This is a genomic window from Streptomyces sp. DT2A-34 (genome assembly GCF_030499515.1).
GTDB lineage: Bacteria > Actinomycetota > Actinomycetes > Streptomycetales > Streptomycetaceae > Streptomyces.
Genome location: NZ_JASTWJ010000001.1, coordinates 8,188,447 through 8,245,750, shown reverse-complemented (window position 1 = coordinate 8,245,750; position 57,304 = coordinate 8,188,447). Strand labels below are relative to the sequence as shown.

Sequence of the window (57,304 nt, the reverse complement as noted above, 5' to 3'; positions counted from 1 at the left end):
CGACCTTGCCGTTGTTCACCTTCAGACTCCCCTTGTAATCGGGGTTCTTGGTGAACACGGCGGAGACCAGTTCGTCGTTCTTGACCTCGGCCTTGAGGGTGTAGGGGCCGGAGCCGTCGACCTCGAAGCCGTCGCGCAGCTTGTCCTTGGCGTAGATGTCCGGGTCGACGATGCCGGCGACCGGGGTGGACAGCTTGAACGGGAAGGTGGCGTCGGCGGTCTTGAGGTGGAAGATCACCTCGCGGTCGCCCTGGGTCTCGACGGTGTCGATGGTGGACAGCAGCGCGAAGACGCCGCTGTCGGCCTTGAGGGAGCGGGCGCGGTCGATGGAGTACTTCACGTCTTCCGCGGTGACGGGGTCGCCGTTCGCGAACTTCAGGCCCTCGCGCAGGGTGCAGGCGTAGCGTTCGTTGCCGCTGTCGGTGAAGCCGCAGCTCTGGGCGGCTTCGGGCACCGGGTCGCCCTCGCCGCGCGGCTGGATCATCAGGGTCTGCACGGTCTGGCGCAGGATGTTCCAGGTGCCGACGTCGTAGGCGTAGGCGGGGTCGAGCGGGGCGGGAGCCTCCTTCGAGGCAGTGAACGCGTCCGTGGTGCCGACGACGATCGCGCCGCCGCCGTCACTGCCGCTGTCGGTTCCGCCACAGGCGGCGAGAACCGGCGCGAGCAGGCCGATGACGGCCGGCAGCACCAAAGTTTTGCGGTTCATGCTCGGGTTTCTCCAGCTGTCGACTCCGTGTACCCGGCATGCAGGGGTGGTGCGGCGGATCACGGGGGAAGTGCGATGTTCTCGCGACGAGGTTAGTCCGCGCCCGCAGGAGGGTTCGCCGCCACCGGAGTTGGGACTCCATCACGCTGTGGAACCGGTCGCGGACGCACCGAGAACCTTTCACCGGAAGGATTCGTGCACCGGTCCATCAATCGGGACACAAGGGTGCGCTCGAAGCCCCCGATGGAGGGCGTGCGGCACGCGGCAGGGCGCCCGTCACCCCCTTCACGAGTGGCGAACGTCACAAACTGAACAGTCTTGGCGCCCACTGGAATTCAGCCATCGGGCTCCATTCGAATTCCTTCGTGGAATTCCCGCGCTATCGATGTTGCACGCTGGGTGAACGCCGTATCTATTTCTGTTGTCAGGCCGCCATCAGCCCGCGCAGAAATGCCAGATCGACCTCTTCGAGGGAGGTCACCACGGTGCGCCGGGTGGCCGGGGTGATCGGGGCCACGGACGGCACGGCCACCACATGGCAGCCCGCGGCCTCGGCCGCCGCGACGCCGGTCGCCGTGTCCTCGACCACCGCGCATCGGGCCGGGTCGACGCCCAGTCCGGCCGCCGCGAGCAGGTACGGGTCCGGGTGCGGCTTGGTGCGCGGCACCTCGTCGCCGGCGACGGTCAGCGCGAAGTGCTGAGGGCCGAGCGAGGTGAGCACCCGGTCGATGATGCGCCGGTGCGAGGCGGAGACCAGGGCGGTGGGGATCTCGAACGCGGCCAGCTCGGCCAGCAGCCGGGCGGCCCCCGGCATCAGCGGCAGGGCGCGGTCGATGCGGTCCTCGAAGCCCTGGTTCAGCAGCACGGTGAGCTCGGCGAGGGAGATGTCGGCGCCGGTGGCCTCGATCAGGAATCCTGCGCTGCGGCTCATGGGGCCGCCGACGACGACATGGCGCCAGGTGTCGTCGAGCATGTGACCGAGGCCGGCGAAGATCTCGACCTCGACGTCCCACCAGAAGCCCTCGGTGTCCACCAAGGTTCCGTCCATGTCGAGCAGCACGGCCTGCAGGGCTGAGCCCTCGGCCGTACGGGTTCCTGGTGCGGGGACCGTGCTGGTCATCCACGTACCTCCTTGAAGGGGCGATCAGGCCGGTTCCCACGAAGGGAACCGGCCTGCGGTGGACCGACCAGTGTACGACTCCCGCGGCCGGAACGCCTGGTTTGATCGATCGGCGCGCGGAGCGGTCTCAGCGGGCGTTGAAGTACTTCGCCTCGGGGTGGTGGATGACGATCGCGTCCGTGGACTGCTCGGGGTGCAGCTGGAACTCCTCGGAGAGGTGGACGCCGATGCGCTCCGGCTGGAGCAGGTCGGCGATCTTGGACCGGTCCTCCAGGTTCGGGCAGGCGCCGTAGCCCAGCGAGAAGCGGGCGCCCCGGTACTTCAGCGCGAACATGTCCTCGATGTCGGCCGGGTCCTCACCGGCGAAGCCCAGCTCGGAGCGCACGCGCGCGTGCCAGTACTCGGCGAGCGCCTCGGCCAGCTGTACGGACAGGCCGTGCAGTTCGAGGTAGTCGCGGTAGGCGTTCGCCTCGAACATCCGGGCCGTCTCCTCGCCGATCCGCGAGCCGACGGTGACCACCTGGAGGCCCACGACGTCCGTCTCGCCCGACTCCTGCGGGCGGAAGAAGTCGGCCAGGCACAGGCGGCGGCCGCGGCGCTGGCGCGGGAAGGTGAACCGGGTGCGTTCGTTGCCGTGCTCGTCCAGGAGGATCAGGTCGTCGTCCTTGGAGACGCACGGGAAGTAGCCGTAGACCACGGCCGCTTCGAGGAGGTTGTCCGTCTGGAGCCTGTCGAGCAGGCCGCGCAGGCGCGGGCGGCCCTCGGTCTCGACGAGTTCCTGGTACGACGGGCCGTCTCCGGTGCGGGCCTCCTTCAGGCCCCACTGGCCCTTGAAGAGGGCGCCCTCGTCGAGCCAGGAGGCGTACTCCTTGAGCTGGATGCCCTTGATGACGCGGGTGCCCCAGAACGGCGGTGCGGGGACCGGGTTGTCGGTGGCGACGTCGGAGCGGACGTGGCCTTCCTCGGGACGCTCCTCGAGTACGGCCGTGGCTGCGGTGCTCCTGACCCGGCGCTGCTTGAGCTCGGGGAGCTTCGCGCCGGGCACGCCCCGCTTGACGCCGATCAGGGCGTCCATCAGGCGCAGGCCCTCGAACGCGTCGCGGGCGTAGCGGACTTCGCCCTCGTAGATCTCGTGCAGGTCCTGTTCGACGTACGCGCGCGTGAGGGCGGCGCCGCCGAGGATGACCGGGTAATTCGCCGCCAGGCCTCGCTGGTTGAGCTCCTCCAGGTTCTCCTTCATGATCACCGTGGACTTCACCAGCAGCCCGGACATGCCGATGACGTCGGCCCGGTGCTCCTCGGCGGCCTCCAGGATCGCCGAGACGGGCTGCTTGATGCCCAGGTTGACCACGTTGTAGCCGTTGTTGGACAGGATGATGTCCACCAGGTTCTTGCCGATGTCGTGCACGTCGCCGCGCACCGTGGCCAGCACGATGGTGCCCTTGCCCTCGGCGTCGGACTTCTCCATGTGCGGTTCGAGGTGGGCGACGGCGGCCTTCATCACCTCGGCGGACTGGAGGACGAACGGCAGCTGCATCTGGCCGGAGCCGAACAGTTCGCCGACGACCTTCATGCCGTCCAGGAGGGTCTCGTTGACGATGTCGAGGGCGGGGCGCTCCTGAAGGGCGTCGTCGAGGTCGGCCTCCAGGCCGTTGCGCTCGCCGTCGATGATGCGGCGCTTGAGGCGCTCCTCCAGCGGGAGGGCGGCGAGTTCCTCGGCCCTGCCGGCCTTCAGGGACTTCGTGGTGGCGCCCTCGAACAGGGCCATCAGCTTCTGCAGCGGGTCGTAGCCCTCTGCGCGGCGGTCGTAGATCAGGTCGAGGGCGGTCTGCACCTCTTCCTCGCTGAAGCGGGCGATCGGCAGGATCTTCGACGCGTGGACGATGGCCGAGTCCAGGCCCGCCTTGACGCACTCGTCGAGGAAGACGGAGTTGAGTAGGATGCGGGCGGCCGGGTTGAGGCCGAAGGAGATGTTGGACAGGCCGAGAGTGGTCTGGACGTCCGGGTGGCGGCGCTTGAGTTCGCGGATCGCCTCGATGGTGGCGATGCCGTCCCCCGGGACTCCTCCTGGCCGGTACAGATGGTGAAGGTCAGGGTGTCGATGAGGATGTCCGACTCGTGGATGCCCCAGTTGGCCGTCAGGTCCTCGATCAGCCGCTCGGCGATCTCGACCTTCTTCTCGGGGGTGCGGGCCTGGCCCTCCTCGTCGATGGTCAGCGCGATCAGCGCGGCGCCGTGCTCCTGGGCGAGCCGGGTGACCTTGGCGAAGCGGGACTCGGGGCCGTCGCCGTCCTCGTAGTTGACGGAGTTGATGACCGCGCGTCCGCCGAGCTTCTCCAGGCCGGCCCGGATGACCTCGACCTCGGTGGAGTCGAGGACGATCGGCAGGGTGGAGGCGGTGGCGAAGCGGCCGGCCAGCTCCTCCATGTCGGCGACGCCGTCGCGGCCGACGTAGTCCACGCACAGGTCGAGCATGTGCGCGCCCTCGCGGATCTGCTCGCGGGCCATCTCGACGCAGTCGTCCCAGCGGGCGGCCAGCATGGCCTCGCGGAACTTCTTCGAGCCGTTGGCGTTGGTGCGCTCGCCGATGGCCAGGTAGGAGGTGTCCTGGCGGAAGGGGACCGTCTGGTAGAGGGAGGCGGCGCCGGGTTCGGGCTGCGGCCGGCGCTCCCCGGGCGTGGCTTCCCGGACGCGCTCCACGAGCTGCCGCAGGTGCTCGGGGGTCGTGCCGCAGCAGCCGCCGATGAGATTCAGCCCGTAGTCCCGTACGAAGGTCTCCTGGGCGTCGGCCAGGCCCTCGGGGTCGAGCGGGAAGTGGGCGCCGTCCTTGGTGAGGATCGGCAGACCGGCGTTGGGCATGCACAGTAGCGGGGTGCGGGAGTGCCGGGCCAGGTAGCGCAGGTGCTCGCTCATCTCGGCCGGACCGGTCGAGCAGTTCAGGCCGATCATGTCGATGCCGAGGGGCTCCAGCGCGGTCAGCGCGGCGCCGATCTCGGAGCCGAGCAGCATGGTGCCGGTCGTCTCGAAGGCCATCGAGACCAGCAGCGGGACCTCGGTGCCGGTCGCCTCCATGGCGCGCCGGGCGCCCAGGATCGACGACTTCGTCTGCAGGAGGTCCTGCGTGGTCTCCACGATCAGGGCGTCCGCGCCGCCGGCGAGCAGGCCCTCGGCGTTCGCCTGGAAGCCGTCGCGCAGGGTGCCGTAGCCGATGTGGCCGAGGGTCGGCAGCTTCGTACCGGGTCCGATCGATCCGAGCACCCACCGCTGGCGGCCGTCGCGGGAGCCGAAAGCGTCGGCCGCCTCGCGGGCGATACGGGCGCCCGCCTCGGACAGCTCGTAGACCCGGTCGGCGATGTCGTACTCGGCCATGGCCGAGTGGTTGGCGCCGAATGTGTTGGTCTCGACGCAGTCCACGCCCGCTTCGAAGTAGGCCTCATGGACGGATCGGACGATGTCGGGCCGGGTGAGGTTGAGGATCTCGTTGCAGCCCTCAAGGTTCTCGAAGTCCTCAAGGGTGGGGTCCTGGGCCTGCAACATGGTGCCCATCGCTCCGTCGGCGACCACCACACGGGTGGCGAGCGCCTCACGGAGAGCGGACACACGGGTCCGGCTGTCGGCGGAAGGGGTCGGTGGCAACGAGGCCATGAAAGGGCTCCCTGGAATGCGACGGCTGTCGGCTTTGCGCCCTCTACGGGTCCGTCCGCAGGGGGCGCACGCCGCAAGGGTAGCCGGGACCGCCGCCGAATGGTCAGGGCGTCCACGGGGCGGGACGAGGATGACGGCCGGGCCGATTCCCGGATACGGGTGGCGCAACAGAAGCGGCCGGATGGCGACCGACCATTAGCGGGAGGTCGGCATCGACTAGTAGTGTTCGACATTGCCGAACAGCGGCAGCGACGTCGCGTGGTCGACGCTCGAAGGGGACGGAGGCAGTACGGCGATGGCACGGAACATCCAGTCGCTCGAACGGGCGGCCGCGATGCTGCGGCTCCTCGCGGGCGGTGAGCGGCGGCTCGGCCTGTCGGACATCGCCTCGTCGCTGGGCCTCGCCAAGGGCACCGCTCACGGGATTCTGCGCACCCTCCAGCAGGAGGGCTTCGTCGAGCAGGACGACGCCTCCGGGCGCTACCAGCTGGGCGCCGAGCTGCTGCGCCTGGGCACCACCTATCTGGACGTGCACGAGCTGCGGGCGCGCGCCCTGGTGTGGACGGACGACCTGGCCCGCTCCAGCGGGGAGAGCGTCTACCTGGGCGTTCTGCACCAGCAGGGCGTGCTGATCGTGCACCACGTCTTCCGGCCCGACGACAGCAGGCAAGTGCTGGAGATCGGGGCCATGCAGCCGCTGCACTCCACGGCCCTGGGCAAGGTCCTGTCGGCGTACGACCCGGTCGCGCACAGCGAGGCGATCGAGACCGACCGCAAGGCCTTCACCGACCGGACCGTGTGCGAGCTGGACAGCTTCGAGCACATCCTCGACATGACACGCGCGCGTGGATACGCCGCCGACGTCGAGGAGACCTGGGAGGGCGTCGCCTCCGTCGCCGCCGCCATCCACGACCGGCGCCGCATGCCCGTCGGGTCGGTCGGGATCACGGGCGCCGTGGAGCGGCTGTGCCGGGACGGCGAGCTGCGGCCCGAGCTGATCGCGGCGGTACGGGACTGCGCCCGCGCGGTGTCGCGGGACCTGGGCGCCGGGCGGTTCTGAGCGCCCGCGCGGGGTGAGTGTGGCTGCCGGGACGCCGTAGAGCGTTCCGGCCTTCGTCGTTTCCCGGCCCAGCCATCTCCATGTCGATAAATCAACACAACCGACAACGATCGCGCATTCGACGACACAGCTCTTGACGCACATATGAAGCCGGGGCAAGACTCCCGTCCATCGGTCGGCATTGTCGAACACCTACCGGCAATACGCGCTAGAGTGTGACAACGCCAAGGGCCGGCATCGCTCTCACCCCCGAGGGCAACGCGAACCACCGGAGGGACCCGGGGTTCGGCTTCCCCTGGACGAAGGACAAAGGAGTCGCGGGTGTCCAGCTCCGACATCTTCATCGGCGAGACCATCGGTACCGCCATACTCATCCTGCTCGGCGGCGGCGTCTGCGCCGCTGTCACGCTGAAGGCCTCCAAGGCTCGTAACGCCGGCTGGCTCGCCATCACCTTCGGGTGGGGCTTCGCGGTGCTCACGGCCGTCTACACCTCGGCGCCGCTGTCCGGCGCCCACCTGAACCCGGCCGTGACCGTCGCACTCGCGATCAAGGACAACGACTGGAGCAACGTTCCGACGTACTTCGCCGGACAGCTGCTCGGCGCCATGATCGGTGCGGCCCTGGTCTGGGTCGCCTACTACGGCCAGTTCCACGCCCACCTCACCGACAAGGAGATCGTCGGTGGTCCGGGCGCGCAGGCCACGGCGGCCAAGGCCGTCGAGGCCCAGGAGAAGGGCGCCGGCCCGGTCCTGGGCATCTTCTCCACCGGTCCCGAGATCCGGAACGCGGTGCAGAACCTCCTCACGGAGATCATCGGCACCGTCGTGCTGGTGCTCGCGGTCCTGACCCAGGGCCTCAACGACAGCGGCAAGGGCCTGGGCACCCTGGGCGCCCTGATCACCGCGCTCGTGGTCGTCTCGATCGGTCTGTCCCTCGGCGGTCCGACCGGCTACGCGATCAACCCGGCCCGTGACCTCGGTCCGCGCATTGTCCACGCCCTTCTCCCCCTGCCCAACAAGGGCGGTTCCGACTGGGGCTACGCCTGGATCCCGGTGGTCGGCCCGCTCATCGGCGGCGCCATCGCGGCAGGCATCTACAACGTCGCGTTCGCCTAGGAGAGCAAGCTTCACCCGTTCGGGTAGGCAGGATCGAAACTCTCAGCGCGCGCCGTACGTAAAGCCCCATAACCACGGAACTTCCAGGAGCACACAGTGACCGACGCCCACACCGCCGGCCCCTTCATCGCCGCCATCGACCAGGGCACCACCTCCAGCCGCTGCATCGTCTTCGACCGCGACGGCCGCATCGTCTCCGTCGACCAGAAGGAGCACGAGCAGATCTTCCCGAAGCCGGGCTGGGTCGAGCACAACGCCACCGAGATCTGGACCAACGTCCAGGAGGTCGTCGCCGGAGCCATCGCGAAGGCCGGCATCACCCGCGACGACATCAAGGCCATCGGCATCACCAACCAGCGCGAGACCACCGTGCTGTGGGACAAGAACACCGGTGAGCCCGTCCACAACGCCATCGTCTGGCAGGACACCCGCACCGACGCGCTCTGCAAGGAGCTCGGCCGCAATGTCGGCCAGGACCGCTTCCGCCGTGAGACCGGCCTTCCCCTCGCCTCCTACTTCGCCGGCCCCAAGGCCCGCTGGCTGCTGGACAACGTCGAGGGCCTCAAGGAGCGCGCCGAGGCCGGCGACATCCTCTTCGGCACCATGGACACCTGGGTCATCTGGAACCTGACCGGCGGTGTCGACGGCGGCAAGCACGTCACCGACGTCACCAACGCCTCCCGCACCATGCTGATGAACCTCCACACCATGGAGTGGGACGAAAAGATCGCCGAGTCGATCGGCGTGCCCCTGCAGATCCTGCCCGAGATCCGCTCCTCCGCCGAGGTCTACGGCGAGATCACCGGCGGCAAGCTGGGCGACCTGCTCGGCGGCATCCCGGTCGCCTCCGCGCTCGGCGACCAGCAGGCGGCCCTGTTCGGCCAGACCTGCTTCGCCGAGGGCGAGGTCAAGTCGACGTACGGCACCGGCACCTTCATGGTGATGAACACCGGTGAGAAGATCATCAACTCGTACGCGGGTCTGCTGACCACGGTCGGCTACAAGATCGGCGACCAGCCGACGGTCTACGCCCTGGAGGGCTCGATCGCCGTCACCGGCTCCCTGGTGCAGTGGATGCGCGACCAGATGGGCCTGATCTCCACCGCCGCCGAGATCGAGACGCTCGCGCTCTCGGTCGAGGACAACGGCGGCGCCTACTTCGTGCCGGCCTTCTCCGGCCTGTTCGCCCCGCACTGGCGCTCCGACGCCCGCGGTGTGATCGCCGGCCTGACCCGGTACGTCACCAAGGCGCACCTCGCGCGTGCCGTTCTGGAGGCCACGGCCTGGCAGACGCGGGAGATCGCCGACGCCATGGTGAAGGACTCCGGCGACGAGCTGGTGGCGCTCAAGGTCGACGGCGGCATGACCGCCAACAACCTGCTGATGCAGACGCTCTCCGACGTCCTGGACGCCCCCGTGGTGCGCCCGATGGTCGCCGAGACCACCTGCCTCGGCGCCGCCTACGCCGCCGGTCTCGCCGTCGGCTTCTGGAACAGCACCGACGACCTGCGCGCCAACTGGCGCCGGGCCGCCGAGTGGACCCCCCGCATGGACGCGGAGACCCGCGACCGTGAGTACAAGAACTGGCTCAAGGCCGTCGAGCGGACCATGGGCTGGCTCGAGGACGACGAGAGCTGACGAGAGCCGACGAAGGCTCCGACGCGAGCTCTGATGAGGAGTAAGAACCCGAAATGACCAGTCAGTCCACCCTGCAGTCCGTGCCTGCCCTCGGTACGCGCCCGGCCTCCGGCTCCAACCCGAGCCGCGCCGAGACCCGGGAGCAGCTCGCCAAGGCGTCGTACGACCTTCTCGTGATCGGCGGCGGCATCCTGGGCATCTCCACCGCCTGGCACGCCGCGCAGTCCGGCCTCAGGGTGGCTCTGGTCGACGCCGGCGACTTCGCCGGCGCCACCTCGTCCGCCTCCTCCAAGCTGCTCCACGGCGGTCTGCGCTATCTGCAGACCGGCGCGGTGAAGCTGGTGGCGGAGAACCACTTCGAGCGCCGTGCGGTCTCCCGCCAGGTGGCACCTCACCTGGCGAACCCGCTCACGTTCTACCTCCCCGTGTACAAGGGCGGGCCGCACGGCGCCGCGAAGCTCGGGGCGGGCGTCTTCGCCTACTCCGCGCTCTCCGCGTTCGGTGACGGAGTGGGACACCTGCTCTCGCCGGCCAAGGCCGCGCAGGACGTGCCCGAGCTGCGCACCGACAACCTCAAGGCCGTGGCCGTGTACGGCGACGACCAGATGAACGACGCGCGCATGGCGCTGATGACGGTCCGCGCGGCCGTCGAGGCGGGCGCCGTCGTGCTCAACCACGCCGAGGTCAGCGGCCTGCGCTTCACCAAGGGCCGGGTGACGGGCGCGGAGCTGCGCGACCGCCTCTCCGGCGACGAGTTCGGCGTGAACGCCCGCCTGGTGCTCAACGCGACCGGCCCGTGGGTCGACCACCTGCGCAAGATGGAGGACCCGAATGCCGCGCCGTCGATCCGTCTGTCGAAGGGCGCGCATCTGGTCCTGAAGCGGACCTCGCCCTGGAAAGCGGCGCTCGCGACGCCGATCGACAAGTACCGCATCACCTTCGCCCTGCCCTGGGAGGACATGCTCCTGCTGGGCACCACGGACGAGGAGTTCGAGGGCGACCCGGCGGACGTCGCGGTCAACGACAAGGACATAGCCCAGATCCTGGACGAGGCCGCGTTCTCCATCCGGGACCAGCAGCTCGACCGCGACCTCATCACGTACGCCTTCGCGGGTCTGCGCGTGCTGCCGGGCGGCCCCGGTGACACGGCGAAGGCCAAGCGCGAGACCGTGGTGACCGAGGGCAAGGGCGGCATGCTGTCCGTCGCGGGCGGCAAGTGGACCACCTTCCGGCACATCGGCCGTACGGTCATGCAGAAGCTTCAGGCGCTGCCGGGCCACCCGCTGGGCGACGACTTCGAGCCGATCGCCTCGCTGCCGAAGAAGCTGCCGCTGCCGGGCATCGCCAACCCGCGCGCGGTCGCCCACCGTCTGCTGACCGACCGTCCGGCGCCCGGCCCCCGCATGGCGGCCGACACGGCGAAGCACCTGGCCACGCACTATGGTTCGCTGGCCTTCGACATCGCCCGCATCGCGAACGAGAACCCGGAGCTGGGCGAACGGGTCCACCCGGACGCCCCGGAGATCTGGGCCCAGGTCGTCTACGCCCGGGACAACGAGTGGGCCGAGACGCAGGACGACGTGCTGCGCCGCCGGACGACGCTGACGATCCGGGGTCTGGCCACGGACGACGTCCGGGCGAAGGTGCAGGACCTGCTCGACAAGAAGTAAGCCTCGCAAGGCGCCCAGGGAGGTTTTCGCCGGATGAGGCTCCCTGGGCGCCGGGTTCGGCCACTCCCCTGACCGGGCCGGACCGCACGAGGGCGGCCCCTTCCGCACCGGGGCCGGCCACCATCGGAAGGGGCGGCTCCACGCCGATGGAGCCGCCCCTTTCGCATGCGGAATTTCGGTGTGCCAGAAGTGCCAGAGGTGCGCCGTTGTTGTCTGCCGGTGCGGCGTGGCTGGTCACGCCCGCGCGGCGGCGCCGCATATCGATACAGCCCCGCGCCCCTAGGGGGTCTGCGCCAGCGCCCTGACAACGTTCGGGTTCTTCAACTCATCGCGGCGCACGATCAGTTCACGGCCCAGCAGCAAGGCCCGCCGGGACGCCGGTACCGGGTCCGGCAGGGTCGTCAGGTCCGTCAGGTGGGCGAAGCCGATGATGCGGCGGACGATTTCCGTGCCGGCGTAGCCGAGGGACTCGGTCCACACGCGGCGCAGGAAGCGGTCGAGGTAGGCGTCGTCGAAGAAGGTGTCGACGCGGCTCGGCCACAGGCGGCGGAACTCCGCTTCGAAGGCCTCCCAGGACAGGCGGAGTTGGCTGCCGTGGTCGGACAGCGTGCCGAGCGCCCGTGCCCGCTCCTCGGACACCAGGACGTTCGCCCAGTACAGGCCCAGGTCGTAGCCGACGGGGCCCACGAAGGAGAACTCGGGGTCGAAGACCCGTACCACGTGGGCGCCTTCGCGCTCGCCGACCATGACACTGCCGGTGTGCAGGTCGCCGTGGAGGAGGGCCTGGGCGCTGGTCATGAAGGTGTGGCGGAGGTCGGCGACCTCGGTGCGCAGCCGGGCGTCGGCGCGGAACTCCGCCGCCAGGTCGTCCAGGCCCTCGTGCCAGTGGTTGTGCTCGTGCTCGATGTACGGCTCGGACAGGACCACGTCCTCGGTGATCTTGCAGAGCTCCGGGCTGACCGACGCCGCGACGAGTGCCTTGCGGTCGGCCGACTCCATGCCGAAGTCGCTGGTCGCGAAGGAGAGTTGGGCGACGAACTCGCCGATGCGGGCGGAGGTGTGGGGGCCGTACGGCTCGCCCTCGTTCAGGCGGGTGCGCAGGACCTCCAGGTCCGACATGTCCTCCATGACGAGGGCGTAGTTCTCGGGGTCGTAGCCGTGGATCGCCGGGATCTTGTCGGGGGCGACCTTCGCCACCTGGTCGTACGCACGGGCCTCGGCGTCGGCGCGGTCGGGGTTCATCGGCCAGGAGGGGCCGGCGACCCGCACCCAGGGCAGGGCCTGCTTGACGGCGAGGCTGCGGGTGCCGTCGGCGGAGGGCGCGAGGAACACCCGGTTCATGTTGCCGTCCGACACCTCGCGGACGCGGATGTCGGTCCCGTCGTCCCAGTGGCCGCGCTCGCGCAGGTAGCCGGGGATGTCGTCGGTCTCCAGGATGCGGTAGCCCATCGTACGAACTCCTCGAACTTCCTTATGCGGTACGGCGCTTGGACAGGGTGAAGCTGAAGACCAGGGCGAGGATGAGGACCGCGCCCTCGACGACGTCCTGGGTGTAGTACGGCAGGCCCTTGATGGTCAGGCCGGTCGTGATGATGCCGATGAGGACGGCGCCCAGGGCCGTGCCCCAGACGTTGGGGCGGCCGCGGCCCAGGACGGAGGTGCCGACGAGGGCGACCGCGACCGCCTCCAGCAGCTGCGAGGTGCCGGCGCTCACGTCGCCCTGGCCGATGCGGGATGCCAGGATCAGGCCGCCGATCGAGGCGAGGACGCCGGAGAGGACGTAGGCGAGCGCCCGGTACGCGCCGACGCGGATGCCGGCCAGGCGGGAGGCCTCGGGGTTGGCGCCGATGGCGTACAGGACGCGGCCCCAGCGGGTGCGGGCGAGGAAGACCCAGGCGGCGATCGTCAGGCCGCCGAAGATCAGCACGGAGATGGGGATGCCGAGGACCGTGCCGCGGTCTATGCGCAGGAAACCGTCGGTGAACCTGCCGGGGGCCGTGGTGCCGTCGTCCAGCGTCATGCCGGGGGTGATGGACTGGCCGTCGACCAGGATTAGCTTGCTGCCCTGGATCACGAACATGGTGCCGAGGGTGGCGAGCATGTCGGGGATCTTCAGTACGACGATCAGGAGCGCGTTGAGCAGGCCCGCCAGGGCGCCCGCCGCGAGCACGGCGACGATCGCGACCGTGCCGATCTGGTTGAAGACGACCATCGTCTGAGCGGCGACCGAGACGCCGAGGCCCGCCACCGCGCCGACGGACATGTCCATTCCGCCGACGGCCATGGTCAGGGTGACGCCGAGGCCGAGGATCGCGGCGACGGAGACGTACCGGAGGGTGTCGAGGAGGGTCGCCGACTCACGGAAGGAGCCCTCGCTCAGCGCGAAGTACAGGAACAGCGCGACCGTGACGAAGATGAAGCCGTACTTGATGACGGCGTTCTGGACGCGTACGGCGGTGCTGGTGGCGGGCGGGATCGCCGCCTTCACCGGGACCTCGGTGCTCTGCTGGGTGGTCATGGGGTGCTGCTTCCTTCGGGCGTACGAGGCCTACGAGGCATACGAGGACTACGAGGCGTACGCGTCTTACGAGGCCTACGACTGGCGGGCGGCATCAGACGGACGCCGAGATCGTCCGGATCACGCGGTCGCGTTCGGCGTCCTCGCCGTACGCGTCGAGGTGGATCTCCCCGGCGGCGAGCACCACGACCCGGTCGGCGATCTCAAGGACCTCGTCGACGTCGGCGGAGAGGACGAGAACCGCGGCCCCCTCGGCGGCCAGCGCCCGGGCGCGGCGGCCGATGTCCCGGCGAGCACCGATGTCCACGCCTCGGAACGGTTCGTCCAGGATCAGGACGCGAGGGGTTTCGGCGAGCCAGCGGCCGACGACGACCTTCTGCTGGTTGCCGCCGGACAGTTCCTCGACGGTGCTGTGCTCGTCGCGGGCGACGACGCCGAGGGCGGCGATGGTGTCACGACCGAGGGCGTCCTCCTTCGAACGCTGGACGAGTCCCACTCGCGACAGCGACTTCAGGAACGGCAGCGAGATGTTCTGGGCCAGCGACCAGCCGGGTACCAGGGCGTCGGCGTGCCGGTCCTCGGGGACCAGGTGGACGCCGTCGCGGATCGCGTCGGCGGGGCGGCGGGGCTCGTACCGCTTTCCGTCGAGTTCGACCGCGCCCGCCGCGAAGGGCTCGGCGCCGAACAGGCCGCGGGCCAGCTCGGTCTTGCCCGCGCCCAACAGGCCTACGACACCGGTGACTTCACCGGTGCGGAGGTCGAGGTCCAGGGGGGCGCTGCCCTCGAAGAGGCGGACGCCGCGCAACGAAAGCACCGCCTCGCCCGCGGCCCCGTCCCGGACCGGGCGGGCGGTCGTCGCCTCCTGTGCCTGGGCCAGCATCGCACGCAGGGCGGCGTCCCAGTCGAACGGCTTGGCCTGGTCCTCGGTGAGACGCCCGTCCCGCAGGACGACCAGGCGGTCGGCGAGCGCGTCGATCTCGCCGAGGCGGTGGGAGACGTAGAGCACCGCGATGCCGTCGTCCCGCATCTTCTCGACGAGCGCGAAGAGGCGCTCCGCCTCGGCGGCGGACAGGGCCGACGTCGGCTCGTCGAGGATGAGCAGGCGGGGGCGGGTGGCCAGGGCGCGCGCGAGGATGAGCAACTGGCGGTCGGAGATGCCGAGTTCGGTGACGTCGCGGCGCAACAGGGAGTCGCTCCAGTCCAGGCCCAGGCCCGCCTGGATCTCGCGGGCGCGGGCCAGCAGCCTGGTCCCGTTGAGGAAGGGGTTGCCGCGGCTCTGCGCCAGCTCCTCGAAGACGAGGTTCTCGGCGACCGTGAGGCCGGGCACGATGCCCTCGCCGATGCGCTGGTGCACGGTCTGGATGCCCAACTGCCGTGCGGCGAGCGGCGACTGGAGAGCCGCGGGCTCCCCGGCGACCCGCACCTGCCCGCCGTGGTCCGTGTGCACGCCCGACAGGATCTTGATCAGCGTGGACTTGCCGGCGCCGTTCGCGCCGAGCAGCGCGACCACGCTGCCCGGTGCGATGTCGAGGGAGACGGAGGCGAGGACCGTCTTGCCGCCGAAGGACTTGCCGACGTCCCGGAGGCTGACCGCGGGAGTCACGTCAAGGAGTTCCGAAGGCTCAGTGGGCGACATTCGAGATCCAGTCCGCGGTGCTGACCTTGGCGAGGTTCAGCGCGGGCAGCGCCTCCCGCAGCTGGTCCATGTTCTCGATCTTCTTCTCGCGCAGGAAGTCCTGGGTGATGGCGACGGCCGGGAACTCGACCGAGGTCTTGCCCAGTTGACCGGCCAGCTCCAGGGCGGTCGTACGGACGACGGCGGCGCCGACGGCCGACGGGTCGGTGCCCGCGGTGGCGACCCAGGGGCTGCCGTCGGCGGTCATGTTCTGGATGTCGGCGTTGGAGACGTCCGCGCCGAAGACCTTCACCTTGTCCTGGAGCTTCTTGTTCTGGACGGCGAGGACGGTGCCCTTGGCGAGTTCGTCGTACGGGGCGAAGATGCCGGTGACCTCGGAGTGCTGGGTGAGCGCGGCGGACACCAGCGGCACATTGTCCGTGGCCGTGGAGTCGGTGACCTTGCCGACCTTGAACCGCTGCTTCCAGCCCTGGGCGTCGACCGTCGACTTCCAGACGCTGTCGCGCTTGTCGAGGGCGGCGTATCCGGCCACGTTGACGTAGCCGACCTTGGCGTTCTTGCCGAGTTCCTTCGCCATCACGTCGAGGACGGCCTGGGCCATGCTCGCGTCGTTCTGCTTGGTGCTGACGACGCCCTTGGTGGCGGTCTCGACGTCGTAGACGACGACCTTGATGCCCTTCTTCACGGCCTTGTCGATCTCCGGCTGGATGGTGGCCGGAAAACCGTGGTCGACGATGATGGCCTGCGCGCCGGAGTTGATGGCCGAGGACAGGTCGGTGGCCTGCTTGGCGTTGTCGGCCTGGGCGTCGTACACGGTCAGGTCGATCCCGAGGGCCTTGGCCTGCGCCTCGGCTCCGTTGCCCCACTGCTCGAAGTAGTCGCCGGCGCCGCTCTGCCGGACCAGGGCCACCTTGACGGTGCCCTTGCTGAAGGGGGCGGGCTTGGCGCCGGTGGCGGCCGCGGCCGAGGCGGCGGTGTCGCCGGAGGTCTTGGAGGCGTCCGTGGACTGCGAGCAGCCCGCGAGGAGCAGGGCGGAGACGGAGGCGAGGGAGAGCGCGGCGAGGGGAAGGCGGACGCGGGACATGACGGGGCTCCAGGTGCGGGAAGGGGTGGGGAGTTGCTCGGCCCGGAGCTGGGGACACGAACGCGCCACCGGCCGTTGCGCGGCGCCACCGGCCGTTGCACGGCCGGGCGGGTGCGGCAGCCCGCGGAAAGCGGGCGTGCGGGAGCTCCGGATGAGGTCAGCGACAGCTGGCTGTGGTCGACCGGAGCAAGTCCACGTACAGCCGCCGCACGAGCAGCAGCGTCTTCATACGGAGATCATGGGAACGATTTCAGCCACGCGTCAAAGCGATGGAAGCGGTTTCTCACCACGTGAGACAACGAGTACGTCACACCCGGTTGACACCGCGCCGACGTCTCGACGGAGTTACGATCACGGGACCGGCACCCCGAACCGGCACAGTGAGGCCCTGATGACGACTCTTCGCGCGACAGCGATGCGCATGCCCTGCATGCGGTGCTGTCCCGGCGCGATGTGTCGCGGCTGACCAGCACCGACCGGCTTTCCCGCCCGCCGCGCCCTTCCTCACCTCCCCCTCCGGGTGCTTGTCTCGGTACCCGGATTCCCCTTCCAGTTCCAGGAGTTGCCCCCATGACCCTGCTGACGACCTGGCCCGAGTCCGGACCGGAGACCCTGATCCGCCGCACGTCGGACCCCGCCGAGATCGCCGCCGCACTGAAGCCGCTGGGTGTGCGCTACGAGCAGTGGCCGATCCGTGAGGACGTGCCGTTCGACGCGGACAGCGACACCGTGTTCGCGGCGTACGGTCCGGAGATCGACCGGCTCAACGCCGAGGAGGGCTTCACCACCGTCGACGTCCTGGGTCTGCACCCCAGCGACGACCCGGAGTTCCCGGCGAAGGCGAAGGCCGCGCGGGAGAAGTTCCTCCAGGAGCACACGCACGACGACGATGACGAGGTCCGCTTCTTCGTCTCCGGCTCCGGCATCTTCTACCTCCACGTGAATGGGGAGGTGCACGCCGTCTTCTGCGAGAAGGGCGACCTGTTGGGCGTGCCGCGCGGCACGACGCACTGGTTCGACATGGGCACGAAGCCGTCCTTCACCGCGATCCGCTTCTTCCACGAGGAGGACGGCTGGATCGGCAACTTCACCGGTTCCCCCATCGCCGCCCGCTTCCCGGACTACGACACGATCGCGGCCGGCTACGAGGCCGACAGGGCCGCCGCGTGAGCGTGCGGGACCTGCGGTTCGACGTGGACGCCGTGGTGCTCGACATCGAGGGCACCACGAGCGCCACCGGGTTCGTCGTCGACGTGCTGTACCCGTACTCGCGCTCGCGGTTCGGCGCGCTGCTCGCCGAGCGCGGCAGTGACCCGGAGGTGGCGCGTGCGGTCGCCCAGGTGCGGGAACTGACCGGCGAGCCGGAGGCCGATGCCGCCGCCGTCGAGAAGACCCTCAACTCCTGGCTGGACCAGGACCGCAAGGCCACCCCGCTGAAGACCCTCCAGGGCATCATCTGGTCCGAGGGCTTCGCCCGCGGTGACCTCGTGTCGCACTTCTACGACGACGTCGTCCCGCGGCTGCACGCCTGGCACGCGACGGGCGTACAGCTGTACGTCTACTCGTCCGGGTCGGTGGCCGCCCAGCGGGCGTGGTTCACGAACAGCCCGGAGGGCGACCTGACGTCCCTCGTCTCCGGTCTGTACGACACCGAGAACGCGGGCCCCAAGCAGGAGCCGGAGTCGTACCGCCGTATCGCGGAGTCGACCGGCGTCGCGCCCGACCGTCTCCTCTTCCTCTCGGACCGCCCCGGCGAGCTGGACGCGGCCCGCGCGGCGGGCTGGTGGGCGGTCGGCGTCCGGCGGCCCGGGGAGCCGTACTACGAGCAGGGCGTCGGCGACCACGCGCAGGCGGGGACGTTCGACGAGATCACCATCACCACTTCCGGGAGCAGCACGTGACCACCGAGATCAGCCAACTCGACCTGGAGGAGGCGGGCGCGGTCCTGGCCGCCGAGTCCGCCCGGTTCGCGTCCTTCGGCTGGATGCGGGGCACCTCCGGCAACCTGTCCGTGGTGCTGTCCCGCGACCCGCTGCGGCTCGCGGTCACGGCCAGCGGGCACGACAAGGGCGAACTGACGCCCGCGGACGTGGTGCTGGTCGACGGGCAGGGCGCCGCGGTGCAGGGCGGCAAGCCGTCCGCCGAGGCCGAACTGCACGCGCGCGTGGCCGCGCTGACCGGTGCCGGGGCCGTGGTCCACGTCCACACGGTCGCGTCCGTGGCGATGGGCCGCCGCGAGCCCGGCGGCATCGTCTTCAAGGACCTGGAGATGCTCAAGGGCGTCGGCCAGAGCGCCCACGACGTCGAGGTGACCCTGCCGGTCATCGCCAACAGCCAGGACATGAAGGTCCTCGGAGACCGTCTGGAGGCCGCCCGCGACCCCCGGATGCCCGCGGTGGTCGTGGCCGGCCACGGGCTGTACGTGTGGGGCGACAACCCGCGCCAGGCCCGGCACCACACCGAAGTGGTGGAGTGGCTGCTGGAGTTGGAACTGTCGCAGCGCTGACACCAGGGAAGGGATCCCCCGAGTCTCTCCGGGATCCCTTCTTCGTCTACTTCAGGTACGCGCCGGGCAGTTGACCGGAAGCCACTTCCAGCACGCCCCGCTCCGTCACCAGTCCCGTCACCAGCCGCGCCGGCGTGACGTCGAACGCCGGGTTGTGCCCGCGCGACCCGGCCGGAGCCGTCCGCATGCCGGACCACTCCAGCACCTCGTCCTCGCCCCGGAGTTCGATGTGGATGTCGTCGCCGGTCTTCGTGGCCAGGTCGACGGTGGTCGTGGGCGCCGCCACCAGGAACGGGATCCCGGCGTCCGCGCAGGCGAGGGCGACGCCCACGGTGCCGACCTTGTTCGCGGTGTCGCCGTTGGCGGCGATCCGGTCGGCGCCGACGATCGCCGCGTCGACCTCGCCGCGCAGGATGGTTCCCGCCGCGGCCCCGTCGGTCTGGACGTAGTGCGGGATGCCCTCCTGGACCAACTCCCAGGCGGTCAGGCGGGATCCCTGGAGCAGCGGGCGCGTCTCGTCGGCGTACACGACCTCCAGTCGCCCGCGCGCGTGCAGTTCGCGGATGACGCCGAGTGCCGTGCCCCAGCCGGCCGTGGCGAGCGCGCCGGTGTTGCAGTGGGTGAGGATGCGCAACGGCCGGTCCGCGCCGACGCGTTCGAGCAGCCAGTCGGCGCCGTGGGCACCCATGGCGCGGTTCGCCTCGACGTCCTCGCGCTGGACGGCGGCGGCCTCCTCCAGCACCGCGTCGAGGCCCTCGTCGAAGCGGGTCATGACCCGGTCCACGCACACCATGAGGTTGACCGCGGTGGGCCGGGTCTCGCGGACGCGGGCCACAGCCGCGCGCACCTCGTCGGCCGACCAGCCCTCCCGCTCGCCCTGGAGCAGCGCGAGCGCGACGCCGTAGGCCCCGGCGGCGCCGATCGCGGGCGCGCCGCGCACGACGAGCCGCCGGATCGCGTCGACCAGGGTGTCCACGTCGCGGACGTCCATCGTCTCAGTGCGGTGCGGGAGCACGGTCTGGTCGATCAGCGCGAGGCTGGTTCCGGTCCAGTGGACGGCACGCAATTCCTCGGCCATGGGCCGCACTTCCTGGGACATAAGGGGACACTCCTGCTGTTCCTGTGGGTGTCCGTCACCGTACATGACCTTGAGGAACCACAGTTCGAGACAGCCGAGCAAATGTCCGAACATCAGGTGTACAGTCCATCCACCCGCGCAGCCCGCAGGCCGAGACGAGGAGGACGTGTGCTGCTCACCAAGCGCCGCTTCCTGGACTTCGGCCGCTGTGCCGGCGACGGCTGTCCCCGCTGAGCCGCCCCACCTCAGCCGCTTCTCGCGTCGCCCGCTCTCACCTCACGCGTTCATCGCCGAGCGCGCCTTCATGGACGTACCCGAGCCGCCGGACAAGCTCGCCTACGAGGAGCGGATGGCGTGGGCCCGCCGGGACCTGGAGGCACACGGCCCGGCACGTCACGGCGTCCGCCCCGTCGTCTTCGCGCACTCCACCTACACCCTCTCCCCCGACCAGCTCACCGAAGTCGCCGCCCTGGCACGGGAGTTCGGGGCGCTGCTGCACATCCACGCCGCCGAGAACGCGACCGAGGTCGCCACCGTCGAGGTGCGGTACGGCAAGCGGCCGGTGGAACTGCTCGACTCCCTCGGGCTGCTCGGTCCCGACCTGCTGCTCGCCCATGCCGTGGAGCTCAACGGGCCGGAGATCGCGGCGCCGGCCCGCACGGGCACGTCCGTGGCGCACTGTCCCGTGTCGAACCTGAAGCTGGGCTGCGGCATCGCACCGGTGCCCCGGCTGCCGAGCGCCGGGGTGACCGTCGGGCTCGGCACGGACGGGGCCGTCAGCCCCAACACCCTGGACGTGCTGGGGGCGGTGCGGCAGGCGGCGCTGGTGCACAAGGCGGGCGGCGACCCCACGGCGGTCGGCGCCGAGCGTGCCGTACGCCTGGCGACGATCGAGGGCGCGCGGGCGCTGGGGCTCGGGGAACAGCTTGGCTCGCTGGAGACCGGCAAGCGGGCCGACCTGATCGTGCTCGACCTGAGTGCCCCGCATCTGCGTCCACCGCACGATCCCTGGTCAACCCTGGCGTACGCGGCGCACTCGGCGGACGTGCGGGACACGGTCGTCGACGGGCGTGTGCTGATGCGGGACCGGGCGCTGACGACGCTGGACGAGGAAGCGGTGATCGCCGATCTGGAGGCGCTCGTCTGAACAGGCCGCATAATGTGGGCTGAGACGTCGGATGTCTTGCACGGCATCCTGAACGACCAGGAGGGCCGCCATGGCAGTCACCGACGAGGCGATCGAGAAGATCAAGGGCATGATCGTCTCCGGCGCCCTGCGCCCCGGCGACCGGCTCCCCAAGGAGAGCGAGCTGGCCGCCGACCTCGGGCTGTCCCGCAACTCCCTGCGCGAGGCCGTGCGCGCCCTGTCACTGATCCGGATCCTGGACGTACGGCAGGGCGACGGCACCTATGTCACGAGCCTGGACCCGCAGCTGCTGCTGGAGGCACTGAGCTTCGTCGTCGACTTCCACCGCGACGACACGGTGCTGGAGTTCCTCGCCGTGCGCCGCATCCTGGAGCCGGCCGCCACGGCGATGGCGGCGTCGCGGATCAGCGAACAGCAACTGGACGCGCTGGCCAAGCAGTTGGACAAGCTCGGCGACGCCCCGTCGGTGGAGGAGCTCGTCGCCTGCGACCTGGAGTTCCACCGGGGCATCGTGCACAGCTCGGGGAACTCGGTGCTGTGCTCGCTCCTCGACGGCCTGTCGGGGCCGACGACACGGGCGCGTATCTGGCGGGGGCTGACCCAGGAGGACGCGGTGAGCCGGACCCTGCACGAGCACCGGGCGATCCTGGAGGCGCTGCGGGACCGGGACGCGGAGGCGGCGCGGTCGTGGGCGACGGTGCACATCGCGAGTGTGGAGCAGTGGCTGCGGTCGACGCTGTGACCTGGCGGTCCGCTGCGGCGAGGCCGGGACACAGCTCGTACGGCCGTGGGGTGTTCCCCGGTGGCGAACGGGGCAGTGATCCGTTCACTCCCCCGTGCAAGGGGGCTGCGGGCGCCCCCGCCGCACGCCGTAAGGTTGTGTGGTCAAGCGAGGGCACGTCGGAAGGAGGCGCTGGGTGATCGAGCTCGAGGGGGTTCCCGAGCTGATCGACCCGGTCATGGTGGCCGCGTTCGAGGGCTGGAACGACGCCGGCGACGCCGCCTCCACCGCGGTCGCGCATCTGGACAGGGAGTGGAAGGGCGAGGTGTTCGCGGCGCTGGACGCCGAGGACTACTACGACTTCCAGGTCAACCGCCCCACGGTGTGGATGGACGCCGGGGTGAGGAAGATCACTTGGCCGACGACAAGGTTGTCGGTGGTCCGCGTCGGCGGCGACAAACCACGTGATCTCGTACTCGTCCGAGGCATCGAACCGTCCATGCGGTGGCGCTCGTTCTGCAACGAGCTGCTCGGCTTCGCGCACGAGCTGGGCGTGGAGCTGGTCGTCATCCTGGGCGCTCTGCTCGGCGACACCCCGCACACGCGTCCGGTCCCGATCAGCGGCACCACGTCCGACCCGGACCTGGCCCGCCGCATGGATCTGGAAGAGACCAAGTACGAGGGCCCCACGGGCATCGTCGGCGTCCTCCAGGAGGCCTGCACGCACGCCGGCGTACCGGCGGTGTCGCTGTGGGCCGCCGTACCGCACTACGTCTCGCAGCCGCCCAACCCGAAGGCGACGCTGGCCCTCCTCAACCGCCTGGAGGACCTGATCGACGTGCGCATCCCGCTCGGCGAACTGCCCGAGGACGCGCGCGCCTGGCAGGTCGGCGTGGACCAGCTGGCGGCCGAGGACAGTGAAGTCGCCGAGTATGTGCAGTCGCTGGAGGAGGCCCGGGACACCGCGGAGCTGCCGGAGGCGTCGGGCGAGGCGATCGCCCGCGAGTTCGAGCGGTATCTGCGCAGACGGGACGGCGGCGGCCCGTCGGCGGGCGGGCACGCCACGGACGGCGGGGAGGCCGGCCCCTTCCTGAGGGACAATCCGAGCGGCCGTACGAAGCCGCCCAAGCCGCCGAAGCCGAGCGGCGCGGACGACGAGGGTTCGTCGGAGTCATCGGAGGAGTGAGGCAGAGGGCGGTGCGCCGGGCGCACCGCCCTCTTCCGTTCCGCGGGGACGGGTCTCGTCACGCCGGCACGGAGATCACGTCGTACGTCGTCTCCGGCGTCGGGGTGGTCGTGAAGCGCGCGTTGGGCAGGTAGAGGCGGCCCTGGTGGGCGGCGACCGTGGTCGGCACGTCGAAGAGCGGGTCGGTGAGGCGGCGCTGGAAGACGCCGCTGCGGCCGTCGGCGGCCAGCTTGAACACGTCGATCGCGTTCTGCCGGTTCTGTACGACGTACAGCGTCCGCCCGATCAGCAGCAGGCCGTCGCCGTTGGTGAGCGGGGCCGCGTCGCCGAGGTCGACGAGCTCGGTGACGCCGGTGCGCGGGTTCACGCGGTGCAGGCCGCCGACCCCGGACTGCACGACGAGGAGGGCCGAGCCGTCGGGGGTGCGGGTGATGCCGTTGGCGTTGACGACCTCGCCGGGGACCTGGCTCCAGTCGCCGCTCAGGGTGATCGTCACGAGGTCGTCCGCGTCCGGCAGTTCGCCGCGCCGGCCGAGCGGCAGGGCGTACAGCGCGGGCTGGTAGGAGTCGGTGAACCAGGCCGTGCGCGGGGTCAGGAACACGTCGTTGGCGAAGGTCGGGGTCGCCGTGGTGAGGACGTACGAGGCGAGGATCTGGCCGGTGCGGGCGTCCACGACGCGGGCGCCCTGGCCGCGTCCGGCGACGAACAGGCGTCCCCGGTCGTCGAGTTTGAGGCCGACCGAGGGCGTGCCCGGGCCGGCGGAGAGGATGCCGCCCTCGCCGGTGCGCAGGTCGGCGCGGTAGATCGAGCCGTCGCCGAGCGAGCCGAGGTAGGCGTACGGTCCGCCGCCGATGGTGATGCCCTCCGGGCGGAAGCCGTTCGGGAGGTGGATCACGGAGGGCCGGTTCTTCTCGGCTGTTCCGGCCGCCGCGGCGGGGGTGCCGGCGGATCCGACGAGTGCGGCGCCGGCGGTGGCGGCGCCGGCCGCGAGGAGTGCGCGGCGGGTGGGACGAGGTGCGAAGGAGCGGTGTTCGGGGGCCACGGTGCGTCCTTCCGCGGACAGGACCGGCCAACAGCTGGTCCAACGGTCAACTGACTCTTCCACCCCACCACACACCGACCGCCTCCGCAGCATGGGACAGCCTCTCGACAGCGTCCGGACAGCATCTGGCCCGATTGTGGCGTGACATCTCTTTCGGACGGATTGCTCACGTTGCCCAATTCAACTTGTCTTCAAACCGAGTTGGCGAAAGCGGTCTGGACGGACCGGGCCGGGAGTGCTTGGTTGTCCCCCGAAGGCGCGCCGCACCACCCGCACTTGGGATCCGCAGGAACCGAAGGGAGCGGCAGACGATGACCGACCAGGCACAGCCGGCGCAGGGCCCGGGAGCCTCCGGGCCGGGGCCCGACGGAGCGGGATTCACTTACCGAGGAGCCGAGCGGGAAGTGATCGTCGTCGCCCGCCCGAAGGCCGGGCTGCGCGCCAGGGCCGAGGGCGTGCGGTCGGTGGCGGGCGCCGACACATCGGCTCTCGACATGTTCCTCAGTGACGAACAACTCGCGCTGGAGCCGCTGTTCGGCAACGAGGAGCGACTTCAGCAGGCCGCCGGCACCGAGGACGTGCCCGACCTGGCGCTGTTCTACCGGGTGCGCGGCGGGGAGAGCCGCGCCGAGGAGCTGCGGGCGCGTATCGCCGCGCTGCCGGGGATCGACTCGGCGTATGTGAAGCCGGGCGCGGTGCCGGCCTCCCTCGGGCAGGTCGGGGAGGACAGCGGACGTCTGAAGGAGGGCGCGCCGGTCACGCCCGACTACAGCGGCCGGCAGGGCTATCTGCGGCCCGCGCCCGAGGGCGTCGACGCGCACTGGGCCTGACAGCGGCCCGGCGGCACCGGTCAGGGCGTGACCGTGATCGACGTGGAGGGCTCCTGGCAGCTGGGGCACGAGGACCTGGCGGCCAAGCTGGCCGGCGTCGTCGTCGGCACGCCGCTGGCCGACCTGGCCTGGCGCAACCACGGCACCGCCGTGATCGGGGTGATCGGCGGCGACCGGGGCGAATACGGCGTCACCGGCATCGTGCCCGACACGGTGACCGCGGCCGCGTCCTTCCAGGGCATCGGCACGGCGGCCGCGATCCACGCGGCGGCCGACCGGCTGAGCCCTGGCGACCTCCTGCTGATCGAACTGCACCGCCCGGGTCCCCGGTTCGAGTACGCCGACAGCGACGACCAGCGCGGCTACATCCCGCTGGAGTGGTGGCCGGACGACCTCGCCGCCGTCCGCTACGCCACCGCCAAGGGTGTCCTCGTGGTGGCGGCCGCGGGAAACGGCGCCGAGTCGCTCGACGACGCGGTCTACGAGCGCCGCCCGGACGGCTTCCCGGAGTCCTGGCGCAACCCGTTCAACCCGTCCTCCGGCGCCGTCCTGGTCGGCGCGCGGGCGCCCCGCCGCCCGGCACCCACGGCCGCGACCACGGCCCGGACCGCTCACGGCTCGCGTTCTCCAACTACGGCGCCCGGCTGGACGCCCAGGGCTGGGGGCGCGAGGTGACGACGACCGGCGGCTTCTGGGACAAGCCCGGCGATCTGCAGGGCGGTCCCGAGGAGATCGCCTGGTACACCCACACGTTCTCGGGGACGTCGTCCGCCTCCCCGATCGTGGTCGGCGCACTGGCCGCGCTGCAGGGCATGCTCAAGACGGCGGGCCAGGAGCCGATGTCCCCGGACCGTGCCCGCGCCGTCCTGCGGGCCACCGGCTCCCCGCAGCAGGACGCGCCGGGCCGGCCCGCCTCCCAGCGGATCGGCAACCGGCCCGACATCAAGGCGGCGGTGACCCATCTGGTGCCGCATGCGGTCGGCTCGGTGGCGCAACCTCAATCATCCGTCCCCGGAGATCCGCCAGGCGGTCCACACCGCCTTCGCGGGAGGACGGCCCGATGTCCGAGTGTGGTTCTCGGACGACGAGATCGTCGGCCTGGTCATCACCGGCTGACGCAGCCCATCACATCAAGGGAAGGTGACACCCGTATGAGCACCACCCCGCAGATGAGTCACATGGGACAACAGCAGGGCCAGCAGTTCCCCAGCACGTCGCCGTACCAGCAACAGCAGAACTACGGCCAGCAGCAGCCGTACGGCATGAGCGGCTCCCTGGAGCAGCTCCAGCAGCTCGGTCAGCAGCAGCCGTTCCAGCAGCTGTTGCAGCAGCTGGGCCAGCCTCTCGGCGGGCAGCAGCAGGGCCAGCAGGATCAGCAGGCCGAGCAGCAGATGCAGCAGCAGCTCCAGCAGGTCGCGCTGGCGGCGGTGCAGCAGGTCGTCCAGGAGGTGCAGGCGCAGGCCCTCGCCTCCGGTGTGGCGAACGGCTTCATCGACATCGTTCACCCGCTCCAGGGGCAGCCGCACCAGATCTTCCTGCGCATCACCAACCAGTTCCGGGTTCTCAACAACCCGAACCCGCAGGTGCACCAGCAGATCCAGCAGGCCTTCGCGTTCGGCCACCAGGTGATCGGCATCTGGGACACCCAGTCGCCGAGCGTGCTGCGCAGCGTCCGCATCCAGCGGATCTGACGGGCTGACGCACACCGCGACGCACTCGGGGCGCTTCCTCCGGCGGGAGGAAGCGCCCCTCTCGTGTCTGTCCGCCGTGGTGGCCGTGGTTACAGAGCCACGCCCAGCAGCGCGTCGACGGCCCGCGATACGACACCGGGGGCGCCCGTGTCCGTACCGCCGCGCTCCTCCTGCGTCGCGGCCCAGCGGTCGACCGCGGCGAGCGCGGCCGGGGCGTCCAGGTCGTTCGCGAGGGCCTCGCGGGTCTCCTCGACGAGCGCCTCGGCGGGCGGCCCGTCGGGCCGGGAGACCGCGGCCCGCCAACGGTCGAGACGGGCGACGGCGTCCTGAAGCACCTGGTCGGTCCACTCCCAGTCGGCCCGGTAGTGGTGGGCCAGGAGGGCGAGCCGGATGGCGGCGGGGTCGACGCCGTCGCGCCGCAGCTGCGACACGAAGACCAGGTTCCCCTTGGACTTGGACATCTTCTCGCCGTGCAGGGCGACCATGCCGGCGTGGACGTACGCCTTGGCCATGGGGAACTCGCCGGTCAGCACCTGGGCGTGCGAGGCACCCATCTCGTGGTGCGGGAAGGCCAGGTCGGAGCCGCCGCCCTGGACGTCGAAGCCCATGCCGAGGTGGTCGAGGGCGATGGCGACGCACTCGATGTGCCAGCCGGGCCGTCCGCGCCCGAGCGAACCGCCGTCCCAGCTGGGCTCGCCCTCGCGGGCGGCCATCCACAACATCGGGTCGAGCGGGTTCTTCTTGCCCGGACGGTCCGGGTCGCCGCCACGCTCGGCGGACAGCAGTCGCATCGCGGCGGCGTCGAGGCCCGACACCTTGCCGAAGTCGGGGTCGGACTCGACGGAGAAGTAGATGTCCCCTTCGAGTTCGTACGCGGCGCCGGCGTCCCGCAGGCGCTCCACGAGCGGCACGATGCCGGGTATCGCCTCGACCGCGCCGATGTAGTGCCGCGGGGGCAGCATGCGCAGGGCGGTCATGTCCTCGCGGAAGAGGGCGGTCTCCTTCTCGGCGAGGGCGACCCAGTCGATGTTGTCGCGCTCGGCCCGCTCCAGCAGCGGATCGTCGACGTCGGTGACGTTCTGGACGTAGTGAACCTGCCGCTTGGTGTCGAGCCACACGCGCTGCACGAGGTCGAACGCGTTGTAGGTCGCCGCGTGACCGATGTGGGTCGCGTCGTACGGGGTGATGCCGCAGACGTAGATACGGGCGACGGGACCGGGGTCGAGGGTGACCGGACCGCCGGTCGCGGTGTCGTGGATCCTCAGGTCGCGGCCCTGACCAGGCAGGGCGGGGACCTCAGAAGCGGGCCAGGCATACATGTCATGAGCCTAACCGGACGGATGTTCCGGATACGAACCGGACCGGGCCGGATGGCCGGTGAGGCCTTCTTGCGGGATACCGGCCATTGTGCTGCCGGACCGGGGCCGGGCTAGACGGGCGGCCAGGGAATCGCCGGCCACTCCCCGCTCGGTTCCGGATGCTTCCCGGACGTCACCAGCGCCTCGACACGCGCGCGTGTGGCCTCCACCTCGGCGGCGGTGATCAGCCCGGTCAGGCGTACGGCCAGCTCACCGCCCTCCTGCAGCCCGGTCCGCAGGGCGCCGAGCGCCTCGACCGCCTCCGCCGTCAGCGGCTCCCCGGCCCAGCCCCACAGCAGCGTCCGCAGCTTGTTCTCGACGTTGAAGGTGACCCCGTGGTCGATGCCGTACAGATGGCCGCCCTCGGTGGGCAGCAGGTGCCCGCCCTTGCGGTCGGCGTTGTTGATCACGGCGTCCAGGACGGCGAGCCGCCGCAGCCGCTCGTCGTCGGCGTGCACCAGCAGCGCGGTCCTGCCCTCGCCGACCTCGGCGAAGCCGATCGCCTTCCAGCCGGGCTCGGGCTCCTCGCCGTCGACCAGGGCGAGCAGCTCGGCCTCGGGCGTCACGTCGATCCACAGCTGGACCATGCCCTCGCCGTACGGCCCGTCCCGCAGCACCGTGGGCGGTACGAGCCCCCAGCCGGTCGCCTCGGAGACCTCGTACGCGGCGACCTCGCGCTGCGCGAGCGTCCCGTCGGGAAAGTCCCACAGCGGCCGCTCACCGGCGATCGGCTTGTAGACGCAGGACGCCTCCTGCCCCTCGTACGCGACCGTGCAGAACAGCGCCGCGTTGGACGCCTCGCGGATGCGCCCGCGCACGGTCAGCTCGCCCTCGACGAGCAGGTCCACCGGGGTCACGCTCCGCGGCGGTATCCGTTCTGGCGCGGACATACGTGTCCTTCCGGGTCGAGCGGGAGGCTGCACAGCGGGCACGGCGGCCGCCCGGCGTTGACGACGTCCAGGGCGCGCTTGGCGAAGGCCCTGGCCTGCGCGCCGGTGAGCCGGACCCGCAGCATCGGGGGTCCGTTCTCCTCGTCCTGGAGCAGCCGCTCCTCGGCCTCGGCGAGGTCCTCCTCGGTGTCGGCGTCGAGCTCCACGAGGGCCTGCGCCTCGACGATCATGCGCTGCTCCTCGCCGTCCCAGGCCAGGGCCATGGTGCCGACGCGGAACTCCTCCTCGACGGGGGACTCCAGCGGGGCGGTGTCGGAGATCTCGGTGGGCGCCACGGCGGGGACGGCGGCGCTGCCGCCACTACGCCGTACGACCTCGTCGAGCAGCTCGTCCATGCGCTCGGCGAGGGCGGCGACCTGGGTCTTCTCCAGGGCCACGCTGGTCACCCGGGAGCCTGCGGTGGCCTGGAGGAAGAACGTACGGCGTCCGGGAAGCCCGACCGTACCGGCCACGAAACGGTCCGGGGGGTCGTAGAGGAACACCTGACGGGACACGTCCTGTCTCCATTGGAATCGTGAGTACGGCGAATCGTGAGTACGGCGAAATCGTGAGTACGGCGAAATCGTGAGTACGAGCGCTACTTCGACCGCTTCACCCTACTGCGCCGGACGATCACGGTGCGCCCGCGCCGCCCCCGACCGTCGCGTCGTCGGCCGGCGGTTCCTCGCGCGGGGCGAGGGACGCGAAATCACCGGTGTCCCCGAGGCGTACGAGGAACGGCCTCAGGCGTGTGTAGCGGATCGCGGTGATGGAACACGGTTCAACGGAAATCCTCTGGAAGAGGTCGAGATGAAGACCGAGTGCCTCCGCGACAAGGGACTTGATGATGTCGCCGTGCGAACACATCACATACACGGCGTCGGCGCCGTGATCGCGCTCCACGCGCGCGTTCCACTCCCGTACGGCCTCGGCGGCCCGGGTCTGCATCGCCCGCATCGACTCACCGCCGGGGAACGCCGCCGCCGAGGGATGCGCCTGGACGACCTCCATCAGCGGCTCGTCCGCCAGCTCGGCAAGCTTGCGGCCGGACCAGTCGCCGTAGTGGCACTCCCCGATCCGCTCGTCGGTGTGGGCGGTGAGCTCGGGCCGGGCGTCGAGCAGCGGCCGGATCGTCTCCTGGCAGCGCTGCAGCGGGCTCGTGACGACCTCGGAGATCGGCAGCTGGGCGAGCCGTTCGGGCAGCGCGGCGGCCTGCGCGGCCCCGCGCTCGTCGAGGGCGACGCCGGGCGTCCACCCGGCGAGCACCCCCTCGGTGTTGGCGGTGGAGCGTCCGTGCCGGACCAGGATCAGCGTGGGCATGCCGCCCAGCGTAGGCGTACCAGGGGGTGCGCACGCGGGCGGACGGCGGGAGAATACGCTCCGTGATCGTCGACTGCGCCATCTACCGCGACGGGCGCCGGACGGAAGGGCCGGACGACCTCTCCGACGCCCTGGATCTGTGCCGTCTGCAGGACGACGCGTTCGTCTGGATCGGCCTCTACGAGCCCACGGAGAACGAGTTCGACCGCGTCACGCAGGAGTTCGGACTGCATCCGCTGGCGGTCGAGGACGCCCTGAAGGCGCATCAGCGGCCGAAGCTGGAGGTGTACGACGACTCGCTGTTCATGGTCCTCAAGCCGGTCGGGTACGAGCCGAAGAGCGACATCGTCTCCTCCGGCGAGGTCATGGTCTTCATCGGCGACTCGTTCGTGGTGACCGTCCGGCACGGCGAGGAGGCGCCCCTGGGGGCCGTACGGCAGCGTCTCGAACACGAGCCGGAGATGATCCGGCACGGTCCCACGGCCGTGCTGTACACGGTCGCCGACGCCGTGGTCGACCACTACGTGGAGGTGGCGGGCGAGCTGAGCACCGACCTGGAGGAGCTGGAGACGGAGGTGTTCTCGCCGACCGGCGGCGGTTCCCGGCACACGGCGTCCCGCATCTACGCCTTCAAGCGGCAGATCCTGGAGTTCCGCAGGGCCAGCGGCCCCCTGGCGCAGCCCCTGTCCCGGCTCGCGGGCACCGGCATGTTCGGCGCGCGCGTGCCCTTCGTGCACGAGAAGGCGCAGCCCTTCTTCCGGGACGTGAGCGACCACCTCACGCGCGTGAACGAGTCCGTGGAGGGCCTGGACCGGCTCGTCTCCGACGTCCTGTCGGCGCATCTGGCGCAGATGAGCGTCCGGCAGAACGACGACATGCGCAAGATCTCCGCGTGGGCGGCCATGGCCGCGGTCCCCACCATGGTCGCGGGGATCTACGGCATGAACTTCGACCACATGCCGGAGCTGGACTGGATGTGGTCGTATCCGCTGCTGATTGCGGGCATGGCCGCCCTGGAGGTGCTGCTGTACCGGCTGTTCAAGAGCCGGGGTTGGCTGTAGAACCGGGGTTGGCTGCCGAGACCGGTACGTCGGGCGTCAGGCGAACTCGGGCGCCGAGGTGGCGGGTCCGCCGAGCGCGTCGCGTCGCTCCGGCATCTTCAGGGACACCATGCGCCGCCAGCCCGCGACCCGCTCCCAGGCGTACACGGCGTGGATGCCCGCGGCGAGCACGGCCGCCTTCGCCCTCGGCCAGCCGAGGATGCGCCCCATGTGGTCCATGACCGCGAGGCTGACGTCCCGGTAGATCCGGATCTCCGCGAGCGCGCACTCGCGCAGCGTTCGCTGGATGGCCCGGCCGTGTCCCTGGGCGGCGAAGCGCAGCAACTCCTCGTGGCAGTAGGCGAGGTGGTTGTCCTCGTCGTCGGAGATCATCCTGACCGCGCGGCCGAGGTCGGGGTGGTCGGCGAAGTGCTTGCGCAGCAACTCCATCTGCTCCGAGGCGCGCTGCTCGGTGACCCTGCTGTGCGAGAGGTAGGTGACGATGTCCTGGACGGTGAGCGGCTCGTCGCTCTTGAGCTTGTCGTGGGCGAGACCGATGCCGTGGTTCTCCAGGAGCACGGTGTAGTCGGTCTCGGGCGGGACGGGCACCGGTTGCAGGCCCCGCTTCTTCATCAAGGCGTTGAAGATCCGCCCGTGTTTGTCCTCGTCCGCGCCGTGCCGGGTGATCTTGGGCGCGAGGGGGCGCTCGCTCTGGGGGACGAGCGCGGCGATACGGGCGTTCTCCCAACCGCCCTGGGACTCCCCGCTGGCCGCGATGGAGCAGAACAGGCGAAAGGACTCGTCGTTGTCGAGGATCTCCTGGAACAGACTCTTGGCCGAAAGCATCGTTGGACACCTCTCCGCAGGGCGCAGGACGCCGGACTCCGCAGGATTCCGCGAAGAACGAGTCAAATGCGGCGAGAGAGGCACTGCAACAGCTGTGTCGGACAACTCCGCCAAAAGAATGACCAGCCGGGTCACGCCGGGGGCGTAACCGCGCGGCCACGCGCGCGTTGTTCTGCGTGACGGCCGTGGCGGGGAAGACCCCCGAGCCCCCACCACGGCCGCAGAAAATCCCTCTCGGGTACTCCCCCCTCGTCACGCCAGGCCGGCACGCTCCAGGGCCTCGGTGCCGGCCCGCAGCGAGGCGAGCCGCTCGTCGAGCGTGAAGCCCGCGGGCGCGAGCGACAGGGTGGTGACCCCGGCCGCGGCATAGGCCTTCATCCGGTCCGCGACGCGGTCGACGGAACCGAGCAGCGTGGTCTTGTCGATCAGCTCGTGCGGTACGGCGGCCGCGGCGCCCTGCTTGTCGCCGGAGAGGTACTTGGTCTGGATCTCGGCGGCTTCCTTCTCGTAGCCCATGCGCTGGGCGAGCTGGTTGTAGAAGTTCTGCTTGGGGCTGCCCATGCCGCCGACGTACAGCGCGGTGTAGGGGCGGAAGGTGTCGGCGAGCGCGGCCACGTCCTTGTCGTCGCCCACGGCGAGGGGAAGGGTCGGGCAGACGTCGAACCCGTCGAGCGTCTTGCCGGCCTTCTCGCGCCCGGCGCGCAGGTACTTGATCGTCGTGTCCTCCAGGTGCTCGGCGGAGGGGAAGATCAGCAGCGCGCCGTCGGCGATCTCACCGGTCTGCTCGAGGTTCTTCGGGCCGATGGCGGCGATGTACAGCGGGATGTGCTCGCGCTGCGGATGCACGGTCAGCTTGATCGGCTTGCCGGGGCCGCCGGGCAGGGGCAGCGTCCAGTGCTGTCCCTCGTACGACAGGCGCTCGCGGGTCATGGCCTTGCGGATGATCTCGACGTACTCACGCGTGCGTGCCAGCGGCTTGTCGAACTTGACGCCGTACCAGCCCTCGGAGACCTGCGGCCCGGAGACGCCGAGGCCGAGTCGGAACCGGCCGCCGGAGAGCGAGTCCAGGGTCGCCGCCGTCATCGCGGTCATCGCGGGCTGGCGGGCCGGGATCTGGAAGATGGCGGAGCCGACGTCGATGCGCTCGGTCTGGGCGGCGACCCAGGAGAGCACGGTGGCCGCGTCCGAGCCGTACGCCTCGGCGGCCCAGCACACGGCATATCCCAGCCGGTCGGCCTCCTGCGCGACGGCGAGATTGTCGGCGTCCATTCCGGCACCCCAGTAGCCGAGGTTGATCCCGAGCTGCATGGCGGATTCCCCTTACCGATCAGTAACGTCCCTTGTGGGGCCGACCTTAGCGCGGCGGACCTCTCGCGGGGAGGCCGGTGTGGCGGGCGTCGCCCGGCCGGCCGTCGGCGTACCCGGTCACCGTCCCGCAAACTGGTCATCCACAGGCCCCCACATGCCAGGTTCTGGCCAGTAATCTCGGCGTTCATGGAGCAGAGGCATCTCGGCCGCACCGGCCTGCGCGTGTCCCGGATCGGGCTCGGCACCCTCACCTGGGGCAGGGACACCGACGAGCACGACGCCGCGGACGTCCTGAAGACGTTCTGGGAGGCGGGCGGCACCCTCGTCGACACGGCGGACGTGTACGGCGACGGAGAGGCCGAGTATCTGCTCGGCCGGCTCATAGAAGGGCTGGTCCCGCGCCGGGACCTGGTCATCTCGACGAAGGCGGGCAGCGTGCCCGACCCCGACCGCCGCTTCGACGGCTCGCGCGGCCATCTGCTCTCCGCGCTGGACGCCTCGCTGACCCGGCTCGGCACGGAGTACGTCGACGTCTGGCACATCCACGCCTACGACCCGCACACCCCGCTGGAGGAGACCCTCCAGGCCCTCGACCTGGCGGTCAGCAGCGGCCGCGCCCGTTACGCCGGCGTCTCCAACTTCTGCGGCTGGCAGCTCGCCAAGGCGGCGACATGGCAGCTCGCGGCGCCGGGCACACGGACCCGGCTGGCGAGCACGCAGCTGGAGTACTCGCTGCTCCAACGTGGAGTGGAACGCGAGGTGCTGCCGGCCTCGCTGGATCTGGGCATCGGCCTGCTGCCGTCCTCGCCGCTGGGGCGCGGGGTCCTCACGGGCAAGTACCGCAATGCGACGCCGCCCGACTCACGCGGCGCCTCGGAACATCTGGCGCCCTTCGTCGCGCCGTACCTCGACGACACGGCGAGCCGCATCGTGGACGCCGTGCAGACGGCGGCCGACGGGCTGGCGGTGACCCCGCTCCAGGTCGCCCTCGCCTGGGTCCGCGACCGGCCCGGCGTGACCGCACCCGTCATCGGCGCGCGCAACGCACAGCAGCTCACGGCGGCATTGTCAGTGGAGGCCCTTAGTCTTCCTGACGAGATCTGCCGGGCGCTCGACGACGTGTCGGCGCCCGTGCACCGCTATCCCGATCACGACTGGAGCACGCTGTGAGCACGGAGCCGCCCGAGACCACGGAGGACACGGAGCCGGGGACGCCGGGGGCCGCGCCCGGGGGCGGGACGCCGGCGGCCGGCAACGGCGACACCACTGACCGGAGTTCCGCGGCCGAGGACGGTGACGGTGACGGTGACGCCGGGGCACAGTCGTCGGAGGGCCAGGCGGGCGACGGCGACTCCCCCACAGAGTCGTCCCCGACAGAGTCCTCCGCGACAGAGTCCTCCGCGACAGAGTCGTCCGCGGCGCAGTTGTCCGAGGCCGAGGCCGAGATCGCCGCTCAGCGGGTCGAGCGGGAGCGGATCGAGCGGCGCAAGGCCGAGAAGGCGGCGCCCGTCCGGAGCGGGGCCAAGCTCAGCGGGAAGGCCGCCGATCTGCTCGCCGCTGTACGGGCCGTGGAGAGCGGTGCGAAGCCCGTGGCCAAGGTCTTCAGTGAGCCCGAGCCACCGCGCCGCCCCGCCCCGGAGCCGGTACGCCGGCCGCAGCCCGTGGCGGTCGAAGCGCCCGCGGGCCCCGCTGCGCAGACCGTCGAATCCGTGCGCCGCGTGCTGACCGAAGGCGGCGCTCCCGAGACTCTCGCCCCGCAGGTCGCGGCGGTCCTCGGCGAGGGCGCGGCCGACCAACTGCGGGCGGACCCCTGGCAGTTGCTGCGCGTCGGCGGCGTACGGCCGGAGCAGGCCGACGGGTTCGCGCGGGCACTGCTCGGCGCGGAGTGCGGACCGGACGACGAGCGGCGTGGCCGGGCGGTCACCGTCTGGCTCCTGGAGCAGGCGGCCCTGGCCGGGCACACGGCCGTGGAGATGCCGACGCTCACCGCCGCGCTGGCCCAACGGGGTGTGCCGGACGCCGATACTGCCGTGCACAGCGCCCTGGCCGAGGGCGAGGCCCTGGTCTTCCAGGACGCCCTGGACGAGCCCGGCGCCCCGGCCGCCCGGCGGGACGACGCGGCGCAGGAGGACGAGGAACGGCCCGTCCGTGTCCTCGTCGGCCTGGAGCGGTACGCCCTCGCGGAGGAGAGCCTCGCCGACGGGCTGGCCCGCCTGATCAACTCGGTGCCGAAGCAGGACGGTTCGGCCGAGGAGTGGCAGCGGGCCACGTCCGCCGCGGGCTCCGCGGCCGACCTGATCCGCGCGGTCGCCGCGCACGGCCTGGTCCTCCACACCGGCGGGGAGGCGTCCCTGGCCGAACCGGCGGCGCTGCTGCACGCCGCGCACGCTCTCGGCCTGCGGGCCTGGGCGGCCACCCACGGCCCGGTCGGCCGGGAGCGCTTCTCGGCGCTGCTGAGCGGGCCCGGTCGGCCGGACGGCCCCACGCAGGCGGAATCCGCGCCCGCCGTCGCCACCGTGGCCGGTCTCCTCTCCGGTGCCGAAGGGCCCGGTCGGGACGCGGACGGGGCGTTCGACCTCGATCTGCTCATCGTGCTCGACGCACCGCAGTTGGACGTCGAGACGGCCGCTCTGCTCACGGAGTCGTTGCCGGACGGGGCCCGTCTGGTGCTGGCCGGGGATCCCGCGGTGCTGTGGTCGGCGGGGCCCGGGCGGGTGTTCGCCGATCTGCTGGCGGCGCGGGTCTGCCCGCTGACCGCCTCGCGGCGACCGGATCCCGGCCCGCTGGGCGAGCTGGTGTCCGGTATCGGCATCGGCGAGCTGAACCAGGTAGAGGCACCCGACAAGGAGGTCGTGATCGTGCCGGTGCGGGACGCGGGCGAGGCCGTGCACCGGACCGTGCAGCTCGTCGCGGACTCGGTGCCGCGCGCGATCGGCGTCCCGACCGAGCAGACCCAGGTGATCACGCCGGGCCACGGCGGGGCGGCCGGCACACGCGCGCTCAACGCCGCGCTCAAGGAACGGCTCAACCCCGGCCCCGGCCGCTTCGGCGGCTTCGACCCCGGTGACCGCATCGCGTACTCCCCCGCGCCGGGCCGTACGGTGCCGGGCCAGGTGGTGAAGGCCGACGCCGAGGGGCTGCACCTGACCTGCGCGGGCGAGTCCGTCGTCGTACCGAAGGAGCGGGTGGAGCAGTCCGTACGGCACGGTTGGGCCCTGACCGCGCACCAGGCGGCCGGCAGCCGCTGGCCGGCGGTGGTCGTGGTCCTCCCGGGCGACGCGGCCCAGGCCCTGAGCCGTCCCTGGGTCTACACGGCCTTCAGCCGCGCCGACCGCCACCTCTCCGTGGTCCACGGCGCGGAACAGGCCCTCCCCCGAGCGGTCGCCGAAATCCCGGCCAAGCCCCGCACGACCCGCCTGCCGGCGTTGCTGGCACCCCAACTGGCGACGGCCGACTGACCCCGCGCCGGCCGCCGATCACCCACGTCCCCCGCCCCCGGGCGGAACGACGACGGCGGCGGTCATGGAAGCCCTCGCTCCCATGACCGCCGCCTCCGACAGCCGTCGCCTCCGCTCAGCGATCCGAGTCCAGTGGCTCCAGGTCCTCGTCCTCGTCCAGCTCCGTGTCGAGGTCGTCCTCGAGGTCGTCGGCGTCCTCGTCGTCCTCGTCCGGTTCGTCGTCCTCGTCCGGTTCGTCGACGTCGTCCAGCTCGTCGTCGAACACCGCGCTGACGTCGAACCGGCAGACCACCCGCTGCGGATCGACCCCCTCGAAGGGCGCCTCCAGCCATTCACCGGGATCGGCCTGCTCGTCCGAGGCGGTGACCCAGAGCGTGGAGTCGCCCTCCTCCAGTCCGAACTCCTTGTGCCGGGAGGCGATCTCGTCCGGCTCGAACTCGCCGAACAGGATGCCCAGCGCCCCGTGCACCGTGCCGGAGGCGTCCGCGTCGTCCGGGCCGGCGTCGTAGTCCGCCGCCTCGACCCGCTGGGCCTGCGCCAGCAGCCGCTGCGGCTCCACCACGGAGTAGTCGCGGCGGATCAGCACGCTCACCGCGTTCGGTTCCTCGGGGCCCGTGTACGGCGGTAGCGCGTCCTCCGTACCGGGGATCTCGAAGGGCGTGACCTCGTCGTAGCGGTCGTAGAGCAGCTCGTCGTAGATCTCGGCGGCCGCGGCCAGCTGGTTGAACGCCTCGTAGACGGCCGGGTCGTCCTCACCCGACCGGCGTTCGACCGCGGCCAGGTGGCGGTCCAGCGCGGTCTTGACCGCCTCGGCGGCGGCGCGTACCTCGGCAGCGGTGGGCTGCACAGCATCAGACATAGTGCAGACGCTATCCGTACCGGGCCCCAGCCCGCACAATAGATGCGATGCCGGAATACGAATTTGTCGACGTGTACGTACCGCGCGGGGTCTCCCGCAAGGACGCCACACGCCTGCTGACGGACCATGCCGAGTACGGACACTGGGAGTTGGACCGCCTGAGCCTGCTGCGCGACGGCAGCCGCAGGGTGCGGCTGCGCCGCCGGATCATCCGCCAGGTGCGGGCCACATGGTGAGCTGAGGCGACAAAGAAACAACGGAGCGGGCCCCGCCGCGGCGGGGCCCGCTCCGTTCAAGCCGAACGGCTTCGGGCTACCGGTAGCGGAGCCAAGGCCTACGCCGAGGTCCGTGCCTTGCGGTACAGCACCGAGCCCGCCAGCAGCGCGCCCGCGCCGACCGGCAGGACGAGGCCCAGCGGCAGGTCACTGCCGGTCTGGGCGAGCTCGGCGTCACCCTGGGGCTGGGTGACGGACTGGCCGCCCGGCTGGTTCCTGTGCGAAGAGCCACCACCCGGCGTCTCGCCGCCCGTGCTGGGCGGCGTGCTCGGGGTGCCGGGGTGGGTGGGCTCGTCCGGGTTCTGCGGGCTCCCGGGGTTTCCGGGGTTTCCGGGGGTCTCCGGGTTGCCCGGCTGCTCGGGGGTGCCGGGGTTTCCGGGGTTGCCCGGCTGCTCCGGCGACCCGGGCGGGTTCTCCTGGCCGCCGCCCGGCGGGGTGTGACCTGAGCCACCGCCGCCGTTGGTGCAGTCGTTGCCCTCGACGGAGTTGCCGATGCCGATGACGTCGACGCTGTTGCCGCACACGTTGACCGGCACATGGACCGGGGCCTCGACGTGGTTGCCGGAGCCGATACCGGGCGAGTCACTGGTGTGCCCGCCGGACGACGCGCCTGAGCCGCCGTCGGAGTCCCCGTGACCGGCGGACGCGCCGCCGCCCTGGTTGGCGCAGCTGTTGCCGCTCGCGGGATTGAGCACCCCGACGACGTTGACCGTGTTGCCGCACACGTTGACCGGCACGTGCAGCGGCGCCTGCACCGTGTTGCCCGACAGCACGCCGGGCGAGTTCGAGGTGGAGCCGTCCGCACCCGAGCCGGTTGCGTGGGCGGCGCCGCCCGCGGCGGCGATGACGCCGGTCGCGGCCGCCACGGTCATCAGGCCCTTGCGGGTGACCTGTCGCATTTGCTGTTTACCTGCCTTCGACCTTGTTCCGAAAGGACGACGTCGGAAATTCCACCGACGTTCCGAAAGGCCGGTCGGCCCCGGAGCGCATGGTGTGCGCTCCGGGGCCGACGGGCTCAGCCCCTTTTACGGGGCGAGGCGCAACGTCACTTGTTGATGCAGGTGTTGCCGAAGGCGGGGTTCAGCAGACCGACCACGGAGACCGTGTTGCCGCAGACGTTCACGGGGACGTGAACCGGCGCCTGAACGACGTTGCCCGACAGGATGCCCGGGGAGTGCACCGCGGCACCCTGAGCACCCGAGTCGGCAACGGCCAGGCCCGCGCCCGCGAGAACCAGCCCACCAGTGGCAGCCGCAGCAGCGACGACCTTCTTGATCATTATTCCTCCTTGTTGGCAATGCGATCACAAGTAGCTGATCGCATCACCTGTAACGAGGAGGAACTAATAGGGCTACGACCTGATGAGTGTGTTCACTCCCCCCAGCCATCTCCCGTACGCCTGGCCGAATACTGAAGTGTCGTTTCAGTGGGCCAATTCAGGACGCATCGATGAACCGGTCGAGGACCCGCACCCCGAACTTCAGCCCGTCCACCGGTACCCGCTCGTCGACACCGTGGAACATCCCCGCGAAGTCCAGCTCCGGCGGCAGCTTCAGCGGCGCGAAGCCGAAGCCCCGGATACCCAGGTCGTCGAAGGACTTGGCGTCGGTGCCGCCGGAGAGCATGTAGGGGATGGCCTTGGCGGCCGGGTCCTCGGCGACCAGCGCGGACTGCATGGCGTCCACGAGCGCCCCGTCGAAGCTCGTCTCGACGGCCTTGTCGGCGTGCACGTCCTCGCGCTTGACCTTGGGCCCGAGGATCTTGTCGAGGTCGGCGAGGAACTCCTCCTCGAACCCGGGCAGGAAACGGCCGTCGACGTGCGCGGTGGCCTCGCCCGGGATGACGTTGACCTTGTAGCCCGCGCCGAGCTGCGTGGGGTTGGCCGTGTTGCTGAGGGTCGCGCCGATGAGCTTGGCGATGCCGCCGAGCCTGGCGAGGGTGCCCTCCATGTTCTCCGGGTCGAGCTCGGTGCCGAGCGCGTCGCCGAGTTCGTCGAGGAAGGCCCGGGTCGTCTTGGTGACCCGTACCGGGAACTTGTGCCGGCCCAGCCGGGCGACGGCCTCCGACAGCTCGGTGATGGCGTTGTCCCGGTGGATCATCGAGCCGTGCCCCGCCGTGCCCGCCACGGTCAGCTTCATCCAGTGCATGCCCTTCTCGGCCGTCTGGATCAGATAGAGCCGCCGCTGCTCGCTCACGGTGAACGAGAACCCGCCCACCTCACTGATCGCCTCGGTGACGCCTTCGAAGAGGTCCGGGTGCTTGTCGACGAGGAACTTGGCGCCGAACCTGCCGCCGGCCTCCTCGTCGGCGAGGAACGCGAGCACGATGTCCCGCGGCGGGCGGCGCCCGCTGCGCAGCCGGTCACGGACGACCGCCAGCGTCATCGCGTCCATGTCCTTCATGTCGACGGCCCCGCGCCCCCACACGCACCCGTCCGCGACCTCGCCGGAGAAAGGATGGTGGGTCCAGTCGTCCGCGTTGGCGGGTACGACGTCGGTGTGGCCGTGGATGAGCAGCGCGGGCCGGGACGGGTCCTCCCCCTCGATCCGCGCCACCGTGGAGGCGCGTCCCGGGTGCGACTCGAAGATCTTCGGCTCGAGGCCCACCTCGGCGAGCTTCGCGGCCACGTACTCGGCCGCCTTGCGCTCACCGGGCCCCGAGTGGTCGCCGTAGTTGCTGGTGTCGATCTGGATCAGCTCGCGGCAGAGGTCCACGACCTCGTCCTCGCCGGTGACGCCCCTGGCCGTGTCCGTCTCGCTCACGCTGCTTCCTCCCGCGCTGTCGCTGCTGGTGGTCCCCCTCATCCTCCCTCTCCCTCCGGCTCCGCCCAAGACCGGCCGCCGCCCGTCACACGCCGTTCACGCCGGGGCAGGGGGTGATCGGGGCACCCCGCGGAGCCTGGTAATGTTTCCTCTGTCGCCGCGGGGGAAACCCCGCACGACAGACACCTTGTCCGGGTGGCGGAATGGCAGACGCGCTAGCTTGAGGTGCTAGTGCCCTTTATCGGGCGTGGGGGTTCAAGTCCCCCCTCGGACACGTGAAATGGCGAGGGCCGTGACCACGAGGTCACGGCCCTCGGCCGTTGTGTGGGGGAAGTCTCCTCCGGTCGAAGATCACCAGGTCAGCGCCTGTTCCGTCGGCGCCCCGCCGCCCCGAACGGCGGTTCCGAGTGGCGTATCGAAGGGCTCGAACCTAGCGTCGTACTAAAATTTTCGGCTTGTTACGGGCTGGAGCCGGACAACCCCAGGCAGACCTGCGGGCCCGCCAGCGCCCCGGAGGCTTCCGGGATCGAGACGCGAGGACCGGATGGCAGCCATACACGAGAGCAGTGCTCTCGGCCTGCTCGAAGAAGAGATCCGCGAGAAGTTCGGCGACACGGCACGTTTCTCCGGGGGCCCGGCGGCCTCCGCGCGCACCCTCGTCGACGTCTTCGAGGCGTCCGTACGGTCGTACCCGGACGAGCCGGCCCTGGACGACGGCACGACGTGCCTCACCTACCGCGCGCTGGCCGTCGAGGTGGAGCGGCTGCGGCGCGGGCTCGCGGCCGCCGGGGTCGGGCTCGGCGACCGGGTCGGGGTTCGTGTCCCGTCCGGTACCAATGACCTCTACGTCGCGATCCTCGCCGTGCTCGCGGCCGGTGCCGCCTATGTCCCGGTCGATGCCGAGGACCCCGACGAGCGGGCCGAGTTGGTGTTCGGGGAGGCGGACGTACGGGCCGTCGTGGGGGCCGGGCACGAGATCGCCGTCCATGGCGTCTCCGAGGTCCCCGCCGCCCGGCCCGGCGTCGAGCACGACGCGTGGATCATCTTCACCTCCGGCTCCACCGGCAAGCCGAAGGGCGTCGCCGTCTCTCACCGCAGTGCCGCCGCGTTCGTGGACGCCGAAGCCGCGCTGTTCCTGACCGAGGAGCCGATCGGGCCCGGGGACCGGGTGATGGCGGGGCTGTCGGTCGCGTTCGACGCGTCCTGCGAGGAGATGTGGCTGGCCTGGCGGTACGGGGCCTGTCTGGTGCCGGTGCCGCGGTCGCAGGTCAGGAGCGGTGCCGATCTCGGGCCGTGGCTGGTCGAGCAGGAGATCACCGTCGTGTCGACGGTGCCGACGCTGGCCGCGCTGTGGGAGCCCGAGACCCTCAACGACGTACGCCTGCTGATCTTCGGCGGTGAGGCCTGTCCGCCCGAGCTGGCGCAGCGGCTGGTCACCGAGGGGCGCGAGGTGTGGAACACCTACGGGCCGACCGAGGCGACCGTCGTGGCCTGTGCCTCCCTGATGAGCGGGGAGGAGCCGATCCGGATCGGGCTGCCGCTGAACGGCTGGGAGCTGGCCGTCGTCGACGGGGCCGGGGAGCCCGTCCCGATGGGCGGCAGCGGGCAGCTGGTGATCGGCGGGGTCGGGCTGGCCCGGTATCTCGACGCCGAGAAGGACGCGGAGAAGTACGCGCCGCTGGAGTCGCTGGGCTGGGAGCGGGCGTACCGCAGTGGTGACCTCGTCAAGGCGGAGCCCGAGGGGCTGGTCTTCCTCGGGCGGGCCGACGAGCAGATCAAGCTCGGTGGGCGGCGGATCGAGCTCGGTGAGGTGGATGCCGCGCTCCAGGCGCTGCCGGGTGTGGCCGGTGCGGCTGCCGCCGTGCGGACCGCTCGCAGTGGGAATCAGCTGCTCGTCGGGTACGTCGTCACCCAGGACGGCTGGGATCACGCGGCCGCGGTGGAGAAGCTGCGGGCCGAACTGCCCGCCGCGCTCGTGCCGTTGCTCGCGCCGGTCGAGGAGCTGCCGACCCGTACTTCGGGCAAGGTGGACCGTAACGCGCTGCCCTGGCCGCTGGAGGGGCTCGAAAGCGGTGGTCCGGCGGAGCAGCTCTACGGCACCGAGGCGTGGCTCGCCGAGCAGTGGGCCGAGGTGCTCGGCATCCCCGTCTCCGGCGCCTGCGACGACTTCTTCGCGATCGGCGGCAGCAGTCTGGCCGCCGCGCAGCTGACGACACGGCTACGGACGCGCTATCCGAGCGCGGCCGTCCTGGACATCTACCAGCAGCCGGTGCTGCGGAAGTTGGCCCGGCGGCTGGAGCAGTCCGCGCAGGACGACGGGGCGGAGCGGATCGTCGCGCCGGTGCCCCGGCGCGCGCAGGTGATCCAACTCCTGCTCCTGGTTCCGCTGTTCACGCTGCTCGGGCTGCGCTGGACGGTCGCGCTGACCGCGCTCGGGAATCTGCTGCCGGCCTACGCGTGGCTGCCGACAGCGCCCTGGTGGCTCGTCGCGGTCGGGGCCGTCGTCCTGTTCAGCCCGCCGGGGCGGCTCGCGCTGGCCGCCGGGGGCGCGCGGCTGCTGCTCCGGGACGTGAAGCCGGGTCGGTACGCGCGCGGTGGCAGTGTGCATCTGCGGCTGTGGGCCGCCGAGCGGCTGGCCGAGTTCAGCGGGGCGACCTCGCTGACCGGGGCCTGGCTGGAGCGGTACGCGCGGGCGCTGGGCGCCAAGGTCGGGCCCGATGTGGACCTGCACTCGCTGCCGCCGGTCACCGGGCTGCTCAAGCTGGGGCGGGGCGCGGCCGTCGAGTCCGAGGTGGATCTGTCCGGGTGGTGGCTGGACGGGGACCGGCTGGAGATCGGCGCGGTGAAGGTGGGCGCGCACGCCGTCGTCGGCACGCGCGGCATCCTCTTCCCCGGTGCCCGGGTGGGCAAGCGGGCCGAGGTGGCGCCCGGTTCTGCGGTCACCGGGCAGGTTCCCACCGGTCAGCGGTGGGCGGGCGCGCCGGCGGTCAAGCTGGGCAAGGCCAAGCGCAACTGGCCCAAGGACCGGCCGCGGCGCGGGACGTACTGGCGTGTGATGTACGGCCTCACCGGCTTCGCGCTGACCGCGCTGCCCGTGCTGGCGGGCGGGGCCGCGTTCCTCGTGGCCCGGGTGCTCTTCACGCCGGAGGCGCCCCTGACGGGCGCCGCGCTGGCGCTCGTACCGGCGACGCTCGCCTTCGGGCTGGCGTACGCCGTGCTGCTGCTGATCGCCGTACGGCTGCTGAGCCTCGGCCTGCGCGAGGGCACGCACCCGACGCACAGCCGGGTCGGGTGGCAGGCCTGGACGGTCACGCAGCTGATGGACCGCTCGCGGGAGACGCTGTTCCCGCTGTACGCCGGGCTGGTCACGCCGGTGTGGCTGCGGCTGCTCGGGATGCGGATCGGGCGGGGTGCCGAGGTGTCGACCGTGCTGGCGCTGCCCAGCCTGACGACGGTCGGCGAGGGCGCGTTCCTGGCCGACGACACGCTGACCGCGCCGTACGAGCTCGGTGGCGGCTGGATGCGGATCGGGCGGGCGGAGATCGGGCGGCGGGCCTTCCTCGGGAACTCGGGGATGACGGCGCCCGGGCGGACCGTGCCGGACGGCGGGCTGGTCGGCGTGCTGTCGGCGACGCCGAAGAAGGCCAAGAAGGGCACGTCGTATCTGGGGCTGCCGCCGGTGAAGCTGCCGCGTGCCGCGGCGGGCGGCGACCAGAGCCGGACGTACGATCCGCCGGCCCGGCTGCTGTGGGCGCGCGGTCTGGTGGAGCTGTGCCGGATCGTGCCGGTGTTCTGCTCGGCGTGGCTGGCGGTGCTGACGGTGGCGGCGCTGTGCGCGCTGGGGGTGTGGGCGCCGCTGCTGGCGGGGTTGGTGCTGCTCGGGGCGGGGGCCGTGGCGGGGCTCGTGTCCATCGTCGCGAAGTGGCTGCTCGTGGGGCGGCACCGCAGCGGGGAGCATCCGCTGTGGAGCGGCTTCGTGTGGCGCAACGAGCTCGCCGACACCTTCGTCGAGGTGCTCGCCGTGCCGTGGCTGGCGGGTTCGGTTCCCGGTACGCCTGTGATGACGGCATGGCTGCGCGGGCTGGGCGCGCGGATCGGCAAGGGCGTCTGGGTGGAGAGCTACTGGCTGCCGGAGACCGATCTGGTGACGCTGGAGGACGCGGCCACCGTGAACCGGGGTTGCGTGCTGCAGACGCACCTCTTCCACGACCGGATCTTGCGGACGGATACTGTGGTCCTCCGAGAGGGCGCGACGCTGGGTCCTGGCGGGATCGTTCTGCCCGGCAGCGCGATCGGGGCCCGTACGACACTGGGTCCCGCGTCGCTCGTCATGGCCGGGGAGTCCGTCCCCGACGACACCCGTTGGCTCGGCAATCCGATCGAGGCATGGCGTCCCTGATGCCGGCTCACTCGGAGCCGGAGATCGGTGGGCCGGCACGGAGTGGCAGCGGTACGGCGCAGGGAGCACAGACAGCAGTGGCAGTTCAGCAGACGGCGGGCGTGGACCCGTACTTCCCGGAGCACGGCGACTCGCGCTACCGGGTGCACCGGTACGAGCTGGCGTTGGACTACCGCCCGGCCCCGAACCGGCTGTCGGGGACGGCCCGGATCAACGCCATAGCGGGACGGACGCCGCTCACCGAGTTCGTGCTGAACCTGGCCGACTTCAGGATCGGGCGGGTCCGGGTCGACGGACGGCAGCCGCACTACACGCACCGCGGCGGGCGGCTGCGCGTGCGCCCCGCCAAGCCGATCCGCGCCGGGGCCGCCTTCACGGTCGAGGTGCACTGGGCGGGCAACCCCAAGCCGGTGAACAGCCCCTGGGGCGGGCTCGGCTGGGAGGAGCTGGAGGACGGGGCGCTGGTGGCGAGCCAGCCGATCGGGGCGCCGTCGTGGTACCCGTGCAACGACCGGCCCGCCGACAAGGCGTCGTACCAGATCTCGATCACCACGCCGTCGGCGTACGCGGTGGTGGCGGGCGGGCGCCTGCTGACCCGTACGACGAAGGCGTCCACGACCACCTGGGTGTACGAGCAGTCGGCGCCGACGTCGAGTTATCTGGTCGGCCTGTCGATCGGCAAGTACCAGACGGTGCTGCTGGGCGACCCGGGCCTGGGCGGGGTACCGCAGCACGGGCACATCCCGGCGCAGCTGCTGCCGGAGTTCTCCCGGGACTTCGCGCGCCAGCCGCAGATGATGGAGCTGTTCCAGGAGCTGTTCGGGCCGTACCCCTTCGACGAGTACGCGGTCGTCGTGACGGAGGAGGAACTCGATGTCCCGGTCGAGGCACAGGGGTTGTCGCTGTTCGGCGCCAACCACGTGGACGGGGCGCGCGGTTCGGAGCGGCTGGTCGCGCACGAGCTGGCGCACCAGTGGTTCGGCAACAGTGTGTCCATCGCGGACTGGCGGCACATCTGGCTGAACGAGGGGTTCGCGAAATACGCCGAGTGGCTGTGGTCGGAGCGGTCGGGCGGGCGTACGGCGCAGCAACTCGCCGCTGCCGCACACCGGTTGCTGGCGTCTCTGCCGCAGGATCTGCGGCTGGCGGATCCGGGTCGTAAGTCGATGTTCGACGATCGGCTGTACGAGCGCGGAGGCCTCGTCCTGCACGCGGTGCGCTGCGCGCTGGGCGACATCGCCTTCTTCCGCATGCTGCGCGCCTGGGGACAGCTGCACCGGGGCGGAACGGTGACGACGGCCGCCTTCGCCTCGCATGTGGCCCGCTTCGCGACCGAGCCGGTGGAGGAGCTGTTCGAGGCGTGGGTGTACGGGACGGCGCTGCCGCCGTTGCCCGGGGCCCTGACGCGGACGGCGGGCTAGGACAATGGCGGGCATGACGACGCGTTTTTGCCCGTGCGGGCTGCCCAAGGCGTACGACGACTGCTGCGGCCGGTTCCACTCCGGTGCCGCTGCCGCTGCCGCTGCCGCGCCCACCGCCGAGGCGCTCATGCGGTCGCGGTACAGCGCGTTCGTCAAGGGCGAGGTGGCGTACCTGCTGCGGACCTGGCATCCGCGGACGCGGCCGGCGCGGCTGGACCTCGACCCCGGGATGCGGTGGACCGGGCTGGAGATCCTGGAGACGACGGATGGTTCGGCGTTCCACTCCACGGGGACGGTGACCTTCCGCGCCTCGTTCCGGGGCGGGGCGCTGCATGAGCGGAGCCGGTTCGAGCGGGTCGACGGGGCGTGGGTGTATGTGGACGGGGAGTTCCTGGACTGACACGGGGAAGTTCCTGGACTGACCAGGTGACGTCCTTGCGACCCGGAACGGCCTCGTTCCCCTAGTGGTCGGTGACCGTCGCGAACCAGGACGTCGGCCCAGGGTCGAGCCAGTAGTCCTGCCCGGCGGGCTCCAGCCACAACTGCGGCTGCTCGTCGCCGTTGTTCCGCACCAGGAGCGGCACCGGGTTCCCCAGCCGCCGGATCGCCTCGAAGCCGAAGCCGCCCGCCTTGGGCATGTTCGCGTTCAGCGGCTCGATGACGCGGTCGATGTCCGCCCGTCGGCCCGATTCGCTCATGGGGCGAGGATGTCCAGCTCCTGGAGGGCGCCGACCGTGATCTCGCGGGTCAGGTGTTCCGCCCTGGCCGCGTCGCCCGCGCGGACCGCCTCCGCGACCTGGACGTGCAGGGTGACCGCGGCCGGGTCGGGGTCCTCGAACATGACCTCGTGGTGGGTGCGGCCCGCGAGGACCTCGGCGACCACGTCGCCCAGGCGGGCGAACATCTCGTTGCCGGAGGCGTTGAGGATGACGCGGTGGAAGGCGACGTCGTGGATGAGGTAGCCCTCCAGCTGGTGGCCGCGGGAGTGGGCGACCATGCCGAGGGCGCATTCGGTGAGTTCGGCGCACTGGTCGGCGGTGGCGTACTTGGCGGCCAGGCCTGCCGCGACCGGTTCGATGGCCGAGCGCAGGACGGTGAGTGAGCGCAGCTGCTGGGGGCGGTCGGCGCCGGCCAGGCGCCAGCGGATGACCTGCGGGTCGTAGACGTTCCACTCGGCCTTGGGACGGACCGTGACGCCGACGCGGCGGCGGGACTCCACCAGGTGCATGGACTCCAGGACGCGGACCGCCTCCCGCATCACCGAGCGCGACACGTCGAAGCGCTGGGCCAGCTCGTCCGTGCGCAGGACACTGCCCGGCGGGTACTCGCCCGCGGCGATCGCGGGGCCGAGGGTTTCCAGTACATGGCCGTGCAGCCCCCGGCCCGGTGTGCTCATGCACTCAGCGTACGGGGCAGATCACGCGATCAAAAAGTCAGACTTATTTGCCACAGGGTCTTGAATTCGTCGTACCTAATGGGTTTCAGTGTGGCCGACGTCGGATGTCGGCGTCGGATGTCGAAGAAGACAGCGAGGCAGTGATGCGTACCCCCCACGTCGTCGTGGTGATGGGCGTCGCCGGCACGGGCAAGACCACCATCGGTCCCCTGCTCGCCGCCCGGCTCGGCGTCCCGTACGCCGAGGGAGACGACTTCCACCCGCAGGCCAACATCGCCAAGATGTCGGCCGGTACCCCGCTCGACGACGCGGACAGGTGGCCGTGGCTGGACGCCATCGGCGCCTGGGCGCACGGGCGGGCCGGGCTCGGCGGGGTGGTCAGCTGCTCGGCGCTGAAGCGGTCGTACCGTGACCGGCTCAGGGCCGCCGCGCCCGGGGTGGCGTTCGTGCACCTCACGGGCGACCGGGAGGTCATCGAGGACCGGATGGCGCATCGGCAGGGGCACTTCATGCCAACCGCGCTGCTCGACTCCCAGTTCGCCACGCTCCAGCCGCTCCAGGCCGACGAGGCCGGAGTCGCCGTGGACGTGGCCGGGAGCCCGGAGGAGATCACCGAGCGGGCCTCGAAGGCGCTGAGCGAACTTCCCGACTGACACCGGCAACAGCGGTAGCACCCCACCGGTGAACGCCGGTAGCGCCCACCGGCAAGCGCCGGTGACACCCCCCACGCGTCCCCCATCCCCGTACCTGCAAGGGAACCCCGTGACCAGACTCAGCGTCGAGATGCTGGCAGCGGACACCGTCGAGCCCCTCACCTCGGCCGGCCACGCTCAGCTGGGCATCGCCGTCCTGGCGGGTATCGCCGTCATCGTCCTGCTCATCACCAAGTTCAAGCTCCACGCGTTCCTGTCGCTGACCCTCGGAACGCTCGTGCTCGGCGCGATCGCCGGGGCGCCGCTCGACAAGGCCATCGCCAGCTTCACCACCGGCCTCGGCACCACGGTCGCCGGCGTGGGCGTGCTGATCGCCCTCGGCGCGATCCTCGGCAAGATGCTCGCCGACTCCGGCGGCGCCGACCAGATCGTCGACACGATCCTCGCCAAGGCGGGCAGGCGCTCCATGCCGTGGGCGATGGTGCTGATCGCCTCCGTCATCGGTCTGCCGTTGTTCTTCGAGGTCGGCGTCGTGCTGCTGATCCCGGTCGTGCTGATGGTCGCCAAGCGCGGCAACTACTCGCTGATGCGCATCGGCATCCCCGCCCTGGCCGGTCTGTCCGTGATGCACGGCCTGGTCCCGCCGCACCCCGGCCCGCTGGTCGCGATCGACGCGGTCGGCGCCGACCTCGGTGTCACACTGGCGCTCGGCGTCCTCGTCGCCATACCGACGGTGATCATCGCCGGTCCGCTGTTCTCGCGGTACGCGGCCCGTTGGGTGGATGTCCCGGCCCCCGACCGGATGATCCCTCAGCGTCCCTCCGAGGAAACCGGTGAATCCGGTGAAGTGAGCAAGCGCAGGCTCCCCGGCTTCGGGCCCACGCTGATCACGATCCTCCTCCCGGTCGTCCTGATGCTCTCCAAGGCACTGGTCGACATCGTGATCGACGACCCGGCCAACACCGTCCAGCGCGTCTTCGACGTCATCGGCTCCCCGATGATCGCGCTGCTCGCCGCCGTACTCCTGGGCATCGTCACGCTGCTCGCGCCCGCCGGGTTCGGCAAGGAGCGCATCTCGCCGCTGGTCGAGAAGGGCCTCGCGCCCATCGCGGGCATCCTGCTCATCGTCGGCGCGGGCGGCGGCTTCAAGCAGACCCTGATCGACACCGGTGTGGGGCAGATGGTCCTGGACATCTCCGAGGACTGGTCGATCCCGGCGCTGCTGCTGGCCTGGCTGATCGCGGTGGCCATCCGTCTCGCGACGGGTTCGGCGACGGTGGCGACGGTCTCGGCAGCCGGGCTTGTCGCCCCGCTGGCCGCCGACATGTCGACCACGCACGCGGCCCTGCTGGTCCTGGCCATCGGTGCCGGCTCGCTCTTCTTCAGCCATGTGAACGACGCCGGATTCTGGCTGGTGAAGGAGTACTTCGGCCTGAACGTCGGGCAGACCATCAAGACCTGGTCCGTCATGGAGACGATCATCTCGGTGGTCGCCGGTGGTGTGGTCCTCCTGCTCTCACTGATCATTTAGGGGTACGACGATGACGGCTCACCCCCTCTTCGACATCGGCGGCCGCAAGGCCCTGGTCACCGGCTCCAGCCGGGGCATCGGCCTCGCGCTCGCCCGCGGCCTGGCGGAGGCTGGCTGCACGGTGGTCCTCAACGGGCGGGACGGCGAACGCCTCGCCAAGGCCGCCGGGGAGCTGCCCGGCGACGTCCGCACGGCCGTGTTCGACGTGACCGACGGTCCGTCGGTGGCCGCCGGGATCGCGGATGTGGAGGAGCGGGTGGGCCCGCTCGACATCCTGGTCAACAACGCGGGCATGCAACTGCGCGCGCCCTTGCTGGAGTTCACGGACTCCGACTGGCACCGGATCCTGAACACCAACCTCACCAGCGCGTTCCTGGTCGGCCGGGAGGCCGCCCGGCGGATGACGGAACGCGGCCACGGAAAGATCATCAACATCTGCTCGCTGCAGAGCGAGGTCGTCCGCCCCGGCATCGCCCCCTACGCCGCCACCAAGGGCGCGCTGAAGATGCTCACCAAGGGCATGTGCGCGGACTGGGGCCCGCACGGCGTCCAGGTCAACGGCCTGGGTCCCGGTTACATCGAGACCGAGCTCACCCAACCTCTCGTCGAGGACGAGGAGTTCAGCGCGTGGGTGCGGCGACGCACCCCGGCCGGGCGCTGGGGGCGTACGGAGGACCTGGTGGGCGGGGTGCTGTTCCTCGCCTCTCCTGCGGCGGACTTCGTCAGCGGGCAGGTGCTGTATGTCGACGGCGGCATGACGAGCGTGCTGTGAAGGAGGCCGCGGGGATGCTCGGTTGTGTGATCCATGGTGCGGGTGACCTGCGGGTGGAGGAGCTGCCGTCGCCGGAGCCCGGCCCCGGGCAGGCCCTCGTCGCCGTTCGGTACGGCGGGGTCTGCGGCTCCGACCTGCACTACTGGCGGCACGGCGGGGTCGGCGACTTCCGCCTCGAGGAGCCGATGGTGCTCGGGCACGAGGTGGTCGGGACGGTCCTGTCGTACGGCGACGGGGCATCGGGTCCGGTCGCCGGTACGGCCGTCGCGGTCCACCCGGCCACTCCCTGCTCGGTCTGCCCCGAGTGCGCGGACGGGCGGCGCAACGTCTGCCGGGACACCCGCTACCTCGGCAGCGCGGCGCGCTTCCCGCATGTGCAGGGCGGGTTCGCCGCCCAAGTCGTCGTCCCCGCAGACCAGTTGAGGCCCCTCCCGGCCGGGCTCGACCTGCGGCGGGCGGCGCTCGCCGAGCCGCTGTCGGTCGCGCTGCACGCGGTGCGGCGGGCCGGAGAGGTGGCCGGGAGGCATGTCCTCGTCACCGGTGCCGGGCCCATCGGGTGTCTGGTGGTCGCGGCGGCCAAGGCGGCCGGGGCCACGCACGTGACGGTGACGGACCTGCTGCCGACGGCTTTGGAGTACGCGCGGATCGCCGGCGCCGACAGCCTCGTACGGGCCGATGACCCGGACGATGCCGGGTGGCCTGCCGAGGTGGACGTCGCGATCGAGGCGTCAGGGGTCGTCGCGGGGCTGGACACGTGTCTGCGGCTGGTGCGGCGCGGGGGTGTCGTGGTGCAGCTCGGGATGCTGCCGCCGGGGCTGAGTCCGTTCGCGGGGAACCTCGTCGTGAGCCGGGAGATCGAGCTGCGGGGGGCGTTCCGCTTCGACGGGGAGTTCGACGAGGCACTGGAACTGCTCGCCGCCGAGGCCTCGTTCGACGGCCTGATCAGCTCGGTGGTGCCGGTGCGGGAGGCCGAGTCGGCGTTCGCGCTCGCGGCGGACCGGAGTCGGTCGTGCAAGGTGCTGCTGGACTTCGGGGGCTGACCTTCCGCGCTGCTCGGCATCTGAACTCGCGCCGACGATCACATGAAGCGGCTTCCGCGGGGGCACTTTCGGCCCGATGATGAGGTGACCCCTGATGGCTGCCACAGTGTTCGGGGGCGGGAACTTCGGGGGGCGTCATGGCGGTTTCCCTCGGGATGCGTATCTCGGGGCTGCTCGTCGTAGGGGCGGTGGCGGTTGCCGCCGCGGCCTTCACGAGTGATGGGGGATTCACGGCGGACGGCAGGGGCACGATCGTCACCGCCGGCCCCTCCGACGGCACGCGGAAGCTGCCGACCGGTCCGCCGAGCGGCTCTCCTCCTCCGGTACGGCAGTCGCCGGACGGCCACTTCGGCGTACCCGCGGTCACGAGCACGCCCGGCGCGTCCCGGGGCGAAACGGTGAGTGAGCGTCCGAGCCCCTCCTCCCCCAGCCCCTCCATGAGCAAAAAGCTCCTCGAAGTCCCCGCCTGGCTCCCGCCCGGCCCCGACTCACCGGACGTCGACGGCACACCGGACCCGGCGAGCGTGTACGACCTGCTCCACTCCCCCAGCGAGTGCCGGGCCGCGCTGCGTGTGATCCCCGAGACGCCGGCCGACGCGGAGTGGACGCTGCTGCGCGGGCTGGCCACCGCCTGCCTCGCCGTGCAGGGCCAGGGCGGCGACTGGGAGCAGGCGGCCCGGGACCATGCCGCCCTGGCGGACAAGGCCGACACCTGCAAGGGCCGTGCCGCGTACACCGTCCTGGGCTCTCTGCTCGACTTCCACCGTCGGCATCCCGGCGCCGTCGTGCGGTTGAAGCCCGCGGCGAGCGGCACGCCCGGGGCCTGCGGTTATCGGATCGCCGGGGTGGACACGGGCGGCGACGGCGAGGCGCGGCCCGGCGAGGCGATCGGGATCGAGCTGGCAGACACGTACATGGATCATGCCGAACTGCTGTCGAACGTGAGCGTGAGCGTCGGTGGGCAGCGGGTGCCCGGGGTTCCCGTGCTGAGGTCCGAGTCGGGCGATCGGCTGGTGCTGTCCGTCGTCGTACCGGTGCTGGAGCCGGGCTCCGTCGAGGTGGCGGTCCGGTATGCCGGAACCGAGGTACGCCTGCCGGCGGCCTTCAGCGTCGCCGCTCCCGAAGTGGTCCCGGAGCCGGACATGGGGACTGGGACAACTGTCGGTCCGGTGTCGCCGCTCGGTGCGGTGGTGCTGTCCACCGGCGATCCGGCGGAGTTCCTGACCGGATCGCCCCCGACCGTCACCGCCTCAAGGCCGCCACAGGGAGTGCTCCCGCTCGGCCCACTCCCGGTTCACCCTGCCGGTCCGCATACCCCTGCGGGCCTCCGGATCCGCTAGCGCCATGCCAATGTGCCCGGCGAGGACGATGCCGATGGTCAGGGCCAGCCAGTCATGGACGAACGTCGCGCTGGTGCGCCACACCAGGGGCGTGAGGTGGGTGAACCACATCATCAGACCGGTGCCGAGCATCACCAGCGTCGCCCCCGCGATCCAGGCCGCATAGATCTTCTGCCCGGCGTTGAACTTGCCCGCAGGACGGGACGCGGCCCGCTTGTCACGGCGGAGCGCGGCGCGCAGCCACAGGCGGTCGTGGGAGCCGAAGCGGTTGAGGAGGCCGAGGTCGGCGCGGAAGGCGCGGGAGGCGAGGCCGGCCAGTACCGGAACGGGCAGGGCGAGGCCGGCCCACTCGTGGATGCGGACCACCAGCTCGCGGCGCCCGACGAGTTCGGCGAGCTGCGGAACGTACAGACAGGCCGCCGTCACCACGCACACGCCCATCAGCGCGGCCGTCGTACGGTGCATCCAGCGTTCGGCCCTGGTGAAGCGCCGGACGTCGGTGGTCCGGCGGGGTGCGTCAAGTCGTAGGCTCATCGTCGCGTCCGTTCGAGCGGCCGACCCAGGCGTCGACGTCGTAACCCCGTTCCTCCCAGTAGCCGGGCCGCACGTCCTTGGTGACGGTGATGCCGGAGAGCCACTTGGCGGACTTGTAGAAGTACATGGGGGCCACATAGAGACGGACCGGGCCGCCGTGGCTGTGGCCCAGGTCCTTGTCCTGCATGCGCAGGGCGACCAGGACGTCCGCGCGGCGGGCCTGGTCGAGGGTGAGGCTCTCGGTGTAGGTGCCGTCGAAGCAGGTGAAGCGCACCGCCCCGGCCCCCTCGCGCACTCCCGCGGCGTCGAGCAGCCGGGACAGGCGCACACCTTCGAACGGTGTCTCGGGTACCCGCCAGCCGGTGACGCACTGGACGTCGCGCACCATCCGGGTCTGCGGCAGGGCGCGCAGGTCGGCGAGCGTGTAGGTCCGGGGGTGGTCGACCAGGCCGTCGACCGTGAGGCGGTAGGTGGTGGCGTTCTTGCGGGGTACGGAGGAGGCGACCGAGTAGTAGCGGAAGCCGCCGCCGTTGGGGAGCAGGTCGGTCAGGCCGGTGGGGTCCTTGTCGGAGGCGCTCGCCAGGAAGGACTCCATGCCGCGTTGCAGGGTCGGCGCGGTGGCCACGCCGAGGGCGCCCAGGGCCAGGGTGCCGAGGAGGACGCGGCGGCCCATCGGTTTGCCCCGCGGCTCTTCGGGTGGTTCGTAGTTCACCTGCTCATCGAACACCCGCGTCCCCCCGCTGGACCAGGGATCGCGGGTGCCCGTCAGATTTCCGTAACCACCTCTCACCCGGCTCTCATCAGTCGCCGCGGGCGGCCTTCTCCAGCTGGAACGCCTCGTTGCCGAGTCCGATGCGGGCGTGCTTCTCGGGGGCGCGGGAGCGCAGGAGCAGGCCCTGGATCAGGCCCACGGCCAGGGCGAGGGCGATGACCGCGGGAAGAGCCCAGCTCAGGGACGAGCCCGGGCCGGCCCCGATCAGGACGTCGAAGTCCTTGACGGTGTAGACGACGATGAAGGCCAGCGCGAGAACGGCGAGCGCGGAGGCGGCCAGTCGCCAGAACTGGGCGGCGACGGCGCCACGGCGGACGAAGAAGACGACGACCGAGGCCGAGGCGGCGGCCATCAGCGCGGCGACGCCCAGCGCGCCGAGGCTGCCCATCCAGGTGAACAGGTGCAGGACCGGTGCCGTCGGGTCGCCGGCCGGCTTGTCGTCGGTGAACGCGAACACGGCGACGACCACGAGCGAGATCACGGTCTGCAGCAGCGAACCCGTCCCGGGGGCGCCGCTCGCGCCGCTGGTGCGGCCGAAGGCGGCGGGCAGCAGGCCCTCGCGGCCCATGGCGAAGGCGTAGCGCGCGACGACGTTGTGGAAGCTGAGCATCGCCGCGAACATGCCGGTCACGAACAGCACGTGCAGGACGTCGGTGAAGCCGGGCCCGAGCAGGTCCTCGGTGAGGAAGAACAGCAGCCCGGCGCTCTGCTCCTGCGCGGTGCCGACGATCGCCGAGGGACCGGTGGCGACGGTGTACGCCCAGCAGCTGATCGTGTAGAAGACGGCGATGCCGCCGATGGCCAGGAACATCACACGGGGCACGAGAATGTGCGGGCGACTGGTCTCCTCGGCGTAGACGGGGGCCTGCTCGAAGCCGAGGAAGGCGGCGACGCAGAAGCACAGGGCGGTGCCGATGCCCGCGCCGGTGAGCGTGTCCGGGTTGAAGGCGTGCAGCGACAGCCCCTCCTTCCCGGGGTCGGCGAGCGCGGCGACGTCGAAGATGACGACCAGGGCGACCTCGATGATCAGCAGAACGCCGAGCACGCGCGCGTTGAGGTCGATCTTCAGCCAGCCGAGAGCGCCGACGAGGAGCACGGCCAGGAGCGCCGGTATCCACCAGGCGACCTCGGTGTCCAGGTAGGTGGCGAACAGCCCGGAGACCTCGAAGCCGAAGATGCCGTAGATGCCGACCTGGAGGGCGTTGTAGGAGACGAGCGCGACCATCGCGGCGCCGGCGCCGGCCGTGCCGCCGAGGCCGCGGGAGATGTACGCGTAGAAGGCACCGGCGTTGTGGACGTGCCGGCTCATCTCGGCGTACCCGACGCTGAAGAGGGCGAGGACGAGGCCGAGGATCACGAAGAGCAGCGGCTGGCCGAGCACACCCATCACGCCGAAGGTCGTGGGCATGACACCTGCGACCACCATGAGGGGCGCCGTCGCGGCGAGCACGGACAGCAGCAGGCCCGTGGTGCCCAGCCGGTCGGCGCGCAGGGCGCGGTCCTGCCCCTTGAACGTACTGATGCCGCCGCCGTCCGCGGTGGCTCTGCTCGTGCTGGAACTGCCCGTCGTCATTGAGAGACCGTCCTTCGTCGGGTCGGGTCGGGTTGGGTTGGGTTGGGTCGAGTCGGGGGTGGGGGTCGGGTCGGGGCTGGGGCGTTGCGACGGTGCCGTCACGTCGGGTCGGTGCCGTCACGTCGCTCCTGTTACGTCGGGTCGGCGTCGTCGCGTCGCTCCTGTTACGTCGGGTCGGCGTCGTCGCGTCGCTCCCGTCACGTCGGGACGGGACCGTCACGTCGAGTCGATGCCGTCGCGTCGGGACGGCGCCGTCGCGTCGCGCCCCTCCTGCCACGTCGGGCCGGCACCGTCACGTCGTACCGAGCGCGGTGGCCCGTGCGGCACGGAAGGCGGGATACGGATCGCGGTCCGGGTACGACCAGGGCGACGGCGTGACGTGCTCACCGATGCGGTGGAACAGGGCGGCCGCCTCAGCGCTCCGGCCCTCGCAGACCTTGGCGTGGGCAAGGAAGTTCAGGTCGACGAGGCGACGCGGGTGACCCTCCTGTTCCCACTCCAGCCACCAGTCGAAGGCGGCCCGCATCACCTGCCGGGCCCGACGGCCGGTCCAGTGCCCGGAGGCGGCCGTGTCGCGGGGCTCGTGTCCCGCCGCGGCGAGGACGCGGTAGCGCTCGGTGTGGGCGATGACCGGGAGGATGGCGAGCGGGGAGTCGGCGGGGGCCTGCTCGGCGGCGGCGCCGGCGAAGTCGTAGACCTCGTGGAAGGGGTCGGGACCGACGCCGGGGCGGCGCTCGGCGAGGCGGGCGACCATCAGGTGGTGGGCGTGGTGGTGGTCGGCATACCGGGCGCGGACCTCGGCGAAGAGGCGGTGCACCTCCTCCTCGGCGCCGAGGGAGCACTCCAGCATGAGCAACCCCAGCCAGGGAGTGGGGTCGGCGGGCGCGAGCGCGGCGGCGCTGTGGCAGGACTCGCGGGCACGGACCGGTTTCTCCTTGCCGCGTAAGGCCCGCCGTACCAGGGCGAGGGCGAGCAGGACGGCGGCGTCGGCGGAGTCGGGTTCGGCGAGCAGCCAGTCGCGGGTCCAGGGGGCGCAGTACGGCTCCTGGGCGAGGACGGTGACGCGGTGGCCTCTGCAGTCCCAGTCGTCGCCGGTCCGGGCGAGCAGCGAGCGGGCCGTCTGCCACCTGCCCTGGGCCAGTGCGGTGCGGGCCGCGGCGAGCTCGGCGTCGTCGAGGGCCGCGTCGAAGGCGTGGGCTGCGCGCTTTCGGCCGCGGCCGAGGGGTGGCGGAGGTGGGGGCACCGTTTTGGGTTCTGTTGGGGGGAGAATGTGGACAGTCATCATCCGATCACTCACAGCAAATCCGCAGCCAACGGTTCGCGT

48 protein-coding genes, 1 tRNA gene and 2 pseudogenes (1 of these 51 cut by a window edge) are annotated in these 57,304 nt (G+C 71.2%); 26 read left to right on the top strand and 25 right to left on the bottom strand.

Annotation, left to right across the window (positions count from 1 at the left end):
- The 3 genes and pseudogenes from QQM39_RS36830 to metH form a co-directional block, all read right to left on the bottom strand.
- Nucleotides 1-706 carry the beginning of an ABC transporter substrate-binding protein gene (locus tag QQM39_RS36830; RefSeq protein WP_302001924.1) on the bottom strand. It extends 899 nt beyond the left edge of the window, so only the first 706 of its 1,605 coding nucleotides appear in the window; its start codon is at nt 704-706; its stop codon lies beyond the left edge, outside the window.
- Nucleotides 707-1,130: 424 nt separating this feature from the next.
- Nucleotides 1,131-1,826 (bottom strand): HAD family phosphatase, encoded by a 696-nt coding sequence (locus tag QQM39_RS36825; RefSeq protein WP_302001923.1) that lies wholly within the window; start codon nt 1,824-1,826, stop codon nt 1,131-1,133.
- A 127-nt stretch (nt 1,827-1,953) separates the two neighbouring features.
- Nucleotides 1,954-5,471 (bottom strand): annotated as a pseudogene (gene metH / locus QQM39_RS36820) (methionine synthase).
- A gap of 295 nt (nt 5,472-5,766) precedes the next feature.
- Here metH and QQM39_RS36815 point away from each other — a divergent pair.
- From QQM39_RS36815 to QQM39_RS36800, 4 genes are all read left to right on the top strand, one after another.
- Nucleotides 5,767-6,531 carry an IclR family transcriptional regulator gene (locus QQM39_RS36815; protein WP_302001922.1) on the top strand — a complete coding sequence of 255 codons (765 nt, stop codon included), beginning with the start codon at nt 5,767-5,769 and terminating at the stop codon, nt 6,529-6,531.
- 321 nt (nt 6,532-6,852) lie between these two features.
- Entirely contained in the window at nt 6,853-7,647 is a 795-nt protein-coding gene (locus tag QQM39_RS36810; RefSeq protein WP_302001921.1) for an MIP/aquaporin family protein, read from the top strand.
- Between the two features lie 96 nt (nt 7,648-7,743).
- Nucleotides 7,744-9,285 carry a glycerol kinase GlpK gene (gene glpK / locus QQM39_RS36805; protein ID WP_302001920.1) on the top strand — a complete coding sequence of 514 codons (1,542 nt, stop codon included), beginning with the start codon at nt 7,744-7,746 and terminating at the stop codon, nt 9,283-9,285.
- Nucleotides 9,286-9,338: 53 nt separating this feature from the next.
- Nucleotides 9,339-10,955 carry a glycerol-3-phosphate dehydrogenase/oxidase gene (locus QQM39_RS36800; protein WP_302001919.1) on the top strand — a complete coding sequence of 539 codons (1,617 nt, stop codon included), beginning with the start codon at nt 9,339-9,341 and terminating at the stop codon, nt 10,953-10,955.
- Nucleotides 10,956-11,234: 279 nt separating this feature from the next.
- Here the strand turns inward: QQM39_RS36800 and mtnK are convergent, their stop codons facing one another.
- The 4 genes from mtnK to QQM39_RS36780 all read right to left on the bottom strand — a co-directional run bounded on the left by mtnK (nt 11,235) and on the right by QQM39_RS36780 (nt 16,193).
- Nucleotides 11,235-12,404, bottom strand: coding sequence for an S-methyl-5-thioribose kinase (gene mtnK, locus QQM39_RS36795; protein ID WP_302001918.1), 1,170 nt, complete (start codon nt 12,402-12,404; stop codon nt 11,235-11,237).
- Nucleotides 12,405-12,426: 22 nt separating this feature from the next.
- Complete coding sequence (locus tag QQM39_RS36790) at nt 12,427-13,473, bottom strand: ABC transporter permease (RefSeq protein WP_302001917.1); 1,047 nt, start codon at nt 13,471-13,473, stop codon at nt 12,427-12,429.
- Nucleotides 13,474-13,567: 94 nt separating this feature from the next.
- Entirely contained in the window at nt 13,568-15,109 is a 1,542-nt protein-coding gene (locus tag QQM39_RS36785; protein ID WP_302001916.1) for a sugar ABC transporter ATP-binding protein, read from the bottom strand.
- Nucleotides 15,096-16,193, bottom strand: a complete 1,098-nt coding sequence (locus QQM39_RS36780) for a substrate-binding domain-containing protein (RefSeq protein ID WP_302001915.1) — start codon at nt 16,191-16,193, stop codon at nt 15,096-15,098. Before QQM39_RS36780 ends, QQM39_RS36785 begins: the two co-directional genes overlap by 14 nt.
- Before the next feature lie 570 nt (nt 16,194-16,763).
- On the opposite strand from QQM39_RS36780, the gene QQM39_RS36775 reads away from it, so the two are divergent.
- Genes QQM39_RS36775 through mtnB form a run of 3 tightly spaced genes read left to right on the top strand, consistent with a single transcriptional unit; the run spans nt 16,764 to nt 18,699 of the window.
- Complete coding sequence (locus tag QQM39_RS36775) at nt 16,764-17,363, top strand: acireductone dioxygenase (protein ID WP_302001914.1); 600 nt, start codon at nt 16,764-16,766, stop codon at nt 17,361-17,363.
- Nucleotides 17,360-18,094, top strand: a complete 735-nt coding sequence (mtnC, locus tag QQM39_RS36770; protein WP_302001913.1) for an acireductone synthase — start codon at nt 17,360-17,362, stop codon at nt 18,092-18,094. The genes QQM39_RS36775 and mtnC overlap by 4 nt, the downstream gene beginning before the upstream one ends.
- Nucleotides 18,091-18,699: a methylthioribulose 1-phosphate dehydratase gene (mtnB, locus tag QQM39_RS36765; RefSeq protein WP_302001912.1), complete on the top strand. Its 609-nt coding sequence runs from the start codon at nt 18,091-18,093 to the stop codon at nt 18,697-18,699. The genes mtnC and mtnB overlap by 4 nt, the downstream gene beginning before the upstream one ends.
- Nucleotides 18,700-18,745: 46 nt before the next feature.
- On the opposite strand, the gene mtnA is transcribed toward mtnB, so the two are convergent.
- Complete coding sequence (mtnA, locus tag QQM39_RS36760; RefSeq protein ID WP_302003856.1) at nt 18,746-19,777, bottom strand: S-methyl-5-thioribose-1-phosphate isomerase; 1,032 nt, start codon at nt 19,775-19,777, stop codon at nt 18,746-18,748.
- Between the two features lie 301 nt (nt 19,778-20,078).
- Between mtnA and QQM39_RS36755 the strand changes: the two are divergent.
- The 3 genes and pseudogenes from QQM39_RS36755 to QQM39_RS36745 all read left to right on the top strand — a co-directional run.
- Nucleotides 20,079-20,924, top strand: a pseudogene (locus QQM39_RS36755) (amidohydrolase family protein); the annotation flags it as partial.
- 70 nt (nt 20,925-20,994) lie between these two features.
- Nucleotides 20,995-21,666: a FadR/GntR family transcriptional regulator gene (locus tag QQM39_RS36750; RefSeq protein WP_302001911.1), complete on the top strand. Its 672-nt coding sequence runs from the start codon at nt 20,995-20,997 to the stop codon at nt 21,664-21,666.
- Nucleotides 21,667-21,841: 175 nt separating this feature from the next.
- On the top strand, nt 21,842-22,831 hold the full coding sequence (locus tag QQM39_RS36745) for a PAC2 family protein (protein ID WP_302001910.1): 990 nt from the start codon (nt 21,842-21,844) through the stop codon (nt 22,829-22,831).
- Nucleotides 22,832-22,889: 58 nt separating this feature from the next.
- On the opposite strand, the gene QQM39_RS36740 is transcribed toward QQM39_RS36745, so the two are convergent.
- The gene (locus QQM39_RS36740) at nt 22,890-23,873 is read right to left on the bottom strand and encodes an SMP-30/gluconolactonase/LRE family protein (protein WP_302001909.1); all 984 of its coding nucleotides are present in this window, start codon (nt 23,871-23,873) and stop codon (nt 22,890-22,892) included.
- A 311-nt stretch (nt 23,874-24,184) separates the two neighbouring features.
- Here QQM39_RS36740 and QQM39_RS36735 point away from each other — a divergent pair, with 311 nt between their 5' ends.
- The 3 genes from QQM39_RS36735 to QQM39_RS36725 are packed head-to-tail and all read left to right on the top strand — an operon-like array spanning nt 24,185 to nt 26,394.
- Entirely contained in the window at nt 24,185-24,703 is a 519-nt protein-coding gene (locus QQM39_RS36735) for a hypothetical protein (RefSeq protein ID WP_302001908.1), read from the top strand.
- Nucleotides 24,704-24,730: 27 nt separating this feature from the next.
- Complete coding sequence (locus QQM39_RS36730; protein WP_302001907.1) at nt 24,731-25,378, top strand: hypothetical protein; 648 nt, start codon at nt 24,731-24,733, stop codon at nt 25,376-25,378.
- Complete coding sequence (locus tag QQM39_RS36725; protein ID WP_302001906.1) at nt 25,375-26,394, top strand: hypothetical protein; 1,020 nt, start codon at nt 25,375-25,377, stop codon at nt 26,392-26,394. The genes QQM39_RS36730 and QQM39_RS36725 overlap by 4 nt, the downstream gene beginning before the upstream one ends.
- Before the next feature lie 89 nt (nt 26,395-26,483).
- Here QQM39_RS36725 and mshC read toward each other — a convergent pair whose 3' ends face one another.
- The 4 genes from mshC to QQM39_RS36705 form a co-directional block, all read right to left on the bottom strand.
- A complete protein-coding gene (gene mshC, locus QQM39_RS36720; protein WP_302001905.1) occupies nt 26,484-27,713 on the bottom strand; it encodes a cysteine--1-D-myo-inosityl 2-amino-2-deoxy-alpha-D-glucopyranoside ligase in 1,230 nt (409 codons plus the stop codon).
- Nucleotides 27,714-27,823: 110 nt separating this feature from the next.
- A complete protein-coding gene (locus tag QQM39_RS36715) occupies nt 27,824-28,642 on the bottom strand; it encodes an SCO1664 family protein (RefSeq protein WP_302001904.1) in 819 nt (272 codons plus the stop codon).
- Entirely contained in the window at nt 28,606-29,196 is a 591-nt protein-coding gene (locus QQM39_RS36710; protein ID WP_302001903.1) for a DUF3090 domain-containing protein, read from the bottom strand. The genes QQM39_RS36715 and QQM39_RS36710 overlap by 37 nt, the downstream gene beginning before the upstream one ends.
- Nucleotides 29,197-29,314: 118 nt before the next feature.
- Nucleotides 29,315-30,001, bottom strand: coding sequence for a histidine phosphatase family protein (locus QQM39_RS36705; RefSeq protein WP_302001902.1), 687 nt, complete (start codon nt 29,999-30,001; stop codon nt 29,315-29,317).
- Nucleotides 30,002-30,063: 62 nt separating this feature from the next.
- Here QQM39_RS36705 and corA point away from each other — a divergent pair, with 62 nt between their 5' ends.
- Nucleotides 30,064-31,062: a magnesium/cobalt transporter CorA gene (gene corA, locus QQM39_RS36700; protein ID WP_302001901.1), complete on the top strand. Its 999-nt coding sequence runs from the start codon at nt 30,064-30,066 to the stop codon at nt 31,060-31,062.
- Nucleotides 31,063-31,098: 36 nt separating this feature from the next.
- Here corA and QQM39_RS36695 read toward each other — a convergent pair whose 3' ends face one another.
- Nucleotides 31,099-31,887, bottom strand: a complete 789-nt coding sequence (locus QQM39_RS36695; protein WP_302001900.1) for a ferritin-like domain-containing protein — start codon at nt 31,885-31,887, stop codon at nt 31,099-31,101.
- A gap of 252 nt (nt 31,888-32,139) precedes the next feature.
- Nucleotides 32,140-33,195 (bottom strand): LLM class F420-dependent oxidoreductase, encoded by a 1,056-nt coding sequence (locus QQM39_RS36690; RefSeq protein ID WP_302001899.1) that lies wholly within the window; start codon nt 33,193-33,195, stop codon nt 32,140-32,142.
- 186 nt (nt 33,196-33,381) lie between these two features.
- On the opposite strand from QQM39_RS36690, the gene QQM39_RS36685 reads away from it, so the two are divergent.
- Both QQM39_RS36685 and QQM39_RS36680 read left to right on the top strand, forming a co-directional pair.
- A complete protein-coding gene (locus tag QQM39_RS36685; protein ID WP_302001897.1) occupies nt 33,382-34,365 on the top strand; it encodes an aldo/keto reductase in 984 nt (327 codons plus the stop codon).
- On the top strand, nt 34,362-36,653 hold the full coding sequence (locus QQM39_RS36680; protein WP_302001896.1) for an ATP-dependent RecD-like DNA helicase: 2,292 nt from the start codon (nt 34,362-34,364) through the stop codon (nt 36,651-36,653). The genes QQM39_RS36685 and QQM39_RS36680 overlap by 4 nt, the downstream gene beginning before the upstream one ends.
- 115 nt (nt 36,654-36,768) lie before the next feature.
- Here QQM39_RS36680 and QQM39_RS36675 read toward each other — a convergent pair whose 3' ends face one another.
- Nucleotides 36,769-37,512, bottom strand: coding sequence for a hypothetical protein (locus tag QQM39_RS36675; protein WP_302001895.1), 744 nt, complete (start codon nt 37,510-37,512; stop codon nt 36,769-36,771).
- 47 nt (nt 37,513-37,559) lie between these two features.
- On the opposite strand from QQM39_RS36675, the gene QQM39_RS36670 reads away from it, so the two are divergent.
- Complete coding sequence (locus tag QQM39_RS36670) at nt 37,560-37,748, top strand: DUF5703 family protein (RefSeq protein WP_005485166.1); 189 nt, start codon at nt 37,560-37,562, stop codon at nt 37,746-37,748.
- 98 nt (nt 37,749-37,846) lie between these two features.
- Here QQM39_RS36670 and QQM39_RS36665 read toward each other — a convergent pair whose 3' ends face one another.
- The 3 genes from QQM39_RS36665 to QQM39_RS36655 form a co-directional block, all read right to left on the bottom strand.
- Entirely contained in the window at nt 37,847-38,686 is an 840-nt protein-coding gene (locus tag QQM39_RS36665) for a chaplin (RefSeq protein ID WP_302001894.1), read from the bottom strand.
- 146 nt (nt 38,687-38,832) lie between these two features.
- The gene (gene chpH / locus QQM39_RS36660) at nt 38,833-39,066 is read right to left on the bottom strand and encodes a chaplin ChpH (protein ID WP_302001893.1); all 234 of its coding nucleotides are present in this window, start codon (nt 39,064-39,066) and stop codon (nt 38,833-38,835) included.
- A 157-nt stretch (nt 39,067-39,223) separates the two neighbouring features.
- The gene (locus QQM39_RS36655) at nt 39,224-40,549 is read right to left on the bottom strand and encodes a M20/M25/M40 family metallo-hydrolase (RefSeq protein ID WP_302001892.1); all 1,326 of its coding nucleotides are present in this window, start codon (nt 40,547-40,549) and stop codon (nt 39,224-39,226) included.
- Nucleotides 40,550-40,738: 189 nt separating this feature from the next.
- Here QQM39_RS36655 and QQM39_RS36650 point away from each other — a divergent pair.
- From QQM39_RS36650 to QQM39_RS36635, 4 genes are all read left to right on the top strand, one after another.
- Nucleotides 40,739-40,823 (top strand) — tRNA-Leu (locus tag QQM39_RS36650).
- 270 nt (nt 40,824-41,093) lie between these two features.
- The gene (locus tag QQM39_RS36645; RefSeq protein WP_302001891.1) at nt 41,094-44,948 is read left to right on the top strand and encodes a Pls/PosA family non-ribosomal peptide synthetase; all 3,855 of its coding nucleotides are present in this window, start codon (nt 41,094-41,096) and stop codon (nt 44,946-44,948) included.
- A gap of 77 nt (nt 44,949-45,025) precedes the next feature.
- Nucleotides 45,026-46,369 (top strand): M1 family metallopeptidase, encoded by a 1,344-nt coding sequence (locus QQM39_RS36640; protein ID WP_302001890.1) that lies wholly within the window; start codon nt 45,026-45,028, stop codon nt 46,367-46,369.
- A 13-nt stretch (nt 46,370-46,382) separates the two neighbouring features.
- Nucleotides 46,383-46,769 (top strand): YchJ family protein, encoded by a 387-nt coding sequence (locus QQM39_RS36635; protein ID WP_302001889.1) that lies wholly within the window; start codon nt 46,383-46,385, stop codon nt 46,767-46,769.
- 61 nt (nt 46,770-46,830) lie between these two features.
- Here the strand turns inward: QQM39_RS36635 and QQM39_RS36630 are convergent, their stop codons facing one another.
- Together QQM39_RS36630 and QQM39_RS36625 are read right to left on the bottom strand one after the other, a co-directional pair.
- Nucleotides 46,831-47,067 carry a hypothetical protein gene (locus QQM39_RS36630; RefSeq protein ID WP_302001888.1) on the bottom strand — a complete coding sequence of 79 codons (237 nt, stop codon included), beginning with the start codon at nt 47,065-47,067 and terminating at the stop codon, nt 46,831-46,833.
- On the bottom strand, nt 47,064-47,765 hold the full coding sequence (locus QQM39_RS36625) for a FadR/GntR family transcriptional regulator (protein WP_302001887.1): 702 nt from the start codon (nt 47,763-47,765) through the stop codon (nt 47,064-47,066). Before QQM39_RS36625 ends, QQM39_RS36630 begins: the two co-directional genes overlap by 4 nt.
- 143 nt (nt 47,766-47,908) lie before the next feature.
- Here QQM39_RS36625 and QQM39_RS36620 point away from each other — a divergent pair, with 143 nt between their 5' ends.
- From QQM39_RS36620 to QQM39_RS36600, 5 genes are all read left to right on the top strand, one after another.
- Nucleotides 47,909-48,418: a gluconokinase gene (locus tag QQM39_RS36620; protein ID WP_302001886.1), complete on the top strand. Its 510-nt coding sequence runs from the start codon at nt 47,909-47,911 to the stop codon at nt 48,416-48,418.
- Between the two features lie 109 nt (nt 48,419-48,527).
- Entirely contained in the window at nt 48,528-49,949 is a 1,422-nt protein-coding gene (locus tag QQM39_RS36615) for a GntP family permease (RefSeq protein ID WP_302001885.1), read from the top strand.
- A 10-nt stretch (nt 49,950-49,959) separates the two neighbouring features.
- Nucleotides 49,960-50,721, top strand: a complete 762-nt coding sequence (locus tag QQM39_RS36610; protein WP_302001884.1) for an SDR family oxidoreductase — start codon at nt 49,960-49,962, stop codon at nt 50,719-50,721.
- 14 nt (nt 50,722-50,735) lie between these two features.
- Nucleotides 50,736-51,761, top strand: coding sequence for an L-idonate 5-dehydrogenase (locus tag QQM39_RS36605; RefSeq protein ID WP_302001883.1), 1,026 nt, complete (start codon nt 50,736-50,738; stop codon nt 51,759-51,761).
- A gap of 137 nt (nt 51,762-51,898) precedes the next feature.
- Nucleotides 51,899-53,101 carry a hypothetical protein gene (locus QQM39_RS36600; protein ID WP_302001882.1) on the top strand — a complete coding sequence of 401 codons (1,203 nt, stop codon included), beginning with the start codon at nt 51,899-51,901 and terminating at the stop codon, nt 53,099-53,101.
- On the opposite strand, the gene QQM39_RS36595 is transcribed toward QQM39_RS36600, so the two are convergent.
- The 4 genes from QQM39_RS36595 to QQM39_RS36580 form a co-directional block, all read right to left on the bottom strand.
- Nucleotides 53,012-53,635: a cytochrome b/b6 domain-containing protein gene (locus QQM39_RS36595; RefSeq protein WP_302001881.1), complete on the bottom strand. Its 624-nt coding sequence runs from the start codon at nt 53,633-53,635 to the stop codon at nt 53,012-53,014. The two genes, QQM39_RS36600 and QQM39_RS36595, sit on opposite strands and share 90 nt — an antisense overlap.
- A complete protein-coding gene (locus QQM39_RS36590) occupies nt 53,619-54,347 on the bottom strand; it encodes a molybdopterin-dependent oxidoreductase (RefSeq protein WP_302001880.1) in 729 nt (242 codons plus the stop codon). The genes QQM39_RS36595 and QQM39_RS36590 overlap by 17 nt, the downstream gene beginning before the upstream one ends.
- 88 nt (nt 54,348-54,435) lie before the next feature.
- Nucleotides 54,436-55,980 (bottom strand): APC family permease, encoded by a 1,545-nt coding sequence (locus QQM39_RS36585; protein ID WP_302001879.1) that lies wholly within the window; start codon nt 55,978-55,980, stop codon nt 54,436-54,438.
- A 292-nt stretch (nt 55,981-56,272) separates the two neighbouring features.
- Entirely contained in the window at nt 56,273-57,223 is a 951-nt protein-coding gene (locus tag QQM39_RS36580; RefSeq protein WP_302001878.1) for a hypothetical protein, read from the bottom strand.
- Between the last annotated feature and the right edge of the window lie 81 nt (nt 57,224-57,304).

Coding starts and splice junctions, on each gene's coding strand:
- QQM39_RS36825 (WP_302001923.1), bottom strand. CDS start 1,826: ATGACCAGCACGGTCCCCGCACCAGGAACCCGTACGGCCGAGGGCTCA.
- QQM39_RS36815 (WP_302001922.1), top strand. CDS start 5,767: ATGGCACGGAACATCCAGTCGCTCGAACGGGCGGCCGCGATGCTGCGG.
- QQM39_RS36800 (WP_302001919.1), top strand. CDS start 9,339: ATGACCAGTCAGTCCACCCTGCAGTCCGTGCCTGCCCTCGGTACGCGC.
- mtnK (WP_302001918.1), bottom strand. CDS start 12,404: ATGGGCTACCGCATCCTGGAGACCGACGACATCCCCGGCTACCTGCGC.
- QQM39_RS36790 (WP_302001917.1), bottom strand. CDS start 13,473: ATGACCACCCAGCAGAGCACCGAGGTCCCGGTGAAGGCGGCGATCCCG.
- QQM39_RS36785 (WP_302001916.1), bottom strand. CDS start 15,109: ATGTCGCCCACTGAGCCTTCGGAACTCCTTGACGTGACTCCCGCGGTC.
- QQM39_RS36780 (WP_302001915.1), bottom strand. CDS start 16,193: ATGTCCCGCGTCCGCCTTCCCCTCGCCGCGCTCTCCCTCGCCTCCGTC.
- QQM39_RS36775 (WP_302001914.1), top strand. CDS start 16,764: ATGACCCTGCTGACGACCTGGCCCGAGTCCGGACCGGAGACCCTGATC.
- mtnA (WP_302003856.1), bottom strand. CDS start 19,777: ATGGCCGAGGAATTGCGTGCCGTCCACTGGACCGGAACCAGCCTCGCG.
- QQM39_RS36750 (WP_302001911.1), top strand. CDS start 20,995: ATGGCAGTCACCGACGAGGCGATCGAGAAGATCAAGGGCATGATCGTC.
- QQM39_RS36735 (WP_302001908.1), top strand. CDS start 24,185: ATGACCGACCAGGCACAGCCGGCGCAGGGCCCGGGAGCCTCCGGGCCG.
- mshC (WP_302001905.1), bottom strand. CDS start 27,713: ATGTATGCCTGGCCCGCTTCTGAGGTCCCCGCCCTGCCTGGTCAGGGC.
- QQM39_RS36715 (WP_302001904.1), bottom strand. CDS start 28,642: ATGTCCGCGCCAGAACGGATACCGCCGCGGAGCGTGACCCCGGTGGAC.
- QQM39_RS36705 (WP_302001902.1), bottom strand. CDS start 30,001: ATGCCCACGCTGATCCTGGTCCGGCACGGACGCTCCACCGCCAACACC.
- QQM39_RS36695 (WP_302001900.1), bottom strand. CDS start 31,887: ATGCTTTCGGCCAAGAGTCTGTTCCAGGAGATCCTCGACAACGACGAG.
- QQM39_RS36690 (WP_302001899.1), bottom strand. CDS start 33,195: ATGCAGCTCGGGATCAACCTCGGCTACTGGGGTGCCGGAATGGACGCC.
- QQM39_RS36685 (WP_302001897.1), top strand. CDS start 33,382: ATGGAGCAGAGGCATCTCGGCCGCACCGGCCTGCGCGTGTCCCGGATC.
- QQM39_RS36675 (WP_302001895.1), bottom strand. CDS start 37,512: ATGTCTGATGCTGTGCAGCCCACCGCTGCCGAGGTACGCGCCGCCGCC.
- QQM39_RS36670 (WP_005485166.1), top strand. CDS start 37,560: ATGCCGGAATACGAATTTGTCGACGTGTACGTACCGCGCGGGGTCTCC.
- QQM39_RS36665 (WP_302001894.1), bottom strand. CDS start 38,686: ATGCGACAGGTCACCCGCAAGGGCCTGATGACCGTGGCGGCCGCGACC.
- chpH (WP_302001893.1), bottom strand. CDS start 39,066: ATGATCAAGAAGGTCGTCGCTGCTGCGGCTGCCACTGGTGGGCTGGTT.
- QQM39_RS36645 (WP_302001891.1), top strand. CDS start 41,094: ATGGCAGCCATACACGAGAGCAGTGCTCTCGGCCTGCTCGAAGAAGAG.
- QQM39_RS36635 (WP_302001889.1), top strand. CDS start 46,383: ATGACGACGCGTTTTTGCCCGTGCGGGCTGCCCAAGGCGTACGACGAC.
- QQM39_RS36630 (WP_302001888.1), bottom strand. CDS start 47,067: ATGAGCGAATCGGGCCGACGGGCGGACATCGACCGCGTCATCGAGCCG.
- QQM39_RS36625 (WP_302001887.1), bottom strand. CDS start 47,765: ATGAGCACACCGGGCCGGGGGCTGCACGGCCATGTACTGGAAACCCTC.
- QQM39_RS36620 (WP_302001886.1), top strand. CDS start 47,909: ATGCGTACCCCCCACGTCGTCGTGGTGATGGGCGTCGCCGGCACGGGC.
- QQM39_RS36610 (WP_302001884.1), top strand. CDS start 49,960: ATGACGGCTCACCCCCTCTTCGACATCGGCGGCCGCAAGGCCCTGGTC.
- QQM39_RS36605 (WP_302001883.1), top strand. CDS start 50,736: ATGCTCGGTTGTGTGATCCATGGTGCGGGTGACCTGCGGGTGGAGGAG.
- QQM39_RS36600 (WP_302001882.1), top strand. CDS start 51,899: ATGGCGGTTTCCCTCGGGATGCGTATCTCGGGGCTGCTCGTCGTAGGG.
- QQM39_RS36595 (WP_302001881.1), bottom strand. CDS start 53,635: ATGAGCCTACGACTTGACGCACCCCGCCGGACCACCGACGTCCGGCGC.
- QQM39_RS36585 (WP_302001879.1), bottom strand. CDS start 55,980: ATGACGACGGGCAGTTCCAGCACGAGCAGAGCCACCGCGGACGGCGGC.